The organism is Streptomyces sp. NPDC054866, assembly GCF_053610745.1.
This window is the reverse complement of sequence record NZ_JBSGZA010000008.1, coordinates 1-57173: the sequence shown is the minus strand read 5'-3', so window position 1 is coordinate 57173 and position 57173 is coordinate 1. Positions and strand designations below refer to the sequence as shown.

Annotated in this window: 47 protein-coding genes and 1 pseudogene (1 of these 48 running past the window's edge); 27 read left to right on the top strand and 21 right to left on the bottom strand. The window is 70.2% G+C overall.

Going from position 1 to position 57173, the window contains the following annotated elements; genetic code table 11:
- Positions 1 to 1031: the 3' portion of an ABC transporter transmembrane domain-containing protein gene (locus ACWGI2_RS33385; RefSeq protein ID WP_453699517.1), read on the top strand. Its footprint begins 775 nt before the window's first position; only the last 1031 of its 1806 coding nucleotides appear in the window; the start codon falls outside the window, past its left edge; its stop codon occupies positions 1029 to 1031.
- On the top strand, positions 1028 to 2809 hold the full coding sequence (locus ACWGI2_RS33380; RefSeq protein ID WP_453398553.1) for an ABC transporter ATP-binding protein: 1782 nt from the start codon (positions 1028 to 1030) through the stop codon (positions 2807 to 2809). The genes ACWGI2_RS33385 and ACWGI2_RS33380 overlap by 4 nt, the downstream gene beginning before the upstream one ends.
- A 125-nt stretch (positions 2810 to 2934) precedes the next feature.
- Here ACWGI2_RS33380 and ACWGI2_RS33375 read toward each other — a convergent pair whose 3' ends face one another.
- Positions 2935 to 3816, bottom strand: coding sequence for an alpha/beta fold hydrolase (locus tag ACWGI2_RS33375; protein ID WP_453699516.1), 882 nt, complete (start codon positions 3814 to 3816; stop codon positions 2935 to 2937).
- Between the two features lie 114 nt (positions 3817 to 3930).
- On the bottom strand, positions 3931 to 4725 hold the full coding sequence (locus tag ACWGI2_RS33370) for a metal-dependent hydrolase (protein ID WP_453398555.1): 795 nt from the start codon (positions 4723 to 4725) through the stop codon (positions 3931 to 3933).
- Between ACWGI2_RS33370 and ACWGI2_RS33365 the strand changes: the two genes are divergently transcribed.
- From ACWGI2_RS33365 to ACWGI2_RS33355, 3 genes are all read left to right on the top strand, one after another.
- Positions 4724 to 7360, top strand: coding sequence for a DEAD/DEAH box helicase (locus tag ACWGI2_RS33365; protein ID WP_453398556.1), 2637 nt, complete (start codon positions 4724 to 4726; stop codon positions 7358 to 7360). The genes ACWGI2_RS33370 and ACWGI2_RS33365 overlap by 2 nt on opposite strands.
- 48 nt (positions 7361 to 7408) lie before the next feature.
- Positions 7409 to 8314 (top strand): acyl-CoA thioesterase, encoded by a 906-nt coding sequence (locus ACWGI2_RS33360; protein ID WP_453398557.1) that lies wholly within the window; start codon positions 7409 to 7411, stop codon positions 8312 to 8314.
- 131 nt (positions 8315 to 8445) lie between these two features.
- Entirely contained in the window at positions 8446 to 8943 is a 498-nt protein-coding gene (locus tag ACWGI2_RS33355; protein WP_453699514.1) for a tetratricopeptide repeat protein, read from the top strand.
- 64 nt (positions 8944 to 9007) lie between these two features.
- Here ACWGI2_RS33355 and ACWGI2_RS33350 read toward each other — a convergent pair whose 3' ends face one another.
- Both ACWGI2_RS33350 and ACWGI2_RS33345 read right to left on the bottom strand, forming a co-directional pair.
- A complete protein-coding gene (locus ACWGI2_RS33350; RefSeq protein ID WP_453699513.1) occupies positions 9008 to 9994 on the bottom strand; it encodes a DUF6397 family protein in 987 nt (328 codons plus the stop codon).
- Positions 9995 to 10103: 109 nt separating this feature from the next.
- Positions 10104 to 10517 (bottom strand): roadblock/LC7 domain-containing protein, encoded by a 414-nt coding sequence (locus tag ACWGI2_RS33345; RefSeq protein WP_365818215.1) that lies wholly within the window; start codon positions 10515 to 10517, stop codon positions 10104 to 10106.
- A 93-nt stretch (positions 10518 to 10610) separates the two neighbouring features.
- Between ACWGI2_RS33345 and ACWGI2_RS33340 the strand changes: the two genes are divergently transcribed.
- The gene (locus ACWGI2_RS33340) at positions 10611 to 11039 is read left to right on the top strand and encodes a PPOX class F420-dependent oxidoreductase (RefSeq protein WP_453699511.1); all 429 of its coding nucleotides are present in this window, start codon (positions 10611 to 10613) and stop codon (positions 11037 to 11039) included.
- Between the two features lie 43 nt (positions 11040 to 11082).
- Here the strand turns inward: ACWGI2_RS33340 and ACWGI2_RS33335 are convergent, their stop codons facing one another.
- The 5 genes from ACWGI2_RS33335 to ACWGI2_RS33315 form a co-directional block, all read right to left on the bottom strand.
- Positions 11083 to 11688 (bottom strand): GTP-binding protein, encoded by a 606-nt coding sequence (locus ACWGI2_RS33335; RefSeq protein WP_453398561.1) that lies wholly within the window; start codon positions 11686 to 11688, stop codon positions 11083 to 11085.
- Complete coding sequence (locus ACWGI2_RS33330) at positions 11669 to 12082, bottom strand: DUF742 domain-containing protein (protein WP_453398562.1); 414 nt, start codon at positions 12080 to 12082, stop codon at positions 11669 to 11671. Before ACWGI2_RS33330 ends, ACWGI2_RS33335 begins: the two co-directional genes overlap by 20 nt.
- Positions 12083 to 12101: 19 nt before the next feature.
- The gene (locus tag ACWGI2_RS33325; protein WP_453699509.1) at positions 12102 to 12536 is read right to left on the bottom strand and encodes a roadblock/LC7 domain-containing protein; all 435 of its coding nucleotides are present in this window, start codon (positions 12534 to 12536) and stop codon (positions 12102 to 12104) included.
- The gene (locus ACWGI2_RS33320; protein WP_453699508.1) at positions 12533 to 15085 is read right to left on the bottom strand and encodes a sensor histidine kinase; all 2553 of its coding nucleotides are present in this window, start codon (positions 15083 to 15085) and stop codon (positions 12533 to 12535) included. Before ACWGI2_RS33320 ends, ACWGI2_RS33325 begins: the two co-directional genes overlap by 4 nt.
- Before the next feature lie 67 nt (positions 15086 to 15152).
- Positions 15153 to 15926, bottom strand: a complete 774-nt coding sequence (locus tag ACWGI2_RS33315; RefSeq protein ID WP_453398565.1) for an MHYT domain-containing protein — start codon at positions 15924 to 15926, stop codon at positions 15153 to 15155.
- A gap of 151 nt (positions 15927 to 16077) precedes the next feature.
- Here ACWGI2_RS33315 and ACWGI2_RS33310 point away from each other — a divergent pair, with 151 nt between their 5' ends.
- On the top strand, positions 16078 to 16677 hold the full coding sequence (locus ACWGI2_RS33310) for a class I SAM-dependent methyltransferase (RefSeq protein WP_453398566.1): 600 nt from the start codon (positions 16078 to 16080) through the stop codon (positions 16675 to 16677).
- Positions 16678 to 16712: 35 nt separating this feature from the next.
- Here the strand turns inward: ACWGI2_RS33310 and ACWGI2_RS33305 are convergent, their stop codons facing one another.
- Positions 16713 to 17468 (bottom strand): alpha/beta fold hydrolase, encoded by a 756-nt coding sequence (locus tag ACWGI2_RS33305; RefSeq protein WP_453699507.1) that lies wholly within the window; start codon positions 17466 to 17468, stop codon positions 16713 to 16715.
- A 102-nt stretch (positions 17469 to 17570) separates the two neighbouring features.
- Between ACWGI2_RS33305 and ACWGI2_RS33300 the strand changes: the two genes are divergently transcribed.
- Positions 17571 to 18092, top strand: a complete 522-nt coding sequence (locus ACWGI2_RS33300; protein WP_453699506.1) for a PadR family transcriptional regulator — start codon at positions 17571 to 17573, stop codon at positions 18090 to 18092.
- Positions 18093 to 18100: 8 nt separating this feature from the next.
- On the opposite strand, the gene ACWGI2_RS33295 is transcribed toward ACWGI2_RS33300, so the two are convergent.
- Positions 18101 to 19006: an oxygenase MpaB family protein gene (locus tag ACWGI2_RS33295; protein WP_453699504.1), complete on the bottom strand. Its 906-nt coding sequence runs from the start codon at positions 19004 to 19006 to the stop codon at positions 18101 to 18103.
- A 100-nt stretch (positions 19007 to 19106) separates the two neighbouring features.
- On the opposite strand from ACWGI2_RS33295, the gene ACWGI2_RS33290 reads away from it, so the two are divergent.
- Positions 19107 to 19388 (top strand): hypothetical protein, encoded by a 282-nt coding sequence (locus tag ACWGI2_RS33290; RefSeq protein WP_453398570.1) that lies wholly within the window; start codon positions 19107 to 19109, stop codon positions 19386 to 19388.
- A 488-nt stretch (positions 19389 to 19876) separates the two neighbouring features.
- Positions 19877 to 20713, top strand: coding sequence for a hypothetical protein (locus tag ACWGI2_RS33285; protein WP_453699502.1), 837 nt, complete (start codon positions 19877 to 19879; stop codon positions 20711 to 20713).
- 28 nt (positions 20714 to 20741) lie between these two features.
- Here ACWGI2_RS33285 and ACWGI2_RS33280 read toward each other — a convergent pair whose 3' ends face one another.
- The 4 genes from ACWGI2_RS33280 to ACWGI2_RS33265 form a co-directional block, all read right to left on the bottom strand.
- Positions 20742 to 21329, bottom strand: coding sequence for a hypothetical protein (locus ACWGI2_RS33280; RefSeq protein ID WP_453699500.1), 588 nt, complete (start codon positions 21327 to 21329; stop codon positions 20742 to 20744).
- Positions 21302 to 24133 carry a hypothetical protein gene (locus ACWGI2_RS33275; RefSeq protein ID WP_453699498.1) on the bottom strand — a complete coding sequence of 944 codons (2832 nt, stop codon included), beginning with the start codon at positions 24131 to 24133 and terminating at the stop codon, positions 21302 to 21304. Before ACWGI2_RS33275 ends, ACWGI2_RS33280 begins: the two co-directional genes overlap by 28 nt.
- 206 nt (positions 24134 to 24339) lie before the next feature.
- Positions 24340 to 24522 (bottom strand): hypothetical protein, encoded by a 183-nt coding sequence (locus ACWGI2_RS33270; protein WP_160502917.1) that lies wholly within the window; start codon positions 24520 to 24522, stop codon positions 24340 to 24342.
- A gap of 143 nt (positions 24523 to 24665) precedes the next feature.
- Positions 24666 to 25721 (bottom strand): fatty acid desaturase family protein, encoded by a 1056-nt coding sequence (locus ACWGI2_RS33265; protein ID WP_453398573.1) that lies wholly within the window; start codon positions 25719 to 25721, stop codon positions 24666 to 24668.
- A gap of 247 nt (positions 25722 to 25968) precedes the next feature.
- On the opposite strand from ACWGI2_RS33265, the gene ACWGI2_RS33260 reads away from it, so the two are divergent.
- The 3 genes from ACWGI2_RS33260 (at position 25969) to ACWGI2_RS33250 (ending at position 32048) form a co-directional block, all read left to right on the top strand.
- Positions 25969 to 28839 (top strand): DEAD/DEAH box helicase, encoded by a 2871-nt coding sequence (locus tag ACWGI2_RS33260; RefSeq protein ID WP_453699497.1) that lies wholly within the window; start codon positions 25969 to 25971, stop codon positions 28837 to 28839.
- 5 nt (positions 28840 to 28844) lie between these two features.
- Positions 28845 to 30158 carry an SWIM zinc finger family protein gene (locus ACWGI2_RS33255; RefSeq protein WP_453398619.1) on the top strand — a complete coding sequence of 438 codons (1314 nt, stop codon included), beginning with the start codon at positions 28845 to 28847 and terminating at the stop codon, positions 30156 to 30158.
- A 537-nt stretch (positions 30159 to 30695) separates the two neighbouring features.
- Positions 30696 to 32048, top strand: coding sequence for an esterase-like activity of phytase family protein (locus ACWGI2_RS33250; RefSeq protein WP_453699495.1), 1353 nt, complete (start codon positions 30696 to 30698; stop codon positions 32046 to 32048).
- Between the two features lie 31 nt (positions 32049 to 32079).
- On the opposite strand, the gene ACWGI2_RS33245 is transcribed toward ACWGI2_RS33250, so the two are convergent.
- Both ACWGI2_RS33245 and xylA read right to left on the bottom strand, forming a co-directional pair.
- Complete coding sequence (locus ACWGI2_RS33245; protein WP_453699493.1) at positions 32080 to 32475, bottom strand: hypothetical protein; 396 nt, start codon at positions 32473 to 32475, stop codon at positions 32080 to 32082.
- 275 nt (positions 32476 to 32750) lie between these two features.
- Entirely contained in the window at positions 32751 to 33917 is a 1167-nt protein-coding gene (gene xylA / locus ACWGI2_RS33240; RefSeq protein ID WP_453699492.1) for a xylose isomerase, read from the bottom strand.
- A 193-nt stretch (positions 33918 to 34110) separates the two neighbouring features.
- Between xylA and xylB the strand changes: the two genes are divergently transcribed.
- From xylB to exaC, 9 genes and pseudogenes are all read left to right on the top strand, one after another.
- Entirely contained in the window at positions 34111 to 35574 is a 1464-nt protein-coding gene (xylB, locus tag ACWGI2_RS33235; protein WP_453699490.1) for a xylulokinase, read from the top strand.
- A gap of 27 nt (positions 35575 to 35601) precedes the next feature.
- The gene (locus ACWGI2_RS33230) at positions 35602 to 36813 is read left to right on the top strand and encodes an ROK family protein (protein WP_453699489.1); all 1212 of its coding nucleotides are present in this window, start codon (positions 35602 to 35604) and stop codon (positions 36811 to 36813) included.
- A gap of 222 nt (positions 36814 to 37035) precedes the next feature.
- A complete protein-coding gene (locus tag ACWGI2_RS33225; protein WP_453699488.1) occupies positions 37036 to 37974 on the top strand; it encodes a MerR family transcriptional regulator in 939 nt (312 codons plus the stop codon).
- 86 nt (positions 37975 to 38060) lie between these two features.
- Positions 38061 to 39230 (top strand): MFS transporter, encoded by a 1170-nt coding sequence (locus ACWGI2_RS33220; RefSeq protein WP_453699487.1) that lies wholly within the window; start codon positions 38061 to 38063, stop codon positions 39228 to 39230.
- Positions 39231 to 39397: 167 nt separating this feature from the next.
- Positions 39398 to 40813 carry a tetratricopeptide repeat protein gene (locus ACWGI2_RS33215; RefSeq protein ID WP_453699486.1) on the top strand — a complete coding sequence of 472 codons (1416 nt, stop codon included), beginning with the start codon at positions 39398 to 39400 and terminating at the stop codon, positions 40811 to 40813.
- Between the two features lie 215 nt (positions 40814 to 41028).
- Positions 41029 to 42041, top strand: a pseudogene (locus tag ACWGI2_RS33210) (acetamidase/formamidase family protein).
- Between the two features lie 41 nt (positions 42042 to 42082).
- Entirely contained in the window at positions 42083 to 42682 is a 600-nt protein-coding gene (locus tag ACWGI2_RS33205) for an N-acetylmuramoyl-L-alanine amidase (RefSeq protein WP_453398584.1), read from the top strand.
- A gap of 133 nt (positions 42683 to 42815) precedes the next feature.
- Positions 42816 to 44072 carry a GAF domain-containing protein gene (locus ACWGI2_RS33200; protein WP_453699485.1) on the top strand — a complete coding sequence of 419 codons (1257 nt, stop codon included), beginning with the start codon at positions 42816 to 42818 and terminating at the stop codon, positions 44070 to 44072.
- A 367-nt stretch (positions 44073 to 44439) separates the two neighbouring features.
- The gene (exaC, locus tag ACWGI2_RS33195; protein WP_453699484.1) at positions 44440 to 45963 is read left to right on the top strand and encodes an acetaldehyde dehydrogenase ExaC; all 1524 of its coding nucleotides are present in this window, start codon (positions 44440 to 44442) and stop codon (positions 45961 to 45963) included.
- Between the two features lie 197 nt (positions 45964 to 46160).
- Here exaC and ACWGI2_RS33190 read toward each other — a convergent pair whose 3' ends face one another.
- Positions 46161 to 46784 carry an NADPH-dependent F420 reductase gene (locus ACWGI2_RS33190; RefSeq protein WP_453699483.1) on the bottom strand — a complete coding sequence of 208 codons (624 nt, stop codon included), beginning with the start codon at positions 46782 to 46784 and terminating at the stop codon, positions 46161 to 46163.
- A gap of 32 nt (positions 46785 to 46816) precedes the next feature.
- The gene (locus tag ACWGI2_RS33185; protein WP_453699482.1) at positions 46817 to 47551 is read right to left on the bottom strand and encodes an SDR family NAD(P)-dependent oxidoreductase; all 735 of its coding nucleotides are present in this window, start codon (positions 47549 to 47551) and stop codon (positions 46817 to 46819) included.
- 143 nt (positions 47552 to 47694) lie between these two features.
- On the opposite strand from ACWGI2_RS33185, the gene ACWGI2_RS33180 reads away from it, so the two are divergent.
- A complete protein-coding gene (locus tag ACWGI2_RS33180; RefSeq protein ID WP_453699481.1) occupies positions 47695 to 48303 on the top strand; it encodes a TetR/AcrR family transcriptional regulator in 609 nt (202 codons plus the stop codon).
- A gap of 1069 nt (positions 48304 to 49372) precedes the next feature.
- On the opposite strand, the gene ACWGI2_RS33175 is transcribed toward ACWGI2_RS33180, so the two are convergent.
- A complete protein-coding gene (locus tag ACWGI2_RS33175; RefSeq protein WP_453398590.1) occupies positions 49373 to 49600 on the bottom strand; it encodes a DUF6059 family protein in 228 nt (75 codons plus the stop codon).
- A gap of 329 nt (positions 49601 to 49929) precedes the next feature.
- On the opposite strand from ACWGI2_RS33175, the gene ACWGI2_RS33170 reads away from it, so the two are divergent.
- From ACWGI2_RS33170 to ACWGI2_RS33155, 4 genes are all read left to right on the top strand, one after another.
- The gene (locus ACWGI2_RS33170; RefSeq protein ID WP_453699479.1) at positions 49930 to 52602 is read left to right on the top strand and encodes a LuxR C-terminal-related transcriptional regulator; all 2673 of its coding nucleotides are present in this window, start codon (positions 49930 to 49932) and stop codon (positions 52600 to 52602) included.
- 159 nt (positions 52603 to 52761) lie between these two features.
- Positions 52762 to 53547, top strand: coding sequence for a thioesterase II family protein (locus tag ACWGI2_RS33165; RefSeq protein WP_453398592.1), 786 nt, complete (start codon positions 52762 to 52764; stop codon positions 53545 to 53547).
- A gap of 37 nt (positions 53548 to 53584) precedes the next feature.
- Entirely contained in the window at positions 53585 to 53812 is a 228-nt protein-coding gene (locus ACWGI2_RS33160) for an acyl carrier protein (RefSeq protein ID WP_160502934.1), read from the top strand.
- Positions 53809 to 54645 (top strand): 2-oxo acid dehydrogenase subunit E2, encoded by an 837-nt coding sequence (locus ACWGI2_RS33155; protein WP_453699478.1) that lies wholly within the window; start codon positions 53809 to 53811, stop codon positions 54643 to 54645. The genes ACWGI2_RS33160 and ACWGI2_RS33155 overlap by 4 nt, the downstream gene beginning before the upstream one ends.
- Before the next feature lie 86 nt (positions 54646 to 54731).
- Here the strand turns inward: ACWGI2_RS33155 and ACWGI2_RS33150 are convergent.
- Positions 54732 to 57173: SDR family NAD(P)-dependent oxidoreductase (locus ACWGI2_RS33150; RefSeq protein ID WP_453699476.1), on the bottom strand; the 2442-nt coding region annotated here is incomplete at its 5' end.

Genomic DNA, 57173 nt, shown 5'->3' with positions numbered 1-57173 from the left:
TGCAGGTGCTGCTGCCGGGGCTGCTCCTGATCGTGGTCGTCTGGCACGGCGTGAACCTGGCCCGCGAGGGCCGGATCACCATCGGCGAACTGGTCACCGTCTACAGCGCGGTCACGATGCTGACCTACCCCTTGCGGCACTTCGAGGAGATCGCGATGGCCTACAGCTTCTCGCGCCCCTCGGCCAAGCGCGCCGCCCGGGTGCTCTCGCTCCAGCGCACGACGCATGCCGGTGACGGAACGCACGACGTCACTCAGACGGTGCCCACGGGTGATCTCTACGACCCGGCGACCGGACTTCTGGCCCCCTCGGGCCGTCTCACCGCCGTTGTGTGCGGCGACCCGGACGAGGCGGGACGGCTCGCCGAACGACTCGGCGGGCACGCGTCGTTCGACGACGCGGAGGAGCTGCCGTCCGTGCTGCTCGGCGGGGTACCGCTCGACGAGGCACCGCTGGCCACCGCCCGCACCGCCGTCCTCGTACAGGACAAGGACCCGGTGCTGCTCTCCGGCACACTCCGCGGACTCCTCGACGTACCGGCGTCGGGAGCGGTGAGCGCCGACGAAGCCCTGGAAGCCGCCCAGTGCGCGGATGTTCTGGACGCCCTGGCGCAGGCCTCGGTGGGCGAGGCCCCGCTGGACGCCCATGTCACCGAGCGCGGACGTTCCCTGTCGGGCGGGCAGCGGCAACGGCTCGCGCTGGCCCGCTCGTTGATCGCCGACCCCGAGGTCCTCGTGCTCGACGAGCCGACGTCCGCCGTCGACTCGCACACCGAGGCGCGGATCGCCGACGGCATCAAGGGGCTGCGCAAGGGGCGTACGACCGTGGTCCTCACGTCGTCGCCGCTGCTCCTCGACCGGGCCGAGCGCGTGGTCTTCCTCCACGAGGGCGAGGTCGCGGCGGTGGGCGTGCACCGCGAACTGGTGCACAGCGACCCGCGCTACCGAGCGGTCGTGACGCGTGAGACGGAAGAGGAACAGGCCTCAGTGAAGCTGACCGGCATCGAGATCGACATCGAGGAGACGGCATGATCGGCCTGGCGCCACCGGAGTACGACCCGGCGGCCCCGACCACCGCGGACACCCTGCCCGTGGGCGCGCCCGCGACGGTAGGGGCCTACGTACGCGAGCTGGTCAAGCGGCACCGCCGGGCCTTCGCCCTGCTCATCACGGTCAACACCTGCGCCGTGATCGCCTCGATGGCCGGTCCCTACTTGCTGGGCGATCTGGTCGAGAACGTCGCGGACAGCGCTCGCGACCTCCATCTGGGACGCACCATCGGCCTGTTCACCGTCGCCCTGCTCGTGCAGGCCTTCTTCGTCCACCAGGTGCGGCTGCGCGGCGCGATGCTCGGTGAGCGGATGCTGGCCGATCTGCGGGAGGACTTCCTCGTGCGGTCGGTCGGGCTGCCGCCGGGTGTGCTGGAGCGGGCCGGGACGGGTGATCTCCTTTCGCGGATCACCACGGACGTCGACCGGCTCGCGAACGCCATGCGGGAGGCGGTGCCGCAGCTCGCGATCGGCGTGGTGTGGGCGGGGCTCCTGATCGGCGGTCTCGCCGTGACGGCGCCGCCGCTCGCGCCCGCCGTCCTCGTCGCGGTGCCGCTCCTTGTCGTCGGCTGCCGCTGGTACTTCAAGCGGGCGCCCTCCGCCTACCGTTCGGAGGCCGCGGGATACGCCGCTGTCGCCGCGGCCCTCGCCGAGACCATCGACGCGGGGCGCACGGTGGAGGCACACCGGCTCGGGAAGCGCCGCGTGGAGCTGTCGGAGCGCCGCATCAAGGAATGGACGGCATGGGAACGGCACACTCTCTACCTGCGCTCCGTGCTCTTCCCGGTCATCACCTTCACGCACACCATCGTGCTCTGCTCCGTCCTGATGATCGGCGGCGTGTTCGTCCTCCAGGGCTGGATCGGCGTCGGCCAGCTGGCCACGGGCGCGCTGATCGCGCAGATGCTCGTCGACCCGCTGGGAATCATCCTGCGCTGGTACGACGAGCTGCAGGTCGCCCAGGTCTCGCTGGCCCGCCTGGTGGGCGTACGGGACATCGAACCGGACGCGGGCGACGGCTCCGTCACTCCTGACGGACGCGATGTGCTCGCGGACGACGTGCACTTCGGCTACCGCGCGGGCGTCGACGTCCTTCGGGAGGTGTCACTCGCCGTCGAGCCTGGCTCGCGCGTCGCCCTGGTCGGCCCGTCCGGCGCGGGCAAGTCCACGCTCGGCAGGCTGCTCGCCGGGATCTACGCACCGCGCAACGGTCACGTGACGCTGGGCGGGGCCGAGCTGTCGGCCATGCCCGCGGAAGAAGTCCGCTCGCACGTGGCGCTGGTCAACCAGGAGCACCACGTCTTCGTGGGCTCCCTACGCGACAACCTCTTGCTGGCCAGGACCGAGGCGGACGACGCCGAACTCTGGGCGGCGCTCGGCGCGGTCGACGCGGACAGCTGGGCACGGGCCCTGGGCGAGGGCCTGGACACCGAGGTGGGCTCGGGCGGCTTCGCCCTCACCCCGGCACAGGCCCAGCAGATCGCCCTTGCCCGCCTGGTCCTCGCCGACCCGCACACCCTGGTCCTCGACGAGGCGACCTCGCTCCTCGACCCGCGCGCGGCACGCCACCTGGAACGCTCCCTCGCGCGCGTCCTGGACGGCCGCACGGTCGTCGCCATCGCCCACCGGCTGCACACCGCGCACGACGCGGATGTCATCGCGGTGGTCGAGAACGGCCGGATCAGCGAGCTGGGCAGCCATGACGAGCTGGTGGGAGCGGGCGGCGCGTACGCGGCGCTCTGGCGGTCCTGGCACGGGTAGCGGAGCCGAGCCGCGGCGGGACGGAACAGACCTTCTCGCTCCGTCCCGCCGAAGAGGAACGGAGAGGACCGGAGTGGACCGGAGCGAGGCCGAAGAGGACCGGAACGAGAAGGGCCGCCGTGCGGTCAACTGCCCCCGGAATCGGCGTTGTCGAGCACCTCGCGCAGCCTGAGGGCGAACTCGTCCGGCTTGCCCGGATATCCGGACTCACCGTCCGTGAAGCCGCCGTGGTGACTCGGGAACACGGTCGGACGCTGCCCCAGGAGCGCGGCTGCCGCCTCCGAGGTACGCCAGGTGAGCACGCCCTCCGACTCCTCCCCCACCGCGATCACGATCCGGGTCGATGCCGCGGCGAGCGCGCCCACGTCGAGCTGATACCCGCTGACCGCCCATGACCGGTCGGACAGCAGCGGGTCGCCGCGCGAGCCGTCGTCCTCCGTCGGCAGGCCGAACGCGGCAGGATCGGGCGCGGGCTCGGCGAAGTAGGCGTCGGTGTACTCGCCCTGCCATGACGTCATCGCGATGAAAGCCGCCATACCGGCGCCCCAGCCGCTCTTGTCGTACGCCCCCTGAACAGCGGCCCTCGCCCGCTCGGCCGCCGGGCCCGTCGAACTGTTCGGGAGCAGCGGCGGCTCGTGCGCGACCAGGGTGGTCACGTCGTCGGGATGGGCCGCCACCAGTGCCAGCGCGACCACCGCGCCACCGCTGCTCCCGAACAGTTCGACGGGCCCGGCCCCCAGCGCCTGGATCAGAGCGTGCACGTCGCCGGCCTGGACCGTGGGGTCGTGGTCGGTCCTGCCGTCGCTGCGGCTGCTGCGGCCGAGGCCGCGCGGGTCGTAGGTGACCACGGTGCGGTCGGGGAAGCGGGCCGCCAGGGCTCCGAACTCTTCGGCGGTCATGGGCTGGCCGATCATGAGCAGCGGAGGGCGCCCGTCCGCCGTCGGCAACGGGCCGCGGACGTCGTAGGCGAGCTCGGCCTCACGTGTGGTGAGCGTGTGTGTCGTCATGGCCGTGTAGACCTTGGCCACGGCCGGAACTCATCGCCGGGGGCAGTACTGGTGCCGGACGGGAACCCGCCCTCAGATGAAATTCCCCGGGTGAAGTTCCCCAGATGAAGTTCCTCAGATGAAGTTCAGTGCCGCCGCCCCGCCCACTCCCCCGAGCAGCATGAAGACCGGCATCAGGACCTTCAGCTCGATCCAGCTGCCCGCCCGGAAGCGCATCAGCTTCGGCGGTCCCACGGGGTACCAGCGCTTGCGGCCGACGGGGATGGGCCACAGGATCGGGCAGCCGGAGACCGTGAGCGCGTCCCCGATGTCGTGCACCAGGGCGCCGAGCACGACCGGCAGCCCGAGCCACAGGTACTCCTGGCCCGGTGCGGTGAACAGCCAGTCCGCGCCGTTCCCGGGCTTGTCCAGGATCCCGGCGAGGATCCAGGCGCTCGTCGCGGCGAGCAGCCACACCAGCACATCGCTGCTCGACCCGCGCGCGGCCCGCCACAGCAGGCCTTCGATGGCGAGCACCATGTGCACGAAGAGCAGCGCGAGGACCGCCCAGCGGCCGCCGAAGATGGCGAGGGCGGAAGAGCCGGCCCCGATCAGGACGGCCCACAGCCAGGTGTGCGTGAGGGTGCGGTGTCCACCGGCCCGCCGCGGGTCGCCCTGCTTGCGGGTGGCCTTGTAGACGGCGGCCGAGAGCTTGTCGACGATCTCGCACAGGCCTCGCGAGACGGGTCCGAAGGCCCGCGAGATGGTCGCCGACTTGTGGTCGAGGTCGGGCGCGAGCGCGGCCCCGGCGCAGATCAAGGCTCCGACGAGGAGGACCGGCCAGGGCATCGTGTGCCCCGCGGCCGCCGCGGCCGCTCCGACGCCGAGCCAGGCCGCCGCCCCCGACAGTGAGTGTGCCGGACCCATCATGGCTGTTCCCCGCCCCATTTCTGTTGTGCTGACGCCCCGTTGGCCACACAGCGTAGCGTTCGTGATCTTCGTACAGACCGCCGGTTCCCGGATCGGGACAGAAGGAAGGCAAGATGGGGGTGTGACCCTTATTGATCAGCTGCCGCCGGATGCCGACCCCGATGCCCTCTTCGAAGCCTTCTCCTCGTGGGCCGAGGACCAGGGGATCACTCTCTATCCGGCTCAGGAGGAGGCGCTGATCGAGGTGGTCTCCGGAGCCAACGTGATCTTGTCCACTCCGACCGGCTCCGGAAAGAGCCTGGTCGCGGCGGGTGCGCACTTCACGGCACTGGCCCAGGACAAGGTCACCTTCTACACGGCGCCGATCAAGGCGCTGGTGTCGGAGAAGTTCTTCGACCTGTGCAAGCTCTTCGGCACCGAGAACGTCGGCATGCTGACCGGCGACGCGTCCGTGAACTCCGACGCCCCCGTCATCTGCTGCACGGCCGAGGTCCTCGCGTCGATCGCGCTGCGGGACGGCAAGAACGCCGACGTCGGCCAGGTCGTGATGGACGAGTTCCATTTCTATGCGGAGGGCGACCGCGGCTGGGCCTGGCAAATCCCGATCCTCGAGCTGCCGCAGGCACAGTTCATCCTCATGTCCGCGACGCTCGGCGACGTCTCGATGTTCGAGAAGGACCTGACCCGGCGCACGGGACGCCCCACGTCGGTGGTCCGCTCCGCGACCCGCCCCGTCCCTCTGTCGTACGAATACCGTCTGACGCCGATCACGGAGACGCTCACCGAGCTCCTCGAGACCAAGCAGGCGCCGGTCTACATCGTGCACTTCACGCAGGCACAGGCCGTCGAGCGCGCGCAGTCGCTGATGAGCATCAACATGTGCACGCGTGAGGAGAAGGACAAGATCGCCGAGCTGATCGGCAGCTTCCGCTTCACCACCAAGTTCGGCCGCAACCTCTCGCGGTACGTCCGCCACGGGATCGGCGTCCACCACGCCGGCATGCTGCCCAAGTACCGGCGTCTCGTCGAGAAGCTGGCACAGGCCGGTCTTCTGAAGGTCATCTGCGGCACGGACACCCTCGGCGTCGGCGTCAACGTCCCGATCCGCACGGTCCTTTTCACCGCCCTCACCAAGTACGACGGCACGCGCGTACGGACCCTGCGCGCCCGGGAGTTCCACCAGATCGCGGGACGCGCGGGACGCGCGGGCTTCGACACGGCGGGCCTGGTCGTGGCGCAGGCGCCCGAGCACGTCATCGAGAACGAGAAGGCGCTCAACAAGGCGGGCGACGACCCGAAGAAGCGCCGCAAGGTGGTGCGCAAGAAGGCCCCCGAGGGCTTTGTGGGCTGGACGGAGTCCGGGTTCGAGAAGCTCATCGCCTCCGAGCCCGAGCCGCTGACCTCCCGCTTCCGTGTCACGCACACCATGCTCCTCGCGGTGATCGCCCGCCCGGGCAACGCCTTCGAGGCGATGCGTCACCTTCTTGAGGACAACCACGAGCCGCGCAAGCAGCAGCTGCGCCACATCCGCCGCGCCATCGCCATCTACCGCTCGCTGCTCGACGGCGGTGTGGTCGAGAAGCTCGACGAGCCGGACGCCTCGGGCCGCATCGTGCGTCTGACGGTCGACCTGCAGCAGGACTTCGCGCTCAACCAGCCGCTGTCGACGTTCGCCCTCGCCGCCTTCGACCTGCTCGACCAGGAATCCCCCTCGTACGCCCTCGACATGGTGTCCGTCGTCGAGTCCACCCTGGACGATCCGCGCCAGATCCTCGCCGCCCAGCAGAACAAGGCGCGCGGCGAGGCCGTGGCCCTGATGAAGGCGGACGGCGTCGAGTACGAGGACCGCATGGAGCGGCTCCAGGACGTCACCTACCCCAAGCCGCTGGAGGAGCTCCTCTTCCACGCGTACAACACCTACAAGACGAGCCACCCGTGGGTCGGCGACCACCCGCTCTCCCCCAAGTCCGTGATCCGCGACATGTACGAACGGGCGCTGTCCTTCACGGAGTTCACGTCCTTCTACGAGCTCGCCCGCACCGAGGGCATCGTGCTGCGCTACCTCGCGAGCGCGTACAAGGCCCTTGAGCACACCATCCCGGACGACCTGAAGTCCGAGGACCTGGAAGACCTCATCGCCTGGCTCGGCGAGATGGTCCGCCAGGTCGACTCCAGCCTCCTCGACGAGTGGGAGCAGCTCGCCAACCCCGAGGTCATGACGGCGGAGGAGGCCCAGGAGAAGGCCGATCAGGTCAAGCCGGTCACGGCCAACGCCCGCGCCTTCCGCGTCCTGGTCCGCAACGCGCTCTTCCGCCGCGTCGAGCTCGCCGCGCTCGACCACGTCGAGGAGCTGGGCGAACTGGACGCCGATTCCGGCTGGGACGCGGACGCCTGGGGCGCGGCCATGGACAAGTACTGGGACGAGTACGAAGATCTCGGCACCGGTCCCGACGCCCGCGGACCCAAGCTGCTGCTCATCGAGGAGGAGCCGGAGCACGGTCTGTGGCGCGTCCGGCAGACGTTCGCCGACCCGAACGGCGACCATGACTGGGGTATCAGCGCGGAGGTCGATCTCGCGGCCTCCGACGAGGAGGGCCGCGCCGTCGTCCGCGTCACCGATGTCGGCCAGCTCTGACCGCTGACCGCACCGAGCTTCCCCCCGGACAGGAGTCGAGGAACCGCCATGAACAATCCCGCCGACCGGCTTGTCGATCTGCTTGACCTGGAGCAGATCGAGCTCAACATCTTCCGTGGCCGCAGCCCGGAAGAGTCCTTGCAGCGGGTGTTCGGCGGGCAGGTCGCAGGGCAGGCCCTGGTGGCGGCCGGGCGCACCACCGAGGGTGAGCGTCCGGTGCACTCGCTGCACGCCTACTTCCTGCGGCCCGGCCGCCCGGGCGTGCCGATCGTGTACCAGGTCGAGCGGGTGCGGGACGGGCGCTCCTTCACCACCCGCCGGGTGACCGCGGTCCAACAGGGGCGCACCATCTTCAATCTCACCGCCTCCTTCCATCAGCCCGAAGAGGGCGCGTTCGAGCACCAGCTGCCGCCGCGCATCACGGCTCCCGACCCCGAGTCGCTGCCGACGGTCGCCCAGGAGATCACCGAGCATCTGGGCGAACTTCCTGAGCAGCTTGAGCGGATGGCCAGACGCCAGCCCTTCGACATCCGCTACGTGGACCGGCTGCGCTGGACCGCCGAGGAGATCAAGGACGCCGAGCCGCGCAGCGCGGTCTGGATGCGCGCGGTAGGCCCGCTCGGCGACGATCCCCTCGTCCACACCTGCGCGCTGACGTACGCGAGCGACATGACGCTCCTGGACGCCGTCCGCATCCCGGTGGAACCGCTGTGGGGCCCGCGTGGCTTCGACATGGCTTCGCTGGATCACGCCATGTGGTTCCACCGCCCTTTCCGCGCCGACGAGTGGTTCCTGTACGACCAGGAGTCCCCGATCGCGACGGGCGGCCGCGGTCTCGCGCGAGGTCGTATCTACGACATCGAGGGCAGGCTGCTGGTCTCGGTCGTGCAGGAAGGGCTCTTCCGGGCCTACGGAGAGCGGCACATGGACGGCCGCCCATCGACGGGTTCGTGACGCCCACCGATGGGTTGGCGAGAGGTCGCGCAAGGTCTGCTTGCAAAGGGACATTCGTGCCTCCGGTCGCTACGGGTACGGAAGAGCGCGGGATGGGGCATTGCTGAGGGATGTCGATGGGGGATGAGGACATGACCGGGGAGCGCGACCGCCTACTCGCCGAGGCTGTGCGGCTGCGCGAAGACGGTCGCCGCGAGGAGGCGAAGGAGCTGCTGCTCGCCCTGTGCGAACGGTTCCCTCTGGACGCGGAGGTGGCGTACCAGACCGCGTGGGTGCACGACACACTCGGCCTGGAGGCCGAGGCGGTGCCGCACTATGTACGCGCAGTTGAGGGATCAGGCCTTTCTCCTGATGACCGCCGGGGAGCACTCCTGGGGCTGGGCAGCACCTATCGCGTCCTTGGCCGGTATCCAGAAGCCGTCACGATCCTGGGCGACGCGGCGGCCGAGTTTCCTGACGACGCCGCCCTCAAGACCTTCCTGGCCATGGCCCTCTACAACACCGGCCGGGCACGCGACGCGATGGAGATCCTGCTGACCCTGCTCGCCGCCACGAGCAAGGACCCCGACATCGCCGGCTACCGTCCCGCGATCGAGCACTACGCCAAGGATCTCGACGCGACCATGTAGGGGCGCGACGCGCGACAGGATCCTGCCCTCACGCCCGCCTGGCCGCGCTCGTCTGGGGCTCTGGCTACGCTCCCCTGCGGCGCATCCACTTGAGCAGGCCTCGTGGTTCCGACGCCCGCTCTCTCTTCCCTTCCTCGGGCAGTGCGGCGGGGGTTGCTTCGTGATGCGGCGCGGGGTGGGGGCTCGACTCGGCATCGGGCTGTGCCCCAGAGCAAGGGAAGGCACCGGGCGCAGGATCGGACTCAGGCTTCGGCGCGGGCCGCCGTGCCGGGCGCAGGCCTCGGGCCTGGGAGAGGCCGATGGTGAGGTTGGCCCGCAGCCAGCGGATCTCGTCCGGATCGTCCGCGGTCGTGATCTTCTGAATGATCCGTCCCGCTGGTGACTCCGGTGCGCCCTGTCCGAATGACTGGGGCATCAGCCGTCGTACGTAGGCGCGTTCGTACGGATCCTTGATGATTTCCGCGATCTGGACCGGGTCGAGCAGCGAGGCCACGGCCGCGGCACGCTCCCAGGGGTCGTCGGACTGCCGCAGCAGTGCTCCCGCGTGACGGCCCCGCCAGTTGCGTGCCCGCAGGTCGACGCCCGCCTCCAGCTGAGCGCGGATCGTGCCGGGCGCTCGACCGGTGAGCAGACCGGCGTTGACCTCAGACTCGGCGAAATGCTTCAGCTCTTCGGCCAGATACAGCCAGACCACTGCTCGGTACCGATTGAGGTAGAACTTCACCGGCGTGACGAAGCCCGCGCGTGTGAGCCGGGTGAACCGGGCCGTGGAGATGTCCATGAGAGCCGCGCCCTCCGTGGTCCCCACGGCTCTGATGCTCTCCAGCCATGCCTCGGGAAAGCCGTCCCCGGCACGGACGCGCTCGATCTCCTCGCGCGTGACGCGGCGCCGTCCCCCGCCTGTGTCGCTGACGGTGTGGATGCGTCCCAGCATCACGGCGAGCTCGAACTCGCCGCGTTTCAGCCCCAGTTCTCGTGCTGCTCGGCTCTGCGTGACCGGCGTCTGCGCTGCCGTCTCAGCGGTTTCCTGCGTGATCGTGTGACCTGTCATGGTGGTTCTCCCCCGTGAGGCGTCTTTGCTCTCGGGAAAACCGTAGCGCGATCAACGCGATCCGCGTCGAGCCTGTGGATAACTCTCGCCACGGCGACGTTTCGGCTGGTCAGAGGTCTACGACCGGTGTCCGTTCCGGCTGCCGGGCACCCACGCCGAGATGCTCGCCGACACGATTGACGAGGAGTGTCATCTCGTACGCGACCTGACCGATGTCCGCCTCCGCGGAGCTGAGAACGCACAGGCAACTGCCGTCGCCTGCCGCCGTGACGAACAGCACCGCGTCATCGAACTCGATCATCGTCTGGCGGACGCTGCCCGCACGGAAATGCCGCCCTGAGCCCTTGGCCAAGCTGTGCAGACCCGACGAAACCGCGGCCAGGTGTTCCGCGTCCTCGCGCTTCAGTTCCGAGCTCGCGCCAGTCACCAGGCCGTCGTTGGACAGCACCAACGCGTGCCGTACGGGCTCCATGCGCTTGGTCAGGTCGTCGAGCAGCCAACCGAGGCCCGTGTTCTGCACCATGTTCCCGTCTCCCCGCTTTCTGTTCCCCCTGGCTGAAGGAACTGACCTGCCAGCCTTCCCCACCATCGGCCCCCCGGCAAGCATGATGAGGACATGGCACAGAAGATGACCGAGGACCAGTGGCGGGCTTTCGTCTCGCAAGGCACCCGTACCGGCAAGCTGTCGACCGTCCGGGCGGACGGCAGCCCACATATCGCACCGATCTGGTTCCTGTTGGACGGGGACGAGCTGGTGTTCAACACCGGGGCAGAGACCGTCAAGGGGCGGAATCTGGCGCGGGACGGGCGTGTCGCCCTTTGTGTGGACGACGACAGGCCTCCGTTCGCGTTCGTGGTGATTCAAGGGCAGGCACGGCTGATCGACGATCTCGGCCAGGTGCGGCACTGGGCTGCCCGGCTCGGCGCCCGCTACATGGGTGAGGGGCGCGCCGAGGAGTTCGGCGAGCGCAATGGCGTGCCCGGGGAGCTGCTCGTGCGCGTCAAGATCGACAAGGTGGTCGCGCACGGCGACGTCGCCGACTGACCCCACCTCTGCCAAGCGGCTGTGCTCAGCCCAACGGCTGTCCTCAGCCCACCGTGTCGAGCAGCCGGGCGGTATGCATCCGCCCGGCGTACTCGACCAGACGTATCAGCACCTCCTTTCCCGAATCGCGGTCCCGTGCGTCGCACAGCACCACGGGGGTGCCGCGGTCGAGGTCCAGGGCCCGTGACACTTCATGTGCACCGTACGTACGCGCGGTCGCGAAGCAGTTGACGGCCACCACGAACGGGATGTGCCGGTGCTCGAAGTAGTCGACGGCGGGGAAGCAGTCCTCGAGCCGTCGGGTGTCCGCGAGGACGACGGCACCGAGCGCGCCCTGGGACAACTCGTCCCACAGGAACCAGAAACGGTCCTGCCCAGGCGTACCGAAGAGGTATAGCGACAGGCCCGACCTGATGGTGATGCGGCCGAAGTCCATGGCGACGGTCGTCGTGGTCTTGCGGGCGACTCCGCCGGTGTCGTCCACCGACTGGCCCGCCTCGCTGAGGAGTTCCTCGGTTCGCAGCGGGCGGATCTCGCTGACCGCGCCGACCAGGGTGGTCTTGCCCACCCCGAAGCCGCCCGCGACCAGAATCTTCAACGCCATGGCGGTCGTGTCGCCGCCCTCGGCGTCAGAGCGCTCGGAGCCCATCGATCACCTCTCGCAGGATCTTCTCGTCGGGTAGCTGTGCGGGTGGCACGGGTCGGTTCACCTTCACGCAGCCCATTTCCAGCAGGTCTCCGAGCAGCACCCTGACCACGCCCACGGGCAGATCGGCGTCGGCCGCGAGCTCGGCGACCGACTGGGTCTCGGTGCGGCACAGTTCGATGAGCGACCGGTGTTCCGGGCCGAGTGCGGTGTCGTCCCCGGGTCCCGGTGCGTTCTTGTCCAGCGCGACGAGTGCGATCAGATCGAAGCGCACTCCATCGGGGCCCGGCCGGGTCCTTCCGCCCGTCATCGCGTAGGGACGGACCAGTGGTCCGGCCTCGTTGTCGTACCACTGGCTGCCCGCGTCGCGCGGGACGCCGCTCCTGTCCTCGGTCATCTGCGTCGACCGCCCTGTGTCATCCGACGGCCGGCGGCTGCGCCGCGAAGCGCGGTGGCGTGTAGAGGTGCTCGCCCACCCGTTTGACCAGGCGTGCCATCTCGTAGGCGACCAGGCCGATGTCCGCGGTCACGGAGCTGAGTACGGCGAGGCAGGAGCCGTCACCCGCCGCTGCCACGAACAGGAAGCCGTCGTCCATCTCGACCATGGTCTGGCGCACTCCCCCGGCCCCGAAGTGCCGGCCGGCGCCTTTGGCGAGGCTGTGGAACCCGGAGGCGACCGCGGCGAGGTGTTCGGCGTCCTCTCGGGTGAGGGCGGTCGAGGCGCCGACGGCGAGTCCGTCGTTGGAGAGCACCACGGCATGCCGTACCTCACCGACGCGGAGCACCAAGTCGTCGAGCAGCCAGTCGAGTTCGCCGGTCTTGCCGACAGTGATGCTCTGATCCTGGATCATGCGTGATCTCCTTCGGTGCTGTCACTGGCCGGGGCGGCCCCTGGGATGTCGGGGACCGCGCCGACGATGCCCGGTCGGCGGCCGCCACCGCGGGCCCAGCCGTCGCGGTAGGCGGACATGCGGTCCCGTGCCTCTTCGGGGCTGCGTTCGGTGTCTTCGCGGACGCCCACAGATCCGGCCGCGTCGTCGTGGGGGCGCTCGCGCAGTTGGGGGGCCAGGCTGGCCTGGCGCACGCGGCGCGGGAGGTCGTCCGAGGGCTCCGGGACGCTGTCGGGTTCCGGCTCCGGGGGCTTGTGCAGGCGGAGAGCGGTGACGCCCGGGGGTGTCGCCGCGGGGGGCTCAGTCGACGCGGCCAGTGCGGGGCGGAGAGCCGGAGCAGGCACGGAGTTGCCATTCATCGGTGCGGCATCGGGTACGCGCGCGTGCCCGTTCTGTTCGCGGTCACGTTCCATGGTGTGGGCTCCGGGGCTCTCCGGCGTGGTGCTCTGCAGCAGTGCGGTGGGCAGAAGGACGACCGCGGTGGTGCCGCCGTAGGGGGACGTACGGAGGTGCACTTTGATCCCGTGTCGCGCGGCGAGCCTGCTGACCACGAAGAGGCCCAGTTGGTCGCTGTCGAACAGGTCGAGTGCTTCGGACTGCTCGATGCGGGCGTTGGCCTCGGTCAGGGTCTCCGCGCCCATGCCGAGGCCACGGTCCTCGATCTCCAGGGCGTAGCCGTTGCCGACCGGTTCGCCGGTGACCCGCACCTTGGTGTGGGGTGGCGAGAACTGGGCGGCGTTCTCGACGAGTTCGGCCAGGAGGTGGGTGAGGTCGGCCACGGCGGTGCCGACGACCGCGGCGGTGGGGAGTTGTCGTACCTCCACGCGCGCGTAGTCCTCGACTTCGGAGACGGCCGCACGGACGACGTTCGTCAGCGAGACGGGCAGCCGCCAGGCGCGCCCCGGCGCGGCTCCGGAGAGGATGATCAGGCTCTCGGCATGCCGCCTCATCCGGGTGGTGAGGTGGTCGAGCCGGAAGAGGTCGCTGAGTTCGTTCGGGTCGTCCGCCCTGCGCTCCATGCTGTCGAGGAGGCTGAGCTGGCGGTGGACGAGGACCTGGCTCCTGCGGGCGAGGTTGACGAAGACGCCCGAGATGCCGCTGGCGAGTTCGGCGCGCTCGATGGCGGCGCTCAGGGCCGCCCGGTGCACCGTGCCGAGCGCCTCATAGACCTGTCCCGTCTCGTCCTCGGTGGGCGGGCCGGGTGGCGCTTCGGCGTGGATGTCGATCTCCTCGCCGGCCCGCAGCCTCCGCATGGCGTGCGGCAGCTTGTGGCGGGCGATCTCCAGCGCGCCGTTGCGCAGGCTCACCAGCTCGACGACCAGACCGCGCCCGATGCGTACGGAGATGACCAGCGAGGCGGCGACGGCCACGAGCCCGAGCAGCACGGCGGCGCCCGCCGGTGTGAGCAACCCGCGGGTGAACGGGTCGGCCCGGCCGGCGGCGCTGCGGCTCGCGCCCACGTCGATCGCGCGCAGTTCGTCCCGTACGGCCGCGTGGGACCTGTCCCACTTGGCGGCCGATGACACGTCGGCGGCTTCGCGGCCCGGTGGTGCGACGAGCACCTTGTCCTCGACGGCGCGCACGTCGGCGTACGCGCTCCCCTCCACGAGGTCCTGCCAGGCTGTTCGTTCGGGTCCGCGCAGATCCGCCACCGCCGCGTCGGTCAGGGTCCGGCGGGTGTCGACGGCTCCGGTGAACTGCCGCAGTCGCTCGCCGTCCAGGGAGCCGTCGAGCCGGGCGCTGGACAGGACTGTGTCCTCGCGCGCCAGCATCTCGGCGGCCCTGGCGAATTCGAGCAGCACGCGCGCGTCGGAGCCGAGTTGGGCGTCCTGGACGCCGCTGAGTGCGCCGCCGACCCCGAAGGCGGCCGAGATGGTCTTCGTGTACTGGCCGTAGGTCGCGTCCCAGCCCGTGCGCCGGCCGAGCACGTCGGTCCGCAACGTGCTCAGGCCCTCGGCCGCGGAGACGAACGACGTCAGTCTGGACGCCACGCCGGTGGGCAGATCGGCGCCGTCGGCGACCGTCCGGCCCTCGCCCCGGCGCAGCTTCGCCACCGCGCGGTCGGTGCGTTCCGCCTGCCTCTTGAGGTCGCTGCCGCGGTCGGGGGCGGGCTCGGTCGCGTAGCGCACGGCTGCCACGCGCTCGGCCTGCAGTGCGGCGATGGCCGTGTCGACGGGGTCGCGCACCTCTGTGTCGGCGCGCTGCAACTGCCTGAGGTGCGCCACGTCTTGGGCCGTGCTGACCGTGGCGTACCCCCACAGCCCGAGCAGGGAGACGACCGGCACCATCAGGAGGCACACGATCTTGGCTCGTACGGTACGGGGGCGCGGCCACCACGAGCGCTCGCGCGACGCGGGGTGCGTCAGCGGTCCGGGCTCCACGGGGGCTTCCGCGTCGGGCCGTTCGTCGGCGGGCGGTCCCGCGTGTGCGCGTCGACCGCGTGCCGGGGCCCCGGGCTGCGGCGGCGCTATGCCGTCGGCCGGGTCGGGGGTCCTACGGGGTGTACGCATGGCCTCCTCGCTCGGAAAGATTTCTGGGCGTGTGTCCGGCCGACCGTGAACCGGCCCGGGCGCGCCGCTACTGGGCGGCACGCTCCACCGGTCGCTGGGCCGCCACGGAGGCCTCACGCTCCCCCGACGTCGGGGAGAGCGCGACGAACGCCGAGGTCAGGAAGAGATAGGACCCGAGGCCGACCGCGAGGGGGAAGATGAACTGCATGGTCGTCGCGCCGGGCAGTGCCGCACCCGGCTCGGTGACCCGCACGCTCACGGCCAGCATTCCGGTGTAGTGCATGCTGCTCACCGCCCCGCCCATGACAAGTGACGCTACGGCGACCGCGAGCGGCGACTTGATGTTGAGCGCCGCCCACAGGGCCGCGGTCGCGGCGACGACGGCGATGACCACGGAGAGGGCTACCAGCACGGGGTCGTAGCGCACGTCGCCGTGCAGCCGCAGCGCGGCCATGCCCAGGTAGTGCATGCTCGCGACGCCGAGCCCGGTGGTGAGCCCGCCGAGCGCGAGCGCACGCCCGCGATCACGGCCGTAGCCGACGGCGAAGACACCGACTCCCACGACGGCCATGGCGACGATGAGGCTCAGGATCGTCAGGGGCACGTTGTAGTGGATCTCGGTGCCGGTGACTCCGAAGCCGAGCATGGCCACGAAGTGCATCGTCCAGATGCCCGTGCCGATGGCGGAGGCCGCGGTGATGAGCCAGTTGCGGCGTGACGCGCCCGTGGCGCCGAGCGCACGGACGGTGCAGCGCAGCCCGAGAGCGGCGCCGATACAGGCCATCGCGTACGACAGCACGGGGGTCAGCCATCCGAAGGTGGCGTGGTCCAGGTGTCCCATGGCTCCGGGACGCTAGTCCGGACAGGGGCGCACAACGGGGGCGCAGTTCGAAAGGTGTTGGAATATGACAGAGAGAGGGTCCTGAACGATCGCGTCACGCTCGAACGTGTGCCCCCAGCGCGCATGCGAGTCGTTGAGCAATCATGGCCACATGAGCGATGACCACACGCGTGTCCGTGATTTCTTCTCCGTCCGAGCGGCCGACTGGGACACCCGGTTCCCCGATGACGGGCCCGCCTATCGGGCGGCCGCGTCCGAACTCGGCCTGCGCTCCGGCGACCGCGTCCTCGACGCCGGGTGTGGCACCGGACGTGCGCTGCCTGCGCTCAGGGAGGCTGTAGGACCCTCCGGAGTCGTACTCGGGGTCGATCTGACTCCCGCCATGCTGGAGGCGGCCACACGGGCGGGCAGGGACCGCGAAGGGCGGCTCCTGCTCGCGGACGTGACCCGGCTCCCGGTGCGCGACGCGGTACTCGACGCCGTGTTCGGCGCGGGGCTGATCTCCCATCTGCCCGATCCGGCGGAGAACCTGCGGGAGTTGAGGCGTGTCGTACGCCCCGGAGGGGCCCTCGCCCTTTTCCACCCCATCGGCCGGGCGGCGCTCGCCGCGCGACAGGGCCGACAGATCACCCCGGACGATCTGCGGGCCGAGGCGAACCTCCGCCCGTTGCTGGCCGGTGCGGGCTGGCAACTGACGTCGTACGTCGACGAGGACGCTCGGTTCCTCGCTCTGGCCGTACGAGAGGGCTAGGCCCCGGGGCCGGCCTCACGCCCCCAGAGAGCTGATCACTGGCGTCCGGCGACGGCGGAGGCGAACACCTCCGGGTTGTCGAACATGACGTTGTGCCCCGCCTTCGGCACGGTCACCACCTGTACCCCGGACGCCATCAGCTCGTCCGCACCCATCAGTTCCCCGCTCCGCGCTCCCTGCAAGAAGACCCGCTCCACGGGCAGCTCCATGAGCATCGCGCGCATCGTGGGATGCGTCCCTCCCACAAGTCCTGTCGCGCTGCGGTGCAGGGCGCGGGGGTCGGCAAGTCGCATGGTCGCCGCCCACAGGGGGCCGACCTTGTCGAGCACGCGCGCGTGGCCGTCGGTCACGAAGTCTTCCTCTTCGTAGGCCGCGATGCCGCTGCTGCCCGCCGTCACGGCCGGGTTGGGGTCGAGGTTGGCCTCGGTGAGGACCAGTCGTGACACCAGGTCGCTCCGGAGGTGCGCGAGCACGATGGCGACGGAGCCGCCCATGCTGTGCGCGACGATCTCCGCTCCGGTCACCTGGGCCTCATCCAGCGCGGCGGCCAGGGCGTCGGCGTGTTCCTCCAGGGAGTAGCCGAAATCCGCCGGGCGGTCGCTGATGCCGTGGCCCGGCAGGTCGACGAAGAGCGAGCGGCGTCCGCTCAGTTCGGGCCTGGCGGCGATGTGCGCGTGATAGACCGTCGACGCCGCGCCGAGCCCGTGCACGTACACCCGGGCCGGGTCCGATCCTTCGCTCTCCGTCCAGCGGACACAGCTGCCCTGCGCGTCGAACTGTGCCTGTCGCATCGCCACTCCCTCACTCGCCTGCCCTTACTCCCGAGGGAGGATACATCGGCACCGATGTATTACGACTAGGAGGTACACCGCTGCTGCGGCAGAATGCACGGCATGCTCGAACTGGCCATCCTCGGATTCCTCTACGACGCGCCCCTGCACGGATATGAGCTGCGCAAGCGCATCACCGCGCTGACCGGGCACGTACGACCGGTCGCGGAGAGCACGCTGTACCCCGCCATCAAACGGCTGGAGAACGCCGGCCTGCTGGCCCGTGAGACGCAGCCCGGCTCCGTGGCCGCCCCGCGCCATGTCCTGAACCTCACCGCGGAAGGCAGGAGCGAGTTGCGCCGCAGGCTCACGGAGCCTCAGCAGGCCGACATCACCGATGAGAACCGCTGGTTCACGGTCCTCGCCTTCCTCCGCCACGTCGACGACAAGGCAGCCCAGGCCGGCGTCCTCGAGCGCCGCCTGGCGTTCCTCGAGGAGCCCGCCAGCTTCTTCTACGACGGTGAACGGCCGCTGCGCGCCGAGGACCTGGACGACCCGTTCCGACGCGGCGTCCTCACCATCGCCCGCGCAACGAGCCGCGCGGAACTCGCCTGGCTGCGGACGACGTTGAGTTCACTGCGCTGAAGTTGAGCTCACTCCGCCGAGGTGGCCGCCGACTCGTCCGTGTGCGCCATCGGGCAGCCCCGGACGCCTGGCACCGGGAACGTGCCGAGCTCGCCGACCCGGTACCCCTTCGGGTAGCCCTTGATCTCCCAGTTCTGCCGGGCGTAGTGCGGTGCTTTACGGGGCGGCATCAGGCGCACCGCACGGCCGCGCAACCGCACCGCGCCCCTGACCAGCGTGCGGGCGGCGGAGCTGGGCGGTTCGTAGCGGAAGGCGCGCAGAAGGGGCTCGTCGAGCAGTGCGAGGGTCGAGGCACGCAACACGGGCGCCAGAGGACGCGGGTACCAGGAGGCCATGAGGTCGAGGGTCGCGTCGGACACCTTGCGCGCGCCCTCGTCCCACGCGAAGTGGGCCTCTTCGTAGGCATCGAGAAACTCCTCGAAGGCTTCGTAGGAGTCCGGTACGTCCTGGATCCCCATGTGCCGCCCCAGGGTGCGGTAATAGACGGCCGCCGCGGTCGTCTCGTGGCGTGACAGCTTGCGCCATCCGTAGGCGTCGATCCAGCGCTTGGGCATCACCACGAACGTGCACAGCACGTAGCGCATGTCTTCATTGCTGATGTCGTAGCTGCGATGCATCTGATTGATACGGCGGATCGCGGTGCGGCCTTCGTCCGTGCCGAAGCCGTGCTCCACGACGGTGTCCAGGAGCAGGGCCGTGTCGTCGTACCGCTTCTGCGTACGGTCCGTCAGTTCCGCCGTCTCGGCGAGGAGCCGACCGATGCTGGGCACGGCGTAGGTGCGGTAGAGCGCAAGCTCGAGAGCGCGGGTGTAATCCCAGGGGAACTCGTACGTGGCGGTGAGCCGGTAGATCGTCAAGGCGTCCTTCTCCGGGTCGAGACGCCGAATCTCCTTGAGCCGGTCATAACGCTTCACCGCACCGTCCCCCTTCTGTCGCCGGAGCTCCAACTCTACGTTGGAGTACAACAGATGAGTGATCATCAGCGGCAACCACAACCGGGGGAAGGTGGCCCACATGTTCGACAAGCTCCGCAAGCTGTGGCGCTCGGACGAAGCTGTTCGCGTCAAGAAGGAGGAGCGCCCGCACAATCTCTTCGAGGCGGCTGCCGTCTACGTGGCGGCGTGCGCCGAGGACGACCAGGACCGCCAGGACGAAGCGACGGGCTGGGTTTCGCCGGAGGCTCTGTCCTTCGGTGTGAGCGAACTCGCCTGCCGAGCGGTCATCGCCCTCGCCCGGGAACGCGACGAGTCTCCGACGGACGTGGCGCGTACGCTCCTCGGCCTGCCTGCCGCCTGACGTCCGTGTGCGTGGGATCGGGGCAGGCCAGTGCCTCATGGAGGGGGTTGCCTGTCTCGGCCGCGTGCGCGAGACGTTCTCGGACCTCGCGCGGGGTGCGTGGGCGGTATCCGGGGCCGCCGCAGCAGCCCTGCCGGAAGCGGAGCCCGGAGAGCAGGACCGCGCTCAAGGCGCGCCAGGCAGCCGTATCACGGCGCTTGGGCACGGCGAGCGCGGAGCCCGCGTTGAGCAACTGGCCTTTGCACCGAGGGCAGATGTCGGCACGCACGCGGCCGTAATCAGCCGACTTCTTGAAAGAAGCGCGGCACGGGAGACAGACGAAGTGCGAACTGGCTCTGGGCATGACACCCAGCGTAGGCGTCCGCAACGTGGGCGTACGAGCGAGTTTCCCGGTGCGTACGAGCGCCCTTCCTGATCACGCACCCCTCGACGATCAAGCTGACCTGTGGTTAGGGTGCGCCGACAGATGAAGCGATGGGGAGGCTGGCATGGCCGGAACGGACGACGCTGTCGCCGCCGAGGACGACGCGCTGTACGTGCTGACCGCGGTGCTGCTGACACCCGCGAAGTTCCCGAGTGTGCTCGGTGACGACTATCCGGAGGCGTGCGCGGCCCTGGGGCTCGCGCCGCTCGCCGCCGGTTACGGTCTGGTGCTCGGTCAGGACGGTGCGGGCGCACGCTGGACCGTCGTGGTCGACGACGTGTCACTCGTGGCCGTCGCCATCGCCTCCTGGGACTGCGGCATGGAGTACGACCTGTCGCCCGACGAACGTACGGTGGTCGCCGCGCTGCCAGGCTGGCCGCTCGCGGTCGCCGTCGCGGCGCCCAATGTGCCCGCTCCCCACGACCCCGAGCCCGAGGAAGCGGACCAGAAGCCGCTCTCACCTCCGCAGTCCGACACATGGGGCCCTGCTCAACGCCGGCTCGGCGCCGACGAGATCGCGCTCCAGTGGGCGGCATGGCGCGAGCAGATCGACGACGCGGACTTCTTGACCGACGGTGCCGAGGAGGACGCAGCGCAGGAGGGCGACGCCGAAGCTGACGCCGATCAGACTCCGCTCACCGGCATACGTCGCGTGTTGGCGGAGGCACGGGCATACGTGAGCACTCCGCCGCCCCTGGGCCGCGTGCGGTCGTCGTTCGCCTCCGGAGAGGCGCGCACCCTGCGTGCCGACGGTCCTGGCTGGTCCATGGTCGCCAGGACCGACGACATCGCGTTCGTGCTGCTCGACGAAGAGCCCGGAGAGGTGCTGCCGGTAGGCCGCGGGCCCGAACTGCCTTGGCTCCTCGACGCGCTCGACAAGATGGCCGTACGCCCGGCCTGATCGCCCTTCCCCCTGCTTCCGTGTGTCGTCAGGGCTTCTGCCCGGGGTCGAGGAGAAACGCGGCCATCGCCGTGTCGTGGTCCGCGTGATCGCGCAGGGCCATCAGTTCAGCGCGCCAGGTCTCGTCCCACGACGTCGCCCTGCCACCGACGCGCACCAGCGCGAGCGCCATCACTCCGGCCACTGGAGTACCTCGTTCACGCAGCAGGCGGGCCGCGGCGAGCAGGGCCGCACGCGCGCGTGGCGTCGGGGCATCGACGTGGAATCCGCTCCTCAGGGGCAGCCGTTGGGGGCGTTCCTCGACCAGATCAAGCAGCCGCTGCCAGCGCGCTGCGTGATGTTCGCCGTGGTGCACGGCGGCCAGCGAGGTGTCCCATGTCAGGGCCGCAGCATCGGCGTACAGGCCCACGGCGTGCAGCGACAGGGCCAGGGCGTCGGCGATGAGGAGCGTCTGGGCAGAGCCTCGCCGGACGCTTACGGCCTCGGCGATGCCCGAGAGGCGTCGGAGCGCGTCAGCGCGCACCTGCGGATCCGGGGTGACGGCCAGTTCCTGAAGCCGCCGGATGACGCCCTTGAGGATGGGCCCTCCTACCGGCCCCAGGGGGAACCAGGCCAACTGCTGTGCGGCCGCGCCGGGTCCGTGGCGACGTCGGCAACGGCCCTCATGGCGTCGGCCGATTCCGGTGTGAACCAGGCGGGCAGGGCGCGGCACGCCGCGACTACGGTCTCCTGGTCGCCGTCCCTCACCAGGCGGGCCAGGAAGTCCGCGTAGGCCTCCCCCGCGGATTCACTCACGGGCCCCACGCGCGCGTGGACCACCGCTTCCCGTACGGCGGGTTCGTCCGCCGCACGGGCCAGGCGGTCGGCGACGGCGGGGCGGTCGATCGAGGAGATGAGATGGCGCGCCACGACGGCGCGTACGTCACGGTGTTGCCCCGGTGCGTCCCAGGCAGCCACCAGAGCGTCGAACGCCGCGTCCCCGGTGAGCGCGCCAAGGGCTCGGACGGCTTCCTTGCGGGAGCCGACGGGGGCATCCCCCGCGCAGGCCACGGGGGCGAGCAGGGCGACCGCCTCCGCGTCCGGCACCGCCTCCAGGAGTCGACGGACAGACGCCATGGCGGCCCGCCCCCGGACGCCGCCTGTCGCGGCGTGCCGCAGCAGGATGTCCAGCAGTGGCTCCGTGACGGGCGGTGCGCCGTCGTGAGCCGCATTGAGGACGTCTCCCAGCGCGCCGAGTGCTGCCGCGGCGACAGGCTGTGGCGCCGACTCCACGAGTGTGGTGAGGAGGGCCGGGTCGCGCACCTGCGCGGCAGCGTCGGCTCGGGTGCGCAGGGGAGCCAGTTCGTCGGCGGCCACGCGCGCGTGGTGTTCGTCCCACGCGCGGCGTTGTTCGGGCAGCCAGCGTCCGATGACACCAGGGTGCAGCTCCGCGGCCCAGGAGGCGGCTCGGGGGCGTACCCGGCCTGTGAGCCCTTCCCGGGCTGCGAGCAGCACGGAGTCCAGCAGATCGGTACGACGGGTGACGACGGTGCGCAGAATGATCGGTACCGCTGCGAATGAGGCGTCGTGACCGACCAGTTCGGCGCTGCGTCGCTCCCGCAGCTCCGCCGGTCCCGCCCAGGCTGCCGCCGCGCGGGTGGCGATGTCCGGGTCGTCGGACTCCAACGCCGTGGCACGCACCAGTGCGTCGAGTTCCGGCAGCGCGGTGAGGTGCGGAGCAAGGAGTTCCGCGAGGGCGGTGCGGAGATCGGGGCTCGGCGGTGTGGCCGGCAAGGTGGCGGACCAGACGGCACGCGCGGCTTCCTCGCCGATGCGCAGCGGCGCGCCCGTCTTGCGGGAGCGCGGGTCGGAGACGACGTGGCAGAGCAGTTCCGTCGCGTAGGCCGCACGGTTGAGCCTGCCGGTCGCCGCGGCGCTCTCGGCGGCGCGGCGGAGCAGCTGGTCCGCCGCGGCCAGGGTGGGGGAGGTCGAGTCGCGGGACTGGACAGTAGTCAGCGCCGCGTCACGCAGGACCCGGTCGGGCAGCGCCGTGAGCAGACGCGGGGGCGCCCCCGCGAGCTGCTGGAGGGCGGCCCTGCGTACTTCCTCCTGGTCGTGCCAGGCCCGCTCGCAGTCCCCCGCGATCCGCGCGAACTCGTCCGGGTCGCCTTCGAGTTCCGCGCAGGCGAGCAGCGCGGGCCAGGCCATCAGGCGCTGGTGGATGCGGTGCTGCCCGGCCATGTCGCGCAGCACGGGTTCTCCTAGGGCGAGCGGGAGCGCGACGGCCAGTCGGCTCGATGTCCACTCCCGACGGGACCAGCGCTCCACCCAGGGCATGACAAATGCGGCCCTGTCGGCCGGCTCCAGCGCCGTGAGGCTGGCCACGGGCAGGCTCCGCACCGAACGGGGACGTGCGGTGCGTTCCTCGACCAGACGGCGGCGTTCCGGGGCGGGCAGCAGCACCAGCAGACTGTCGGGCTCGATGTCGTGGCGTCCCGGCCCGCGGTGCCGTGGCTGCGTCACGGGGCAGCGACGGGCGAGGTCCACCAAGTCCGCGGGTGGAAGGGCGTGCAGGGCTTGCAGCGTGGCGGGCGGCAACGCCCCGGCCAAGATCCGTAGTTCGCGGGATGAGCCGTCCTGGTCCGGTGGGGCCGCGCGCAGGACCTCGAGGACTTCGGCCGGACGGCGCAGCAGCGTACGGGCTGCTCGCGGGGTCAGGAGGTCCGAGGCCCGTGCCAGAAGCAGCAGTCCGGCTTCCGGGTCGCGTTCCGCTGCCACGCTGGCGACCGCGCGGTTGCGGCCCGTGAAGCGATGGCGGTCGCGGTTGGCGCGGCTCTCGCCGCGGGTGACGAGCAGTTGGGCCACGGCGAGCGGCGCGGTGCGGGTCAGCGCGCTCAGTACGCCCGGAGGCGGATCGAGTCGGGGCAGCCACGCGACGGCCGTCTCGGCGGGGCATGCGGGCAGGAGGTGGGCGGCGTCCCGGGCGCCGAACCGTTCGTGGATCTCGGGCAGCAGGCGTGCGGAGAGGGTGCGTCGGCGGCTGAGGCGCAGGACGCGGTACGTCTCGTGCCGTGCCGCCCGGATGTCGCTCAACGCGAGCTGTTCCAGGGCCTCTTCCGGCACGGGAAGCCGGATGGCGGCCGAGAGGGCGCGGCGGCGCAGGTGGGGATCGGTCAGGGCTTCGGCGATGGTGGTGAGGTCGCGCCGGGCAACGGCGAGGAAGAGGCCGGTGTGCCGTTCGTCAGGCGTGCCGGCGGCCAGAGCCGCGCGGAGTGTGCCGTACGCGTCCTCGGTGAGCGCGCGGGCATAGCGGGCGAGGGCGCTCATGCGGGCCGGGAAGGGCAGTGGGTCGAAGTGGGCCTTCAGCCAGGTCGATGTCAGCGGCGCGGGAAGGGGCTGAGGCTGGGGGGACGGCGTCTGCGACGCCTCGTATGCGGCCATCAGCGATCACCGTGGGATCGCTGGGCCTCCTTTCGGGAAGTCATGTGGGCCATGGTCACCGCCGGACTGCTGTGGCGCAATGGGTTTTCCGCTCGCGGTGCCGCCGGGGGCGGGACCGCGAGCGGAGAAGCCGTCAGGGCCTGGACGTCGAGCGTCCGCACATCCCTGTGGTGCCCGCTGCCAGGTGCCGGGTCAGAGGTGCCGGGTCAGTGGCCGATCTCCTTGCGCGAGACGCGGCGCAGCCTGCGCCGCTGTCCGGGGTCGAGGGTCAGATAGGCCGCCGCCGGGACCCCGAGCACGATCAGGAGGGCGGCCCACCAGGGCAGCCAGATCAACAGGATGATGCCGGCCGCCACACCTCCTGCGGCGATCTTCGCGTTCTTCGACATGTGCGTCGCCTCCTTCGCGGCTGCTGCCGCTCTCTGTCTTGAGAAACGGGCTCGGGCCGCCCACGGTTCCAGCTGCTCCCCTGATAGACCCCTGAGGAGCGACCCTGACATAACCCTGAGCCCCGCCGCGTGTCCGGGCGCGGCTACTCGGCCCTCAGCGGCTCGCCGACCTCGTACATGTGGCGCAGTACCTGCCGGTAGGAGTCGATGAATCCGGCCTCCGTGTACGGCATGCCAAGCGCGGCGCAGTGAGCGCGGACCAGGGGCTGGGCGCGCCGCAGGCTGGGGCGGGGCATGCTCGGGAACAGGTGGTGCTCGATCTGGTAATTGAGTCCGCCCAGGAACCAGTCGGTCAGCACGCTGCCGCGGATGTTGCGCGAGGTGAGGACCTGGCGGCTGAGGTGGCCCCATCGCTCACCGTCGGGGTCGGGCATCTCCATGCCCTTGTGGTTGGGCGCGAAGGCCAGTCCGAGGTGCAGGCCGAAGAGCGCCTGGTGGATGGCGGCGAAGGCGAGGGCGTGGCCCACCGGCATGGTGACGAGCAGGAGTGTCACGTACCCGACGAGGTGCGCCACCAGCAGGAGGCCCTCAAGCACGCGTTCGCGCGGCGCCTGGCGGCGCAGGTCCTGGAAGCCGTAGATCTTCATGGCGATGCCCTGGAGCAGCGTCAGCGGGAAGAACAGCCAGGCCTGGTTGCGGGTGAGCCAGCCCCGGAAGCCCACGCGGACCCTGGCCTGCTTGCTGGTCCAGACGAGGACGTCCGCGGCGACGTCGGGGTCCTTGTCGAGGTGATTGGGGTTGGCGTGGTGGCGGTTGTGCTTGTCGTTCCACCAGGCCGAACTCATACCGAGGAGGAGATTGCCGTGAATGAGCCCGATGGCGCGGCTCACGCCGCGGTCGCCGGTGATCTGGGAATGACCCGCGTCATGGCCTATGAACGCCGTACGGGCGCACAGGGCGGCCAGGACGGGCGCGAGGAGCAGCACCCACCAGGAGCCGCCGATGAGGAACATGCCCGTCGCCACTGCGCCCAGCGCCACGGTGTTGATCACGATGGTGCGGGCGTACCAGCCGGCTCGGCGGCCCAGGAGCCCCTGCTCCTTGACGGTGCGCAGGAGAGGCGCGAAATCGCTCCCGGCGGGCTGCCTTGTGATGGTGCCTGAGGAACGCTCCGCGACTGCGGCGGCGGCCTGGGACATGGTGAGGTCTCCGGTCTCTGACTGGATCGGGCTGACGTGGCACAACGTAGGAGCCCGTGACCTGCGGCAACCATGGCGCCTTCACCCGTCTTGGGAGGGGGCCAGCACCGCCGGGAAGGGGGGTTAGGTACACCCCCGGTGATGCGTGACGTGGATCACTGCGTGATCACTAACGTCTTGGGTGCGACGTGCTGTACTCTCGGCCGCTCCAGGCCCAGTAGTCAAGTTTGAGGAATGCGCTATCGCCGTGCCCAGGCCCCCTGCCGCGTCACCTTCCGAGATCTCTGAACTGTCCCGCTGCTCCGCACTGTTCGTATCCGCCGACCCGGCACGCACCGGCCGGGTCGCCTTCTGGCGACCCGACGGGGAGGCGCCGCCCTCCTGCTCCGCGGGCACCGTCGAGGAGCTGACCGTCGCGGTACCCGGCGACGACGGAGTCCAGCTCAGCGACGTTTCCGCAGTCGTGCTCCCGATGCGCGCGGCCCTGCCGGTCCTGACACGCGCGCGTGCGTCGGCAGGGGTTCACCCGACGGCCGCTTTCTGGGGCACGGCAGGCCTGCTCGCACTGCAACTCGCCGCCCGCGGACTCCTGTTGCCCGGACTGACGCCGAGTGATCACGACGCATGGCGCTCGGGGCCTCTGGGCGCCGACGATCTGCGACGCCTGCGCGACCTCGCCGCCGCGATGCCCCCCGCCGCGCACGCCCTTCCGCTCGAGGGCGGCTCCGAGCCTCTGCGGCTGCCCGAACCCGAGCGGCTGCTGCGCCAGTTCCTCGATGCGGTGGCCGATACGCTGCCGCGCTCCCCCGCCGCGACGCTGGCCGCCGGCGCTCCGGCCTTCGCCGCTCCGCAGCCTCAGCACATCCCCGAGCAGCGCCCCTGGGCCACCGATGTCGCCGCCGGACACGACGCCGGCGTTCGGATCTCGCTGCGCGTCGAGGTGCCCGGCCTGGTGTCGGACACCCCCGACGAGACCCGGCTGCCGTTCCGCGCCGTCCTGCAGATGCACAGCGTCAGTGACCCCTCGCTCGTCGCGGACGCGGCCGAGGTGTGGGCCGGTTCCGGCGCCTCGGGGCAGGCCTTCGGGGCGCGGTCGCGGATGGACGCCCTGCTCGCACTGCGGCGCGCCACGCGCGCGTGGCCGCCGCTCGCCCCACTGCTCTCGGCCACCGTTCCCGATGCGATCGAGCTCGCCGACGAAGAAGTCACCTCGCTCCTGGGCGAGGGGTCCCGCATGCTCGCCACCGCGGGTGTCGAGGTGCACTGGCCCAAGGAACTTGCGCGCAATCTGACCGCCCGCGCGGTCATCGGCCCGCCCGACGACGACGCGAAGGCCCCGGACAAGCCGTCCTCGGACACTCCTTCATACCTCTCCGCCGACGCGTTGCTCGCCTTCAACTGGCGGTTCGCGCTGGGCGATCAGCAACTGTCCCGCGCCGAGCTCGACCATCTCGCCGAGGCTAACCGCCCGGTGGTCCGGCTGCGCGACCAGTGGGTGCTCATCGACCCCGAAGAGGCTCGGCGCGCCCGCGCACACCAGGACCACAAGGTCACGCCGATCGACGCCCTGAGCGCCGTCCTTACGGGCACCACCGAAGTGGGCGGGAAGCGCGTGGACGTCCAGCCGAGGGGCTGGCTCGCCACTCTGCGCGAACGCCTCGCGGACCCCGAGGGCATGGAGCCCGTCGGCCAGCCCGAAGCGCTCGCCGCCAACCTGCGCGACTACCAGCTGCGCGGCCTGAACTGGCTGGCCCGGATGACCTCCTTGGGCCTGGGCGGCTGCCTCGCCGACGACATGGGCCTCGGCAAGACGATCACGCTCATCTCCCTGCATCTGCACCGGCAGACCAACAGCGACTCCGCGGGTCCCACCCTTGTCGTCTGCCCGACGTCCCTCATGGGCAACTGGCAGCGGGAGATCGAGAAGTTCGCCCCCGGCACCCCCGTACGCCGCTTCCACGGCGCTCAGCGCAGCCTGGAAGGCCTCGCCGACGGGGAGTTCGTGCTCACCACGTACGGCACGATGCGGCTCGACGCGGACAGCCTCGCGCACAGCCCGTGGGGCATGGTCGTCGCCGACGAGGCCCAGCACGTCAAGAACCCGTACTCGGCCACCGCCAAACAGCTGCGCACCATCGGCGCACGCGCGCGCGTGGCGCTCACCGGCACCCCTGTGGAGAACAACCTCTCCGAGCTGTGGGCCATCCTCGACTGGACGACACCGGGGCTGCTGGGCAAGCTCGGCACCTTCCGCACCCGTTACGCCCAGGCCGTCGAAAGCGGAAAGGACCCTGCGGCCGCCGAACGGCTCGGCCAGCTCGTACGCCCCTTCCTGCTGCGCAGGCGCAAGTCCGATCCGGGCATCGCCCCCGAACTGCCGCCCAAGACGGAGACCGACCGTGCCGTGTCCCTCACCACGGAGCAGACGGGCCTCTACGAAGCCGTGGTGCGCGAGACGCTCGCCGAGATCTCCGGCGCCGACGGGTTCGCCCGACGCGGCCTGATCGTCAAGCTGCTCACCGGTCTCAAGCAGATCTGCAACCACCCCGCGCAGTACCTCAAGGAGGACAAGCCGCGGATCGAGGGCCGCTCCGGGAAGCTGGAACTCCTCGACGAGCTGCTCGACACGATCCTCTCCGAAGACGCGAGCGTGCTCATCTTCACGCAGTACGTCCAGATGGCGCGCCTCATCGAACAGCACCTGGCGGCCCGCGGCACCCCATCCCAGTTCCTGCACGGCGGCACGCCCATCGCGGCGCGCGAGGCGATGGTGGAGCGCTTCCAGGACGGCGAAGTCCCCGTCTTCTTGCTGTCGTTGAAGGCAGCGGGCACCGGTCTGAACCTGACGCGGGCCGAGCATGTCGTGCACTACGACCGCTGGTGGAACCCCGCCGTCGAGGCGCAGGCCACCGACCGGGCGTACCGCATCGGGCAGACGCAGCCGGTGCAGGTGCACCGGCTGATCGCGGAGGGGACGATCGAGGACCGCATCGCCGACATGCTGCTGCGCAAGCGCGAGCTGGCCGACTCGGTGCTCGGTTCCGGCGAGGCGGCGCTGACGGAACTCACCGACGCCGAGCTGTCGGATCTGGTGGAACTGCGAGGGGGGACTCGATGAACGACATGTACGACGAGCCGAACGGCGAGACCCATGGGAACGGTCAGGGGCAGGGCGCCCACGACCATGAGCGCACCTTCGCCGCGCTGCCGGCCACGCACGGCCGGGGGTTCGCGCAGAGCTGGTGGGGCCAGGCCTGGCTGAAGGCCCTTGAGGACACGGCGCTGGACCTCGCGCAGTTGAAGGCCGGACGCCGGCTCGCGCGCGCGGGAGCCGTGGGCGCGGTCTCGGTGCGCCCCGGCCGGATCACCGCGGTCGTCCAGGACCGCGACGGCACCCCGCGCCGCTCCGACGTGCTGCTGCAGCGGCTCAGCGAGGACGAGTGGGACCGCTTCCTGGGCATGGCCGTCGAGCGGGCCGGGCACATCGCGGCGCTGCTCGACCGTGAGATGCCGCCGCATCTGGTGGAGGACGCGGCGGCAGCGGGTGTCGAACTCCTGCCGGGCATCGGCGACCTGGAGCCGGAGTGCGACTGCGATGCCTGGGACCACTGCGGGCACACCGCCGCGCTCTGCTATCAGGTGGCCCGGCTGCTCGACCAGGATCCGTTCGTGCTGTTCCTGATGCGTGGCCGTGCGGAGCGCGAGCTGCTGGACGAGCTGCAAGTGCGAAGCGTGGCACGGGCGGAGGCCGAGGAGACACCCGAGGAGGAGCAGGAAGGGGCCCAGGAGGGCGTGGACGCCGACGAGGCGTACGCGGAGGGGGCCATCCTGCCTCCGCTGCCCGAACTGCCCCCGCTGCCGCCTGAGCCGGGCCTGCCGCCTTCCCTCGACACGGAGGCGGAGCCCGCACCCGGTCTCGATGTGGCGGCAGTCGAGTTCCTGGCGGCTCAGGCGGCCGTGGAGGCGCACCGGATGCTGGCCGAGGCGCTTGCGCCAGGACACGAACGGCAGCCGGTCGAGCCGGAATTGACGCTGGACGAGGATGCCGTACGCCTCGCCGCCACTGCTCCCGCATCGGTGGCCGTGCGCCTCGCGACCGCCGAGGGCCGCGGCAAGGACGGCCTCGCGCTGGCCGTACGGGCCTGGGAGTACGGAGGCCCGGCCGCGCTGTCCGTCCTGGAGGAGGAGTGGGCCCCCGAGGCGGACGCACTGGCACGCGCGCGTGCGGCGCTGGACGCGGCCTGGGACGACGGGGAGCGTCCACCGCTGCGCGCCGCCCGCAATCGCTGGACCGTGGTCGGGAGCGACGCCCAGCTGCGGCACGGCTCCGACGGCCGCTGGTGGCCCTACCGCAAGGAGCGCGGCCGCTGGACCCCGGCGGGCCCCGCGACCCATGACCCCGCGACGGCACTGGCCGTGGTGACCGGCGGGGAGTAGGTCAGGCAGGTCCGGTGCGAGCTTCGCGCAAGCCCGCACCGGACCGCAGCCCGCTCACCCCGGCACCCCAGCACCCCAGCACCCCAGCACCCCAGAGGCGTTCACCCCTGCGTGCTCACGCCACCAGGACCCTCCACCTGGCCGGATCGCGCGCGGCGGCCACCGGCGGATCCAAGCCGCTCGCGCATACGCCGGGAACACCGGGGCGTGCGCTCCTCCTGCCCAGTGATTGAGCGCGGGCATGACATCCGGAAGTGTGGATCACTGTGGTTCAGGGGGTCCGACCGCGACTCGGCTCCCCCGTCCCGCAGGGCCCCAGTGATGGAGTACGTCAGCGCGATCCGAGCGAAGGGGGACGACGAGGGCCAGGTGCCCAACTGCCGCTGACCGGCCCTTGGGTGACGGCGGCGCCTTCCTGCCCCTCGCGGGAGGCGCCGTCAGCACGCCCCCTCACGTTCATCTTGCTGCCTCCCAGCGTTCGCGGTGACGGCGAAGTCTGATCGCCGTCACCGAACACTTGCGCCCCTGGAGGCACCCATGTCCCCGCACGCCGCCCGTACGCGTCGCGTCCGCCGTTCCGTCGCCGCGGGTGTGCCGTTCGCCGTGCTCGCCGCGATCGCGGTGACCGGTACGGCCACGGGCGCCCAGACCGGCGGCAAGGAGAAGACGCCTCGGATCACCTCGACGGCGACGCTCGGCGACGTCCCTCTGGGGACGTTCAGCAACTCCCTGCTGCCCGGCACGGTGAGCGATGACCGCGGTGTGGATCTCGGCGGCATCGGCAGTGACATCTATCCGGCGGGCCGCAAGGGCGAGTTCTGGACGGTCACCGACCGCGGGCCCAACGGCCAGATCAAGGTGGACGGCAAGAAGCGACGCACTTTCCCCGTCCCTGGTTTCGACCCGGCGATCGTGAAGATCCGCGTCTCCGGTGACGTCGTGAAGGTCATCGACGCTCTCCCACTGACGACGTCCTCCGGGAAGCCCGTCACCGGGCTCCCCAACCAGGAGGGGCGCGATGAGGCGCCGTACACCTACGACGCGAAGACGGCGCTGACCTACGACCCGAACGGCCTGGACACCGAGGGCATCGTGCGGGCGCACGACGGCAGCTTCTGGCTGGTCGACGAGTACGGGCCCTCGCTCGTCCATGTCTCCGCGCGCGGGAAGGTGCTCAAGCGCTATGTCCCCGAGGGCCTGAAGCTCTCGGGTGCCGACTACCCCGTCGTCGAGGCGCTTCCGGGCGTCCTGCTGCACCGCAAGGGCAATCGCGGCTTCGAAGGGCTTGCCCAACTCCCGGGCGGGGACCTGGTGATGGCGGTCCAGAGCCCCTTGTCCGTGCCGGACGAGGACGCGGGTGACGCATCGCGGACGACGCGGCTGCTGCGTTTCTCGCCGAAGAAGCAGGCGGTCACCGCCGAGTACGCGTACCGCTTCGACACAGTGGGTGTCGTCGACCCGGGCGAGGACGACACGTCCGAGCTGAAGATCTCCTCCGTGGTGGCCGTCGGCCGTGACCGGCTCTTGGTCGAGGAGCGCACCGACAAGGCCGCGCGGCTGCACACGGTGAAGCTGGACCGCCGCTCCGACATCCTCGGCGAGCGGTGGGACGACGCCGCCACGAAGCCCTCCTTGGAGCAGCTCGACGATCCGGCGGCCTCCGGCGTGCCCGTCCTGAAGAAGCGTCTCCTGGTCGACCTGGAGCGCATCGACGGTGTACCCGACAAGATCGAAGGCGTGGCCCGGGTGAACAGTCACACCCTCGCCCTGATCAACGACAACGACTTCGGGATGACGGATGGGGCGGAGGCGTTCGACAAGGAGGGCCGACTCGTGGACAGCGACGTGGAGACCACGGTGACGTACGTGCGGCTGCCGAAGGGCATCTGATCCCGCCGACTCCGCGCGTCCGACACACGTGTCAGGGCGCCGTTTCGATGTCGCCCACCTTCAGGAAGTAGTACGGCACTTCATGATCCGCGGCTGACGGAACCACGGAGTCCAGGTCGCTCGGCAGATCGCTGGGGAAGTCCGACGGCAAGCCGCTGGGCAGGTTCGAGGGGACCTCCGTAGGCACCTCGGAGGGGATCTGCGACGGGATACTCAGTGACGGGGTGGGCTTGCCCTCCGAGGTCTCACTGCTCTCGGAGGGGCCCTTCTTGTCACCTGAGCCGTCACCGCTGGTGGCCACCAGGACCACCGCCACGACGACTCCTATCGCGACGATCACCGCGAGCAGGACGAACAGCCCGCCCCGTCGCCCGGACGGCCCGCCCGGCGGCGGAGCAGGCGGGAACCCGCCTCCACCAGGGGGCACGCCACCGCCTCCCGCGGGAGGCCACCCTCCGCCGCCCGGAGGTGGTCCGAACCCGTCACCCGGAGGAGGGCCATACCCTCCCCCGGGCGGTCCGAAGCCGCCATCGCCCGGAGGGGGCGCGTCACCCGGCGGAGGGGCAGGCGGTGGTGGTACGGGCGGCATGGCCATACCGTCAAGAGTCGCCTCGTATGGGTAAAGATGCGACCCCTGCGCACAAGTTGATGCCTCCGGAGTGGGGCTCTCCAGAGTGGGGCTCTCCAGAGTGGAGCCTCCGGTCAGCCCCGCGCCCCCAGGAGGTGATCCATGGCCAACTGGTCGAGGTGTTCGAAGGCCATGCCACGGTCCGCGGCCGTCGTCACGTCGAAGTCCTCGAAGGCGCCGCGGTCGGCGAGCAGTCCGGCGAGGCCGTCGTCGGCGGTCGGCAGGGAGAGCTCGTCCAGGCGGGATGCCCGCAGCGCCTCCTGGACCTCCGGGTCGGCACGGAACGCGGCTGAACGCTCCCGAAGGATCAGGTAGTTGCGCATGCAGCCGGCGGCCGACGCCCACACGCCCGCGTAGTCCTCCGTGCGCGGCGGCTTGAAGTCGAAGTGCCGCGGCCCTTCGTAGCCACCCCTCTCCAGGAGGTCGACCAGCCAGAAGGCACTGCGCAGATCGCCCGCCCCGAAGCGCAGGTCCTGGTCGTACTTGATGCCGGTCTGGCCGTTGAGGTCGATGTGGAAGAGCTTGCCCGCCCACAGGGCCTGGGCGATGGAGTGCGGGAAGTTGAGGCCGGCCATCTGCTCATGGCCCACTTCGGGGTTGACGCCGAACAGTTCGGAACGCTCCAGGCGCTCGATGAAGGCGAGGGCGTGCCCGACGGTGGGCAGGAGGATGTCGCCGCGCGGCTCGTTCGGCTTGGGCTCGATCGCGAAACGCAGGTCGTAACCCTGCTCCGTCACGTACTCGCCGAGCAGGTCAAAGGCCTCCTTCATGCGGTCGAGAGCGACGCGTACGTCCTTCGCCGCACCGGACTCCGCGCCTTCCCTGCCGCCCCACGCGACGTAGGTGTGTGCTCCCAGTTCCACCGCGAGGTCGATGTTGCGGATGGTCTTGCGCAGCGCGTAGCGGCGCACGTCCCGGTCGTTGGCGGTGAACCCGCCGTCCTTGAAGACGGGGTGCGTGAAGAGGTTCGTGGTCGCCATCGGCACGACGAGGCCCGTCGCGTCGAGCGCCTGCCGGAAGCGCTTGATGTGCGACTCGCGCTCGGTGTCCGTTGCCCCGAAGGGGATCAGATCGTCGTCGTGGAAGGTCACTCCGTAGGCACCCAGTTCGGCAAGGTGCCGCACGGAGTCGGCCGGGTCGATGGCCACCCTGGTCGCGTCGCCGAAGGGGTCCCTTCCCTGCCAGCCGACGGTCCACAGGCCGAAGGTGAACTTGTCCTCAGGAGTGGGCTGGTACGTCATGTGCGGCTCCCTGGATGACTGGTGCACGGCTGTGCGGCCGAGCCGGGCACGGCTGTGTGCCCGCTCATGTGCGGCTGCCACGACTATTTCGTCATGGCGCTTAACAAATTAGTATCCGGAGGCATCCCTGGGAAGGTCGGACGAGAAGAAGTCCGGGCGCGCCCGGAAGGAACCGCGGGAACGGAGACCCCCGATGTCATCAGCGCCAGCAGCCGACGGGCCCCTCGTCGTCGGCGTGGACAGCTCCACGCAGTCCACCAAGGTCCTGGTCGTCGACGCCGCCACGGGCAGGGTGGTGGCGAGCGGTCAGGCCCCGCACAGCGTCAGCTCGGGGACCGCCCGCGAGAGTGACCCCGAGGAGTGGTGGAACGCCCTGTGCGCGGCCCTCGACCAGTGCGGCGAGCCGGCGCGCGAGGCCGCCGCGGTGTCGGTCGGCGGCCAGCAGCACGGCCTCGTCACGCTGGACGCGCAATCCAGGCCGGTACGGCCCGCCCTGCTCTGGAACGACGTGCGCTCGGCGGCGCAGGCCCGCTCCCTGATTGACCGCCTGGGTGGCCCGAAGGCGTGGGCCGAGCGGGTCGGCAGCGTGCCGGGGCCGTCCTTCACGGTGACGAAGTGGGCGTGGCTCAGCGAGCACGAGCCCGAGGCGGTCCGCGCCACCGCAGCCGTCCGACTCCCCCACGACTACCTCACCGAACGCCTCACGGGATGCGGCACGACCGACCGGGGCGATGCCTCCGGTACGGGGTGGTGGGCGTCGGCGACAGAAGCGTACGACGAAGAAATCCTGGGCCTCGTGGGCCTGGACCCCGAGTTGCTGCCACGCGTGGTCCGCCCCGGTGAGGTCGTCGGCACCGTGCGCGGGAGCGGCGAACTTCCCTTCTCCAAGGGCACGCTGGTCGCCCCCGGAACCGGTGACAACGCGGCGGCGGCTCTCGGACTCGGCCTGCGCCCCGGCACCCCGGTCCTGAGCCTGGGAACGTCGGGCACGGTGTACGCGGTCTCCACGCGGCGCCAGGCGGATCCGACGGGCACGGTGGCCGGCTTCGCCGACGCGCGCGGGGACTGGCTGCCGCTGGCCTGCACCCTCAACTGCACCCTGGCTGTCGACCGGGTGGCCGCGCTGCTGAGTCTCGACCGAGAGGCGGTGGAGGCGGGCGGCGCCGTCACCCTGCTGCCCTACCTGGACGGCGAGCGCACCCCTGACCTGCCGCACGCCTCGGGGCTGTTGCACGGGCTCCGGCACGACACGACTCCGGGACAGCTGCTGCAGGCGGCGTACGACGGGGCTGTGCACTCGCTCCTGGGCGCACTCGATCTGGTCCTTGACGAGGACGCGGACCGCTCGACTCCGCTCCTGCTCATCGGCGGCGGAGCACGGGGCACGGCCTGGCAGGACACCGTGCGGCGCCTGTCCGGACGGGCCGTTCAGGTGCCCGAGGCCAGGGAACTGGTCGCCCTCGGTGCCGCCGCCCAGGCCGCGGGTCTCCTCACGGGCGAGGATCCGGCGGCTGTCGCGCGCCGCTGGGGTACGGCCGAGGGGCCCGTACTGCCCCCTGTGGAGCGGGACGAGTCGGCGCTCGCACGGATCGCCGGGGTAGTCTCCGACGCGGCGCCGCTGCTCGGCGCCAGGGGCCACGAGGACAGCCGGCCATGAGGACGGAAGACAGGGACTGACGGGGGCATGACCGCACCACCGCACGATGCGCGCCGGGGCACGTCCGGAGCCCCGCTGCCCGACACCCAGCAGGGGATGCGCCGCCGCAACCTCTCACGCGTCATGCACGCCGTCGCGGCGCACGGGCCGCTGTCCCGTGCCGCCGTGGCCACCCGGATCGGTCTGACGCGGGCCGCCGTCTCCACCCTGGTGGACGAGTTGATCCGCACCGGGCTCCTGGAGGAGCTGGGCCCCGAGCGTCCCGGCAAGGTGGGGCGCCCCGGCTCCGCGCTGGCGGTAAGCGGAAGCGGACCGGCCGGCATCGGCGCCGAGGTGGGCGTCGACCATCTCGCGGTGTGTGTCGTCGACCTGCGCGGAGAGGTACGCGCGCGTGCCGTGCGACAGGGAGACAACCGGGGGCGCGCACCCCAACCCGTCCTCAAGGAACTCATCGCCCTGGTGCGGCAGGTGAGCGACGAAGCCCGCCTGGCAGGGCTGCGTCCGGCGGGGCTGGCCCTCGCCGTGCCGGGTCTCGTCGCCCGCGGCACAGGGGTGGTGGTGCGCGCTCCCAATCTCGATTGGCACGACGTCGACCTCGGCGCCCTGGTGCCGGGCAGGCTGCCGGTGACGGTGGACAACGAAGCCAACTTCGGCGCGCTGGCCGAGCTGTGGCTCGGCGACGAGGTGCCCCAGGACTTCCTCCACGTGTCGGCGGAGATCGGCATCGGCGCCGCGCTGGTCGTCGACGGGCGGCTGCTGCGCGGGACACGCGGCTTCGCGGGCGAGTTGGGGCATGTACCGGTGTGGCCGGACGGCCCGGCGTGCCCGTGCGGCGGTCGTGGCTGCCTGGAGCAGTACGCGGGCGAGGAGGCGGTGTTGCGCGCGGCGGGCCTTGATCCGGGTGCGGACCGCGTCGGCCTGCTCGCGGAGCGCGCCGCGCTGGGCGATGAGGACGTACGAAGGGCGTTGCACGGTGCGGGGGCCGCACTGGGAATCGCGCTCACCGGTGCGGTGAATCTGCTGGATCCGCGCTCGGTGGTGCTCGGCGGAGCCCTGTCGCGGCTCGCGCCGTGGTTGCTGCCGTCATTGGAGGGCGAGCTGAGGCGCCGCACGGCGGGCACGGCGTGCGCTGTCGCCGTCTCCGGGCTGGGCTCCGACGGCCCGTTGCTGGGGGCGGCACACTCGGTCGTACGGGCGGTTCTTGATGATCCGGCGGGAGCGGCGGGGGCGGCGGCGTAGGGCCGACGTCCGCTCGGGGCGCGCTACGTAAGGCGATCGCGGCGGACTCCGCGAGCGGCTCGGCTCGGGCGGTTTGGGCGGCTCTCCCCCGCGATTCGGCATCCGCTCGATGCCCTCGACGCCCTGGAGTCCGCGCGTGCGCAGTAAGTACTGGACTCCTCCCCGTGGATGGCTCAGCACTCAGCTTGAGTCTCCAGTAGGGGGAGACGTGAAGGTGGGGGCATGAACGGCGACACGCTCTACTCGATCGGTGATCTGGCGCGGCGGACCGGCCTGACGGTCAAGACCGTCCGGTTCTACTCCGACACGGGGATCGTGCCGCCCGCCGACCGCAGCCCGGCCGGCTACCGCCTGTACGGCACCGACGCCGTCGCCCGCCTCGACCTCGTACGCACCCTGCGCGACCTGGGTCTTGACCTTCCCACCATCCGGAAGGTCGTGGACCGGGAGGTCTCGCTCCCCGAGGTCGCCGCGGCGCACGCGGACGCGTTGGAGGTGCAGATCCGTGTGCTGCGCCTGCGGCGCGCGGTCCTGACAGCGGTGGCCAGGCGCGGGTCCACCCCTGAGGAGTTGGATCTCATGCACAAGCTGGCCAAGCTCTCCGAGGACGAACGCCAAGGTCTGATCGACGACTTCCTGGGCACCGTCTTCGATGGCCTGCACGACAACCCCGCCTTCGCGGCGGTCACCCGCTCTCTCACGCCCGAGCTGCCGGACGACCCCGAGGCCGAGCAGGTCGAGGCGTGGGTGGAGCTGGCCGAGCTGTTCCAGGATCGGGGGTTCCGCTCCACCATGCAGGGCATGGCCAGAGATCTGGCGGCCGACCGCACCCCGGACGACAGCACCGGCCTGCCACGCATCCTTGCCGAGGCGGTTCGCGCGCAGGTCACCCCGGCCTTGACGACAGGCACCGATCCGGCCTCGCCCGAGGCCGAAGCGATCGTCACGGCGCTCGCAACGCACTACGCGCACATCCACGGCCTCCCTGACGACACTGCCCTCCGCCGACGCCTGGTGTCTCGCCTGGAGACCATGGACGACCCCCGCAGGGACCGCTACTTGACGCTGCTCGCGGTCATCAACGGGTGGCCCGCGCCCGAGAGTCTGGCGCCGGCGCTCGACTGGACCGTCCGGGCCCTGCGTGCCCGACTGCCTCGGTAGTGGGCCGGGCAAGCTCGATCCGCGCCGACCCCACCGACCCGACCGATGCAGCGCCCCGGCGATTCCTCGCCGGCTACCGGGACCTGATGGACGTACCCGGATTCTGGCGACTTGCCGCGATCGGGATGACGTCGAAACTGGCGCCCAGCATGGTCGGTCTGAGCCTGCTGCTCCTGGTCGGCCAAGAGCACTCGTACGGAACCGCGGGCCTTGCGGTGAGCGCCTTGGCGGTCGGCCAAGGTGTCACCGCTCCTCTGCGCGGCCGGCTCATCGACCGGCATGCACCACGCCCGGTCCTGCTGAGTCTTCTGGCCGCCCACCTGATAGCCACTCCCTTGCTGGTCCTGGTGGTACGCGGCGGCGGGTCCACCGCCGCGGTCCTCTCGCTCGCAGCGGCCGTGGGCTCGAGCGCTCCTCCCGTCGCCGTCATGATGCGCTCGGTCTGGCACCGCTCCACGAGCAGCTACGCGAGCAGGTCCACGGACACCGGGTTGCCGACCACGGCGATGGCTCTCGACTCGTCGATGACGGGTAGCGCACTGATCACCGGCCCTTTGATGGCCAGTTGGCTGAGTCTGTCGGTCTCACCGATAGCGCCGTTCGCAGTCGTGGCGCTGCTGACGGCCGCTTCAGTCGGCCTCCTGATCAACTCTCCGGGCCCACCGTCACGTTCCGCTCGGTCCGGGCATTGGCTCGGCCCCCTGACATCCGCTCCCCTGCGGCGCCTGCTGGCCGCGGACACCCTCTTCGTCATGGCGGTGACCGCGGTGGATGTGGTGCTCCCGATCTACGCACGGGAGTACGACGCTGCCGGGTTCACCGGCTTGTACCTGGGGGTCCTGTCCGTCGGCAGCGTTGTGGGCAGCCTCGCTCTGGGTGCCCTTCCGAATCTTCTGTCCCACGGCCCCAAGATCTCCGTGCTCCTCTGTGTCTTCGCAGCAGGGACCGGCGCGCTGACGCTCGCCACAGGGGTGTCACCTCTTGCGGCGCTCCTGGTCTGCCCGCTGGCCGGTCTTGTGATCGGATGCACCTTTGCTGCGCTGCGCACGACTGGCGGCGATCTCGCCCCCGAGGGACGTATCACCGAGACGATGTCCTGGCTGAGCAGCCTCGACATGGCCGGCGGTGCCGTGGGCGCGGCGGTATTCGCACACATCGCGGCTGACGAGGGAAGCCGGACGGCGCTGCTGCTGATACCGGCGGTCACCTTGCCGGCCGCGGCGATCGGCTGGAACACGCGTACGCAGAAGCCGTGACGGGACCGCGGACCCACGACTGGCGTAGCGCATCCCAGCCGTATGTCGTTCCGATGAACCGAGCGTCGTCCTCGTGTCCCGCGGGCAGAATCGCGAGACTGGACAGGCTGAACAGACCGAACCGAAACCGGGTGGACCGGACAGATCCGATGGGAGAAGGGACAGCCATGGAAATGGACCGGCATGCCCACGTCCTGAGTCGCACCAGTGACGAAGCCGCACGCCACTACGAGCGAGCGCTCGACGCACTGTTGTTCTTCCGATCCGAAGTCGCCGACGAGACCCAGGCAATGGTGGCGGCCTCTCCGGATTCCGCGATGGCGCATGCCTTCGGCGCCTATCTCGGGCTTCTCGGCACCGAGGAGAAGGAAGCGGCCGCTGCCCGACGTTCCTTCAAAGCCTTCCGAAGCGCGGTCGATCCAGCCGGGCTCTCGCCTCGCGAAAAGATGCACGCCGCGGCTGCCGAGTCGTGGCTGGACGGGGACATGCTGCGGGCCGGGGAGATCCTCGGCGAGATCAGCACCGAGTTCCCACGCGACGCCCTCGCCCTGGCTGTCGGGCACCAGATCGACTTCTTCACCGGGGACGCGCAGCGGCTGCGCGACCGCATCGGTGGCGCGCTTTCCGCATGGGACGGTGACGACCCGCACTTCGGCCCGCTGCTGGGGATGTACGCCTTCGGGCTCGAAGAGGCCGGGCATTACAGCCATGCCGAGGAGATCGGACTGCGGGCGGTCGAACGTCACCCACGGGATGTGTGGGGCATCCACGCGGTCGTCCATACGTACGAGATGCGAGGACTGTTCGGCGAGGGGATCCGCTATCTGGACGCGCGGACCGAGGACTGGACCGACGGAAACTATCTTTCCGTGCACAACGCATGGCACTACGCCCTGTACGCGCTGGAGGCGGGAAGCGTCGAGCGTGTCCTCGGCGTCTACGACAACACCCTCCACAACGAGGCGTCGCAGGCCATCGCCATGGAACTCCTGGACGCCTCCGCCCTGTTGTGGCGGCTACTCCTGGCCGATATCGACGTCGAGACCCGCTGGGTGGCTCTCGCGCAGGCTTGGGCCGGGCGCGAGGACGGCGCCTACTACGCCTTCAACGATGTCCATGCCGTAATGGCGTACGTGGGGGCCGGACGGCTCTCCGACGCCGAGCGGCTGGTGAAGGACCGCGAGCAATGGCTCGCCCGGACCGGCCCCTCGGTGTCGAACCACGCGATGACGCGCGAGATCGGCCTCCCGGTGTGCCGCGCCCTGATCGCCTATCGGCAGCGGCAGTACGCCCGCGTGGTCGAGTTGCTCACCCCGATCCGGTACCACCTCAATTCCTTCGGCGGCAGCCACGCGCAGCGCGACGCCATCCAGCGGACCCTCGTGGAGGCGGCCATCCGCTCCGGCCGGCACGACCTGGCGCGCGCCTTGCTCAGCGAGCGCATCAACATGCGTCCCATCTGCCCCTACAACTGGCGAGCCCGCGCCCGGCTGGCCGATCGGCTCGGCGACACGGCTCAGGCCGCGACCGCCCGGCTGCGTGCGGAGGAACAGGCCGCTGTGGGTGCGGCTGCCTTGGGCTGAGTACGGCTCGTTCTCCCCTCGGCACCCTCACTCGTTCATCCCCTCGGCACCCTCAAGGGTGACCGCGTTATCCACAATCACGGTGCTGTACACAGATTCAGATCGCGCCCTTCCGGCTCAACCTTCCATCGCCGTAACGTAATTGACGCGGGACACCATCGCTCTGGCGGCGGTTTCGTGTCCACGCTGGAGCGACGGAAGAGAGCAGCCCTGCCATGAACCAGCCTCGGATCCTGACCGTGCGGCCCGAACCGGGCGAGTTCGCCTGGACGTTCGGCGGTGCGCCACCCGTGGCGCGGATCGCTCCGGGTACGGTGCTCGACCTGTATACGGAGGACTGTTTCGCGGGAAACGTGCGCTCCGAGAAGGATCTGGTGTCCGAGGTCTGCCAGTTTCCGTTCCTGAACCCGCAGACCGGACCCTTCCATGTCGAGGGCGCGAGCCGGGCGACACCGTCGCCGTGCACTTCGTGTCGATCGAACCGGCCCGCGACTGGGCTGCGTCCACCACGGTCCCCCTCTTCGGAGCGCTCACCTCCACCCACACCACCGCATCGCTCCAGCCTCCGCTGCCCGAGACCGTGTGGATATGGCAGCTCGACCGAGGCCGGCGCACCGCTCACTTCAGCGCGCGCGACGGAGACTTCGAGATCGCGCTGCCGATGGATCCGATGCACGGCACGGTCGGCGTCGCACCGGCCAACCTGGAGGTGCGCTCGGCTCTCGTGCCCGACGCGCACGGCGGCAACATGGACACGCCCGAAATGCGGGCCGGGGTCACCTGCTACCTCGGAGTGAATGTGGAGGGCGCGCTCCTGAGCCTGGGCGACGGACACGCACGGCAAGGCGAGGGGGAAACCTGCGGAGTCGCCGTGGAGTGCGCGATGAACACAGTCGTGATCGTCGAACTCCTGAAGGGGATCACCACGCCCTGGCCACGCATGGAGTCCGACACCCACATCATCTCCACCGGGTCGGCACGCCCGCTTGAGGACGCCTTCCGAATATCCCAACTCGACCTGGTGCAGTGGCTGGTGCGGGACTACGGCTTCAGTGAGCTCGACGCCTACCAGTTCTTGACACAGACCGTCGAGTCGCCGCTCGCCAATGTCTGCGACACCAACTACACGTGCGTGGCCAAGCTCCGCAAGGAATGGCTGCCCGCGCGCGAAACTCACCGGGGACTGCACGCGCGGCTGCGAGAGACGGCCACGCTGCTGCCCCACTGAAAAGAGTGCAGCTGTTCCCCCCACCGAGAGGCAGGCCAGCCATGGATCGAGCAAGACGCTTCCCCAGCAGGCGCAGGCTGTTGCAGGGGGCGGCCCTGGCCGCCGTCCCCGCCGCGCTCCTCCCCGCGACCCGCGCCACGGCCCGGCCTCGTGCGGTCGACTATCCACTCGCCGAGTGGGTTCCGGCCAGCAGCTCCAACTACACGGCCGCCAACCGCCCCGGCACCTACCCCGTCGACTACGTGATCGTCCACGTCACCCAGGAGACCTACGCCGACACGCTCGCCATCTTCCAGAACTCGGCGAAGAAGGTTTCGGCCCACTACGTGGTGCGTTCCAGGGACGGTCGCATCGCCCAGTGCGTCCGCGAACGCAACGTCGGCTGGCATGCCGGCAACTGGGACTACAACACCCGAAGCATCGGCATCGAGCACGAAGGATGGGTGGATAAGCCCGAGTACTTCACCGACGCGATGTACGAGCAGTCCGCGCTGCTGACCTCGGCCATCTGCGATACGTACGACATTCCCAAGGACCGCAAGCACATCATCGGGCACGTCGAAGTGCCCGGCGCCGACCACACCGATCCAGGGCGGCACTGGGACTGGACGCGCTATATCCGCCTGGTCAACTCTGCGTGACACCGGCCGGCTCACGACCTGGCGCGTGTCGGACCTCTGATCGAGGCGCTAGTCGGAGGCTTGCCACAGCGCTTGTCGGCGCCCGCTCGCGGGGCGACGATGGCAGCACCCATCGCCGTCCCGGGAGGCCGAGTTGACCGAACCATGGGTGGCCCTGGAAGCCGGTGCCGATCCTGCCGAGCGGCTGCGGGTGCTGCGGCGCGCCCACGAGAGGTTCACCGAGGCAGGGACGCTCACGCGACCGGTGCGTTCCGTGGTGGCCGATTCGTGGCGGCGCTCGGCCAGGGCCAGGGTCAGCCCGGAGGACACCGGCGCGGCGGTGGAGCTCACCGACGGGGACCTCGGTTCGTATCGCGCCGAGCATCCGCTGGCCGGGGTGATGCCGCTGTTCCGTGAGCTGATGGGCACGTTCGCGATGGACGGTGAGCATCTCCTCGCGGTGTGCGACGCGTACGGGAGGCTGCTCTGGGTCGAGGGTCACTCCGCGACGCGGCAGAAGGCCGGGCGGATGAACTTCGTGCCGGGCGCACGGTGGGCGGAATCCGCGATGGGGACGAATGCCCCGGGGACGGCGGTGGCATTGGACCGCCCGGTGCAGGTGTTCGCGGCCGAGCACTTCATCCGGCGCGTCCAGCCGTGGACGTGCGCGGCGGCTCCGGTGCACGATCCGCGGACCGGGCGGCTGCTCGGAGCGGTGGACATCACCGGGGGTGACGACCTCGCGCATCCGCACAGCCTCGCCTTCGTGCAGGCGGTCGCTCGGGCGGCGGAGTCTCAACTAGCCCTGCTGTCACCGCCGGTGGAGGACAGAGATGCCGTGGGGCTCACCGCGCTCGGCCGTGACGAGGCACTGCTGCTGACCGGCGGTCGCAAGGTGCGGCTGAGCCGCAGGCACAGCGAGATCCTCGTCCTGCTCGCTCGCCACCCCGAGGGGCTGACCGGCGATGAGCTGCTGTGCGCGCTGTACGAGGACGAGTCGGTGACGCCGGTGACGCTGCGGGCCGAGTTGGCCCGGCTGCGGCGGCTTCTGGGGCCGGATCTGCTCCGGTCGCGTCCGTACCGGCTCTCGGTGCCGGTCGAGTCGGATCTCGATGCCGTCGAGCGACGGCTCGGTTCGGGGGCGGTCACCGCGGCAGCCGCCGCATACGCGGGTCCGCTTCTGCCTGCTTCCCAGGCACCTGCCGTGGCCCGGCTGCGGCGCAGGCTCGCCGATCAGCTGCGGGCTGCGCTGATCGCACGCCGAGACCCGGATCTACTGGCGGACTGGGTGCATACCCCGTGGGGTGAGGGCGACCTCGCGGTGTGGCGCGCGCTCGCGCAGGTTCGGGCGACGCCACCGGTGCTGTCCCGGCTCCGGGAGCTGGATGCGGAGTTGACTGACGCGAGGTAGGGAGCGGCTGAACCTGCCCGCCGGGCCTGCGGGAGGGACGGGCTGAGCGCGGCGTCGCCATGGGTGCGTGCGTGTATGCGTGGGCGGCGGGCGGGCGCAGGCGCAGCCAACTCAGCAGAACCGTTCCCCGGAGCGGCCACAGCGCAGCAGCCGCCGTGGTCCGACGCGGCCCGAGGTAGCCGCCGCACCCCGACGCAGCCGACCAAACCGCAGCCCAGCCATCCGCCCGTCCCGCACCCACACCCGCACCCGCCACACCCGAACGAGCCGCTGGCCAGCTTCCGCAACGTACCTGCAACGTCCGTCCTCCTACCCTCCGGGCGAGAGCTGCCCAACGGCGGGCAGCCTTCCCCGGGAGGCCACCAAGATGACCCGTTACGCAGCGCCCGGCACCGACGGCGCAGTTGTCTCCTATCAGGCCCGCTACGACCACTTCATCGGCGGCGAGTACGTCCCGCCCGCCCGCGGCCAGTACTTCGAGAACCCGAGCCCGATCAACGGGCAGCCCTTCACCGAGATCGCCCGCGGTACGGCCGAGGACGTAGAGCGCGCGCTGGACGCGGCGCATGCCGCCGCGCCCGCATGGGGCCGCACCTCCGCGACCGAACGCGCGGACGTCCTGCGGAAGATCGCCGACCGCATGGAGGCGAACCTCGAACGGCTCGCGGTGGCCGAGAGCTGGGAGAACGGCAAGCCGGTACGCGAGACGCTGGCCGCCGACATCCCGCTCGCCATCGACCACTTCCGCTACTTCGCGGGGGTCATCCGCGCGCAGGAGGGGTCGCTGAGCGAGGTGGACGAGGACACCATCGCGTACCACTTCCACGAGCCGCTCGGCGTCGTCGCGCAGATCATTCCGTGGAACTTCCCCATCCTGATGGCGACATGGAAGCTCGCGCCGGCTCTCGCGGCGGGCAACGCGGTCGTACTCAAGCCCGCTGAGCAGACCCCGGCGTCCATCCACTACTGGATGAGCCTGGTCTCCGACCTGCTGCCGCCGGGTGTCGTCAACATCCTCAACGGCTTCGGCGTCGAGGCGGGCAAGCCCCTCGCCTCCAGCCCGCGCGTCGCGAAGGTCGCCTTCACCGGTGAGACCACGACGGGGCGGCTGATCATGCAGTACGCCTCGGAGAACATCAAGCCGGTGACGCTGGAGCTGGGAGGGAAGTCGCCGAACATCTTCTTCGACGACGTCTGGGCCGCCAACGACGACTTCCGTGACAAGGCGCTCGAGGGCTTCACGATGTTCGCCCTCAACAACGGCGAGGTGTGTACGTGTCCGTCGCGAGCCCTCGTCCAGCGAGGCCACTACAGCGAGTTCATGGAAGCGGCGGTCGCCCGCACCGAGCAGATCGTTCCGGGGCACCCGCTGGACACCGACACGATGATCGGAGCCCAGGCCTCCAACGACCAACTGGAGAAGATCCTCTCGTACCTGGACATCGGCCAGCAGGAGGGCGCCAAGGTTCTGACGGGCGGTCAGCGCATCACGTACGACGGTGAGTTGGCCGGTGGCTACTACGTCCAGCCGACGATCTTCGAGGGTGACAACCGCATGCGGATCTTCCAGGAGGAGATCTTCGGCCCGGTCGTCTCCGTCGCATCCTTCAGCGACTTCGACGACGCCATCAAGACCGCCAACGACACGCTGTACGGTCTGGGTGCCGGAGTCTGGACGCGCGACATGAACACCGCCTACCGGGCGGGCCGCGCGATCCAGGCGGGCCGGGTCTGGACGAACTGCTACCACGCGTATCCCGCACACGCGGCGTTCGGCGGCTACAAGCAGTCCGGGATCGGGCGCGAGACGCACAAGATGATGCTGGAGCACTATCAGCAGACGAAGAACCTTCTTGTTTCGTACAGCCCGAAGAAGCTTGGGTTCTTCTAGAGCCAGACGTCGGGTGCCTGCAGGCGCCGTTGTACCCCAGGCAACCTGACAAGTTAGGCACCCTCCGTTACCCGCAGGGTGCCTAACGTCAATGTCCGACCGGCAGGTGAACTTTCCCTGTCCGTTGCGTACCCCCCTCACGCCAGCTCCGTCCCCCGATCGGCAACCGCTCCGAAGAGGCTCCGTCAACCGTTTGCTCAGACGGGAAGTTCGGTGATGCTGAGGGCGAAGTCCAAGTTCCCCACCCCGTGGTTGGCGAGGCCGACCGTGACCACGCCTGCTCCTTCCAGCCAGTGCGCCATTTTCAGGCCGCCGACGTCCAGCGGGCGCATCCCGAGGCTCTTGATGAACGCTTCCACGCTTGCCTTGGCCTGCGTGCTGTCGCCGGCGATGAAGACGTCGGGTCGGCCCTTTTCCAGGACGTGGCGGAAGACGGTGTTGAACGCCTTCACCACGCTGGCGCTTGCGGGGGCCGCCTTGGCGGCTTCCTGTGCGATCGAGGTCTGCTCGCGGTGGGCCAGCCCGTCGAATGTGGAGTTGAAGGGGTTGCTGATGTCGACGATGACCTTGCCCGCGAGAGCGTCTCCGTACTGGGTGATGACCGGTACGACGCCGTCGTGCAGCAGCGCCACGATGATGATGTCCCCGGCCGGGGCGGTGCCCCATTCTCCCGTCGTGGCGGCGCCGCCGAGGGTCTTGGCCAGGTCGGCGGCCTTGGACTGATCGCGGCCCATGATCTCGACGGTGTTGTCGCCGGCTATCGCCCGCGCGCCGATGGTGCGGGCCATGTTCCCGGTGCCGATGATGCTGATGTTGCTCATAAGGTGTCCTGTCCTGGTGCGTGTTGTTGGGTTCAGATGGCGGTGGTGCCGCCGTCGGCGACGAGTTCCATGCCGTTGACGTAGCTGGAGTCGTCGGAGGCGAGGAAGAGGGCGGCGGTGGCGATTTCATCGGGGCGGCCCATCTGGCCGCGGGGGATGAGGGACTCGAACTGGCGCCTGGTGGTCTCGTCGAAGAGTTCTTCCTGCTTGGCGGTGGCGACCTGGCCGGGGGTCAGGACGTTGACGCGGATGCGGCGGTCCTTGAGCTCGTTGAGCCAGACTCGGGCCCACGCCTGCTGGACGGCCTTGCTGCCGGCATAGACGCTCCAGCCGGGAAAGGCGCCGAGGGAGGCGTTGGAGCCCGTCATGAGGATGGAGCCGCCGTCGTTGAAGAGCGGCAGGGCCTTCTGGACGGTGAACAGGGTGCCGCGGGCGTTGAGCCCGAACCAGGTGTCGAACTGGGCCTCGGTGATCTCGCCGAGCGGGGCGGGCTCGCCCCCGCCGGCGCTGGCCCACAGCACGTCGAGGCTGCCCTTCTCCTGCTTGACGGTGTCGTACAGGCGGTCCAGGTCGTCCAGGTCGGCGGCGTCGCCCTGGACGCCGGTGACGTTGCGGCCGATCTGCTTCACGGCCTGGTCCAGGGCGTCCTGACGGCGGCCGGTGATGAAGACGTGCGCTCCCTCGTCGACGAACAGCTTCGCGCCGGCCAGCGCCATGCCGGTGGTGCCGCCGGTGATGACTGCGACCTTGCCGTCGAGCTTTCCCATGGTGATTCCCTTGGGTCGGTGGTGCCGTGTGTGCCGGGGACGACGGCGTTAAGTACACCGCCTTGTGTGCTTAACGTACGGGGCGGGTGGCGGGGGCGCAACTATGTACACCGGTCGTTACCTAGCGGCGGTACGATGGACCCATGACGGAGTTGGAGAAGGGCCCCACGGGCCGCCGCCGCGGCCGGGGCGCCCGCGAGCGCATCATCGGCGCGGCCCAGCAGCTGTTCCGCGAGCAGGGCATCAGCCGCACCGGGATGGACCAGCTCTGCGCGGCGGCCCAGGTGTCCAAGCGCACGGCCTACCAGCACTTCACCGGCAAGGACGAACTCGTCGCCGAGTACCTGCGCCGGTTCGACCCCACCGTTCTTTGCGGCGTATTCGACCGCACCGACCTCACGCCCCGCGAACGGCTCCTCAGCGCCTTCGACATCCCCCCCACCACCCCCCTGTGCCCCTACATCGCCGCCGCCGTCGAACTCCACGACCCCCAGCACCCCGCGTCCCAATACGCACGCGACTACAAGAAAGCCGTCGCCGCGCGGCTCGCCGACACCGCCCGCGAAGCCGGCGCCGCCGACCCCGAACAGCTCGGCGAGCAGCTCGCACTGCTCATCGACGGCGCCGCTGCCCGCACCCGGGTCCTCGACGCCGACGCCTTCCCCACCGCCGCCGCCATCGCCGCCGTCCTCATCGACAACGCCATCCCCGCCGCAGCCAGCGATGACCGGCGGGAGGAAGCGCCGAGTTGACGTGGCACTCTGCGGCCGGACTGGACGCGCTGCCGGTCGCGCGGGTGCATCCGCTGGTACGCGACACCAACTGCCCGGCACATGGCCCCGGCCTGCTGGCTTTTACGGAACGTCCGCCTACTGAGGGCCGCAGCAGAAGCCTGTGGGTGCCCGAAACTCGGCTACCCCTGCTGGCCTGGCCTTGCGGTCCCACCGCGCGAGCCCCGCGCCAAAGCGCGCTGTCCCGTCACGGTCGTGACGCCCACGCCCACGCCCGGACCAGACCGGATAAAAGCCTTGCCCTATACGCAGCCCCGCAGACGCTGAAGGCACCGTCGACTGAGAACCAGGGGCACTCTCGGACGTCCGCCGCCGCGCTGTACGGGCGAGTGGGATCGATGCCCCCCACCAGCACAGACGCGCAGCCCCTCAAGCGCGTCAAGGATCAACGCGCCAAGTGGTTGGCCGACTGCTCCGACCTGCACCGCCCCTACGAATGCCATGGCGACCTTTTCCTCGCTTTCACCCGCATTGCCTGCGCAGTGATTCGCGAACCCTGAATCACCAAGTCTGATGCCGTCTGGATTGAGTGAGTGATGCTCTAAAGAAAAGGCCAGGGGCTTGACATCCCGAGTGATTCGCCAAGCCGAACTGCTTCAGGAACTTCAACGACGAGGCTGTCAACCTGAACACAAGTACTCGGCGGGAACACTGCGACCCGTACAGATGTGCGACATATCTACGGCTAGCCCTCCCCCGCCCTGCTGGGCGAGCATGAAAGATTTCCGGCCATCCTGTCGCCGGACTGACGTCCACCTCTTCCCAGCGCCCGCGCCTGACACGTCCACGTCAGCCACTGACGGGGCACCACTTGCCGACGATCATGATGCGTCTCCAGGCAGGCCCCGTTGGGGACTGGCCACGACGGGCTCGACCTCACCGGGCAGCAGATCGTCGGTACCGAGCAGATCGCCGTCGATCGTCACGAATCCCCCACAGTGTGCGTCCCCGGGTGACTCTGATGCAGTGGATCTTGAGCTCGACAGGGCACGCGGCAAGAATTCCCTCGCAGCGAGCGCTTTCGATCCGGCTAGCGATCGGGGGGCGTCGTCGGCGGGTCGAGGTCGGCAAGGAGCCTGAGGATCTCTGCCTCCGTGACGCTGAGCGGCACCTCCGGACACAGCCGCTCCGGGTGCCCCGGGGGCGGGCCCGTCGGGGGCGGCTCGGACTCGACGGGTGGGATCCACACCCATATCCGGCCGAAGGCGATCAGGGAATCCTGCGCCGCGCGGAGCAGCCAGGCGTACAGGGAAGCCATTCGTGCAGGATGTTCCGCCCGGCCAAAGCCCGACCAAAGCCGTCGGGTGGAGTGTACGCAGCGCCCTGCAAGTGAATATCCGGACGCCACCAATCCGGATTCACGGCTACCGGACGCACCCTCACGCGCCCACGAGAATACAGACAGCCTGGATAATTTAGCAAAAAACGGGCGCACTTTTCCGCCACTGCGAGAAGGCGACCTTGCACATCACCGCGCGATGGATATCTTGTGGCCGAGATGTACGGTGCGACCGAGATTTGCGGTAAAGAGTTGCTCATCGCTTGCGTGCCCACAGTACGCAGGCCCACGGGGGTGAGTATTCCGGAATGGCTTTCGTAAGTCGTGAGAGAGAACTCGGAATTCTGAAGGCAGCTCTTTCCAATTGTGGCCACGGCCCATCGAGAACGATCGTCGTCACCGGCGGCGCAGGCGCCGGAAAGAGCGCTCTGCTGCACGCCTTCACCGAGCACGCCATAACTGCTGACGTCACGGTCCTCAGTGTTCAGGGCAGGGCGGTGACCGCCGACCCTCCCCTTTCCCTCTTTCACCAGCTGGCCGCGCAGTCATCGGCGTCCCTGCCGGAGAGTCAGCCCGCGCCCACCTCGCCGGCGGTGCAGTTCGCCACCGCGCTGCCCCGCGTGGCCGACGGCGGGCTCGCGGTGATCTGCGTGGACGACGTGCAGGAAATTCCCTGGTCACAGCTGGACTTCCTGATCCAGACCATCAACTGGCACAGGGACCGACGCATTCTGCTCGTCGTCACCGACTTACCGCACCTGCCGCACCGAGAGGCACCCACCAAGACGGAATTCCTGCGCCGCCCGTACACCGAGCACATCCGGCTGGGTCCGCTCGACGAGCGGGGAGTCCGGGAGATGACCGCGGCGGAGATCGACCGGCCGCACGATCGATGGGTGCGGCTGCTCCACCACCTCAGCGGCGGCAGCCCCCTCCTGCTGAGCGCCCTGCTCGAGGATTTCAAGAGCAGGGACATGACACTTCCCCTGACTGAAATGGAGCAGTCCACCGAACTCGCAATGTATGGGCAGGCAGTGATGTCCGTCCTGCGTCGCAGTGGTTGCGCCGCCGTTAAAATCGGCTGTCTGCTGTCCGTCCTCGGCGATTCCGCCTCACCGGAGCTGCTGTCCCGGATGAGCGGTATTTCCTCCTCTCTCATCGACGCGCAGATCGCGGCTCTCCGGGATTCCGGCGTTATCGACGGAATGTCGTTCCGCCACCCGACCGCCCAGCGGACCGTTCTCGCGGATGTGGATCCCTCCGTGCGGACCAGGTTGCACATCAAGGTGGCTGCCGCCCAGTACAGCGCGGGGGCACCCGCCACCGAAGTGGCCCGGCACCTGTTGGCCGCACGGCACACCGAGGAGCCATGGCAGCGGACGGTGCTGCGCAACGCCGCGGAGACTGCCATGGGCGAGGAGGACACCCAGCTGGCCGTCCGGTGTCTCGAACTCGCCCTGGAGGGCTGTCCCGAAGGACCCGACCGCGTCGAGATCCACATGCGGCTGGCGCTGATCGCCCTGCGGATGAACCCCACGACCGTGGAGGCTCGGCACCTGCCCGAACTCATGGCGGCCTTCGAGTCGGGCACCATGCCCGGCACGGCCTGTGACGGGCTGGCGGACCTGCTCTTCGGCTGCGGCCGGCTGGAGGAGGCCTTCACGGTTCTGCAGAAGCAGGGCGCGAAGACCAGCGCGGGGGACGTCAGGGCGGGCGACCATCCCAACATCGCCTGGCTGTGGGCCTGGTCCAGCTTCCACACCCCTGTCCACTCGGACGAGCCGCCCGTCGCGTTCCTCCGCCAAACCGCGCACGAATCGGCCACAGCCCTGTTCAGGACCGCCGAAGGCTCCCTCCTCATCGGCGACAGCGACGACTGGGCGACAGCGGCCGAGAATCTCCTGGAGGTCTCGGTCCTCTCCGACGCCACCGTCTGGTCACTGTCCAGTGCGGTCAAGGCACTGATCATCGCCGACCGGCTGGAGTCGGCCTGGCACTGGTGCGAGCGGCTGGTCAAGGAGTCCGCCGCCCGCGAAGCCCCTGGCTGGCAGACGGTCTTCGCCCTGCTGCAGGCTCTCGTCGCCCTGCGCCAGGGAAAGCTGACGGCCGGACTGGACTGCGTCCGGCTCGTGCAGCTCGTCATCACCGAGCGCAGCAGCGCGATGGTCTGCGCCGCGGAGGCCACGCTCGCCGCCCTGTACATCGAGATGGGGCGCTACGACGAGGCCGCCCGGGTGTTCGCCAAGCCGGTGCCGCCCGCCTGGGAGAAGAGCGTCTACTGGCTCAGCTATCTCCGGGCCCGCGGCTGTCTCCTCATCGCCACCAACCGGCCGCACGCGGGGCTCTCCGACTACCTGCGCATCGGCAAACTGGCCGAGCGGTTCCACGTCGACCACCCGACCCTGGTGCCCTGGCGGCTGTTCGCCGCCGAGGCGTGGCTGCGGCTCGGGCACCCGAAACAGGCGGCGTACATGATGGCGGAACACACGGCGCGCGGCCCGCGCACGTCCGGCCGGAACCAGGCCATGGCGCTTCGATTGCAAGCGGCACTGGCCGAGCCGCACGCACGGCCACGTCTGCTCCTCAAGGCCGCAAACGAGTACCACGCTTCGGGCGACCGACCGGAGCTGGCGAGAACCCTGATCGACCTGGACGAGGCCCTGTGGGTCCTCGGCCATGACAAGTGGGCCGTCCTGGCCCGGCGCACGGCCATACTGATCGCCCACAACTGCCTGCAGGGGACCACGCCCGTCCCCCGCGAGGAGGAGCCGAAGCCGCCCCCGGCCGCGCCCCAAAGGCTCACCCGGGCCGAGCACAGGGTGGCCGAACTGGTGGCCAAGGGGCTCACCAACCGCCAGGTCGCCCGTCGCCTCCACATCACCGCCAGCACGGTCGAGCAGCACCTCACACGCATCTACCAGAAACTGGGCATCACGCATCGCAAGGAGATCGGCATCCACTTGGGCACCCGTACGGCGTGAACGCGCGGACCGCGCTGCGGTACACGGTTCTTTAGCCGAGCTTTGTCGGCCTTTCAACCGGCGTCCCTACCGTCGCTGACGTCAGATGAGACCGAGTGCCCCAGGTGCGCTCTCAGCCGTGTGCCACGCGCTCTCGCACCCGGGAGGGCGGAGGAAGGCATGACGACGGTGCCCAGAGAGTTCAACGACATGTGGCTGCGTCGCTTCGGCGCGGCCCGGCAACCGAGCATCCGGCTGGTCTGCCTGCCACACGCGGGGGGCGCCGCAAGCGCGTTCCTCGCACTGCACCGGGCACTGCCGCCGTCCGTCGACTGTGTGGCCGTGCAGTATCCGGGCCGTCAGGAGCGCCGTCACGAGCCGCCGCTTCGGGACACTCGCGCCCTGGCGGCCCGGGTCGCCTCGGTGCTCGAACCACTGACGGACCTGCCGCTGGTCCTGTTCGGGCACAGCATGGGCGCCGTGATCGGTTTCGAGACGGCCGGCCTGCTGGAGCGCGGCGGCGTCAATGCGCCCATCGGGTTCATCGCGTCGGGTCGGCACTCGCCCGCCACACCCCGCCACGAGACCGTGCATCTGAGGGACGACGACGGGCTGATCGCCGAGATCACCGCGCTGAGCGGCACCGATCCGCAGATCCTGGCCGACCCTGACATGCGGGGCATGATTCTGCCCGCGCTGCGTGCCGACTACACAGCCGTCGAGACGTATCGCCGCGACCCCGGGCTCGTCCTGCGCTGCCCGGTCACCGTCTTCACCGGCACCAGCGACCCGCGGGTCACCGACGCGGAGGCGCGGGCCTGGGAGCAGTTGACCACGGGCGGCTTCCGCATCGAGCGGTTCCCGGGCGGCCACTTCTACCTGGACGGCGCCGAACGGGCCGTCGCCACCGCTCTCCTGCGCGATCTCCATGCCTTCTCGAACTCCGCAGCGACCACGACTCGTTGACTGTCCGTCGTGGGCCCGAACCCGGAAGGACCCATTCATGAACACGATCGACGATCTTGTCGTGCTGATCCGTGACGAGCTGGGGCTGGCGGTGTCCGTCCAGGACGCCCAACGGCCCCTCGACGAGATCGCCGGCTGGGACTCCGTCCACCTGCTCTGGCTGACCGCGGCTCTCGAACGCCGTACCGGGCGCAGCGTCTCCATGCCGGACATGCTGGAGGCGGGAACCCTCGGGGGCATCTATCAGGTGGCGGTCGCGGCGTGAGCGAGTCACGGTTCCCCGCCGAGCGGCGGCACACCCTCTACCACTGCGACGAGATCCGCGCCGCCGCGCCCGTCTACCTCGACACCGAGGTGGACATGAGCTGCGTCGAACGCCACCGGGCGGCGGCCCGCAACGAGGGTCGCCGGTACTCCGTGGTGAGTTACGTACTCCAGGCGGCGGGCCAGGTACTGGCCCGCCATCCGGAGGCCAACGCGGCCGTCCGCGGCCGGGTGCGCCCCCGGATCGCGCGCTACTCCACGGTCAGTGGCAAGGTGACCCTGGACAAGACCCTGGGCGGTCGACGGGTTGTGCTGGCGACCGTCGTCCCGGAACTGGAACGGTCGAGCCTGGCAGCGGTGCAGCGGCACGTGGAACGGTTCCGGGACGGAGATCCCGACCACATGCCGGAGTTCGCGCCGGTGCGCAAGCTGCACCGGCTGCCCGTGCCGGTCGGCCGGCTGCTGTTCCGGCTGGCCACCCGCTCACTGGCACACCGCAGCGAGCTGGTCGGCACCGTCGCCGTCACCTCCCTCGGCCACCGGCCGGTGGACGGGTTCCAGTCGCTCGGCGGTACGACCGTCACACTCGGTGTCGGACGGGTGGTGGACCGTGCCGTTGTCCGAAAGGGTGCGGTCGTGGTCGCTCCGATGATGCGGCTGAGCCTGGCGTTCGACCACCGGGTCATCGACGGCGCCGAGGCAGCCGATGTGCTGGCCGAACTCAAGGAGTTCCTGGAGACGTACGGGCCGGACACCGCCGGTTTCCCGGACGGGGACGAGTCGGCCGCCCCTCGTGCGACGGATCGGCGACCCGCCTCGGCCTCCGGCTCCTGACCACTTCGTACGACCGCTTGCACATCCTGCCGCGGGCCCCGTTCCTTCACGGGCCCGCGGCATTTGTGTCCCCGGCCGCGGGGCGCTCAGCCCCGGCCCAACTCCCGGTCGATCAGCGCGAACATCTCGTCGTCACTGGCCGTGGACAGTTCGGCGCCGGGCTCGTCTACGGCCGCCGAGGCACCGGTGGGGTCGGCGTGCGTGTCTTCCAGCTGCCAGAGCAGCGACCTCAGCCGCTTGGCGAACCTCGACCGCTTCTCGTCGTCCAGGGCGCCCGCGGCCAGTTGTCCTTCGAGTGCGGCAAGGCTCTCCATGCCGGCGCCGGGCTCGGGCTCGGCGACCGTGCCCGGCAGTTCCGTGCCGAGCAGCTCCGCCAGCGCCTCCGGCGTCGGGTTATCGAACACCGCAGTGGCTGAAATACGCAGCCCGGTTGCCGAGTTGAGACGGTTGCGCAGTTCCACCGAAGCCAGCGAGTCGAAGCCGATGGTCTTGAACGTGGCATCACGGGGAACGGTGTTCGGCGACTCGTGACCGAGTACCACCGCGGCGTGCGTACGGACCAGCCTCACCAGCGCCTCGGCCCGCTGCGCCGGCGGCAGCGTGGCCAGCTGCCGGGCCTGCGCCCCGTCCGTCCCGGTGGACGCGTCCGTTCCCGCGGCGCGGCGCAGCATCGGCCGGACCACCTTGCTGAGCACTGCCGGAACGTCGGAGCCCTGCTCGGCGCGGGTGCTCAGCCGGGCCGGTACCACCACGGCCTCGCCCAGCGCCACGGCGGCATCGAACAACGCCAGGCCCTCGTCCGTGGCCAGCGGCAGAATGCCACTGCGGCTCAGCCGGGCCACGTCGGCGTCACCGAGGTGCCCCGACAACTCGCTCTCCTGTGCCCAGTACCCCCAGGCCAGCGAGAGCGCCGGGTGACCGAGCGCCTGCCGGCGCTGGGCCAGGGCGTCCAGGCCCGCGTTGGCCGCAGCGTAGTTGCCCTGACCCGCCGTACCGAGCGTGCCCGCGATCGATGAGAACAGCACAAAACGGCTCAGGTCGAGGTGCCGGGTCAGCTCGTCGAGATGGTCCGCCGCGGCCATCTTGGGGTCCAGGACCCGGTCCACGGCATCGGCGTCGAGCGCTTCGAGCGTGCCGTCGGCGGTCACCCCGGCGGCATGTACCACCGCGGTCAGCGGATGCGCGTCCGGCACACCGGCCAGCAGCCGCGCCACCTCCTCGCGCCGCGAGACGTCGCACGCGGCCACCGTGACGGACACCCCGAGCTCCGCCAACTCGCCCCGCAGTTCCTCTGCTCCCGGCGCGTCGAGGCCGCGCCGGCTGGTCAGCAGCAAGTGCCGCACACCGTGCACCCTCGCCAGATGCCGGGCGACCTGGGCCCCCAGGGCGCCCGTGCCACCGGTGACCAGGACGGTGCCGTCGGGGTCCAGCGGCGACGGTACGGTCAGCACGATCTTGCCGATGTGCCGTGCCTGACTCATAAAACGGTAGGCCTCGGTGGCTCGGCGTACGTCCCAGGTCCGCACGGGCAGCGGGTCAAGGACGCCCGCTTCCAGCAGCGTCACGATCTCACCGAGCATCTGCCGGATCCGGTCCGGGCCCGCCTCCATCAGGTCGAACGCCCGATAGGTGACGCCCTGATGGCGGGCCGCGACGTCGGCGGCGTCGCGGATGTCCGTCTTGCCCATCTCGACGAACCGCCCGCCCGCGGGCAGCAACCGCAGCGAGGCGTCCACGAACTCCTTCGCCAGCGAGTTCAGCACTACCCGCATCCCTCCGCCGGAGACCCGCAGGAAGCGCTCGGCGAAATCCAGATCGCGCGATGACGCAATCCGCTCCTCCGCCAGCCCCAGGTCCCGCAGCAGCCCCTGTTTCGCCGGGCCGGCCGTCGCGTACACCTCCGCTCCCCAGTGCCGCGCCAGTTGTACGGCGGCCATGCCGACGCCGCCGGTCGCGGCGTGCACCAGGACCGCGTCCCCTTCCTCCAGCCGTCCCAGGTCGCGCAGCCCGTAGTAAGCGGTGAGGAAGACCACCGGCACGGAGGCGGCCTTCGCGAAGGTCCAGCCGTCCGGCATCCGCACCACCAGGCGCTCGTCGGCGACCGCGACGGGCCCGAAGGAGTGCGGCAGCAGGCCCATCACACGGTCCCCGGGAGCGAGTCCGGTCACCCCCGGCCCCACCTCCGTGACGACGCCGGCGCCCTCGCTGCCCATCACCTGCTCGCCCGGGTACATCCCGAGCGCCATCAGCACGTCCCGGAAGTTCAGCCCGGCCGCACGCACCGCCACCCGGACTGTCCCGGGAGCGAGCGGCTCGGCCATCTCCTCGCAGGGCACCAGCCGGAGTGACTCGATGGTGCCCGGCTCGCTGGTGTCCAGCCGCCAGGTCACAACGCCCGGTGGCGGGGACAAGGGCGGGTCGTCGTGCAGCGGAGTGAGGTGGGGGGTGTGGAGGGTGTTGTTGTGGAGGGCGAGTTGGGGGGTGGTGGTGAGGGCTTGGGGGAGGTGGGTGGGGTTGTTGTCGGTGTC

What these genes read in the sequence shown, in the direction of transcription:
- ACWGI2_RS33380 (WP_453398553.1), top strand. Translation starts at nt 1,028, where the DNA reads ATGATCGGCCTGGCGCCACCGGAGTACGACCCGGCGGCCCCGACCACC.
- ACWGI2_RS33375 (WP_453699516.1), bottom strand. Translation starts at nt 3,816, where the DNA reads ATGACGACACACACGCTCACCACACGTGAGGCCGAGCTCGCCTACGAC.
- ACWGI2_RS33365 (WP_453398556.1), top strand. Translation starts at nt 4,724, where the DNA reads ATGGCTGTTCCCCGCCCCATTTCTGTTGTGCTGACGCCCCGTTGGCCA.
- ACWGI2_RS33370 (WP_453398555.1), bottom strand. Translation starts at nt 4,725, where the DNA reads ATGATGGGTCCGGCACACTCACTGTCGGGGGCGGCGGCCTGGCTCGGC.
- ACWGI2_RS33360 (WP_453398557.1), top strand. Translation starts at nt 7,409, where the DNA reads ATGAACAATCCCGCCGACCGGCTTGTCGATCTGCTTGACCTGGAGCAG.
- ACWGI2_RS33355 (WP_453699514.1), top strand. Translation starts at nt 8,446, where the DNA reads ATGACCGGGGAGCGCGACCGCCTACTCGCCGAGGCTGTGCGGCTGCGC.
- ACWGI2_RS33350 (WP_453699513.1), bottom strand. Translation starts at nt 9,994, where the DNA reads ATGACAGGTCACACGATCACGCAGGAAACCGCTGAGACGGCAGCGCAG.
- ACWGI2_RS33345 (WP_365818215.1), bottom strand. Translation starts at nt 10,517, where the DNA reads ATGGTGCAGAACACGGGCCTCGGTTGGCTGCTCGACGACCTGACCAAG.
- ACWGI2_RS33340 (WP_453699511.1), top strand. Translation starts at nt 10,611, where the DNA reads ATGGCACAGAAGATGACCGAGGACCAGTGGCGGGCTTTCGTCTCGCAA.
- ACWGI2_RS33335 (WP_453398561.1), bottom strand. Translation starts at nt 11,688, where the DNA reads ATGGGCTCCGAGCGCTCTGACGCCGAGGGCGGCGACACGACCGCCATG.
- ACWGI2_RS33330 (WP_453398562.1), bottom strand. Translation starts at nt 12,082, where the DNA reads ATGACCGAGGACAGGAGCGGCGTCCCGCGCGACGCGGGCAGCCAGTGG.
- ACWGI2_RS33325 (WP_453699509.1), bottom strand. Translation starts at nt 12,536, where the DNA reads ATGATCCAGGATCAGAGCATCACTGTCGGCAAGACCGGCGAACTCGAC.
- ACWGI2_RS33320 (WP_453699508.1), bottom strand. Translation starts at nt 15,085, where the DNA reads ATGCGTACACCCCGTAGGACCCCCGACCCGGCCGACGGCATAGCGCCG.
- ACWGI2_RS33315 (WP_453398565.1), bottom strand. Translation starts at nt 15,926, where the DNA reads ATGGGACACCTGGACCACGCCACCTTCGGATGGCTGACCCCCGTGCTG.
- ACWGI2_RS33310 (WP_453398566.1), top strand. Translation starts at nt 16,078, where the DNA reads ATGAGCGATGACCACACGCGTGTCCGTGATTTCTTCTCCGTCCGAGCG.
- ACWGI2_RS33305 (WP_453699507.1), bottom strand. Translation starts at nt 17,468, where the DNA reads ATGCGACAGGCACAGTTCGACGCGCAGGGCAGCTGTGTCCGCTGGACG.
- ACWGI2_RS33300 (WP_453699506.1), top strand. Translation starts at nt 17,571, where the DNA reads ATGCTCGAACTGGCCATCCTCGGATTCCTCTACGACGCGCCCCTGCAC.
- ACWGI2_RS33290 (WP_453398570.1), top strand. Translation starts at nt 19,107, where the DNA reads ATGTTCGACAAGCTCCGCAAGCTGTGGCGCTCGGACGAAGCTGTTCGC.
- ACWGI2_RS33285 (WP_453699502.1), top strand. Translation starts at nt 19,877, where the DNA reads ATGGCCGGAACGGACGACGCTGTCGCCGCCGAGGACGACGCGCTGTAC.
- ACWGI2_RS33275 (WP_453699498.1), bottom strand. Translation starts at nt 24,133, where the DNA reads ATGGCCGCATACGAGGCGTCGCAGACGCCGTCCCCCCAGCCTCAGCCC.
- ACWGI2_RS33270 (WP_160502917.1), bottom strand. Translation starts at nt 24,522, where the DNA reads ATGTCGAAGAACGCGAAGATCGCCGCAGGAGGTGTGGCGGCCGGCATC.
- ACWGI2_RS33265 (WP_453398573.1), bottom strand. Translation starts at nt 25,721, where the DNA reads ATGTCCCAGGCCGCCGCCGCAGTCGCGGAGCGTTCCTCAGGCACCATC.
- ACWGI2_RS33255 (WP_453398619.1), top strand. Translation starts at nt 28,845, where the DNA reads ATGTACGACGAGCCGAACGGCGAGACCCATGGGAACGGTCAGGGGCAG.
- ACWGI2_RS33250 (WP_453699495.1), top strand. Translation starts at nt 30,696, where the DNA reads ATGTCCCCGCACGCCGCCCGTACGCGTCGCGTCCGCCGTTCCGTCGCC.
- xylA (WP_453699492.1), bottom strand. Translation starts at nt 33,917, where the DNA reads ATGACGTACCAGCCCACTCCTGAGGACAAGTTCACCTTCGGCCTGTGG.
- xylB (WP_453699490.1), top strand. Translation starts at nt 34,111, where the DNA reads ATGTCATCAGCGCCAGCAGCCGACGGGCCCCTCGTCGTCGGCGTGGAC.
- ACWGI2_RS33230 (WP_453699489.1), top strand. Translation starts at nt 35,602, where the DNA reads ATGACCGCACCACCGCACGATGCGCGCCGGGGCACGTCCGGAGCCCCG.
- ACWGI2_RS33225 (WP_453699488.1), top strand. Translation starts at nt 37,036, where the DNA reads ATGAACGGCGACACGCTCTACTCGATCGGTGATCTGGCGCGGCGGACC.
- ACWGI2_RS33220 (WP_453699487.1), top strand. Translation starts at nt 38,061, where the DNA reads ATGGACGTACCCGGATTCTGGCGACTTGCCGCGATCGGGATGACGTCG.
- ACWGI2_RS33215 (WP_453699486.1), top strand. Translation starts at nt 39,398, where the DNA reads ATGGAAATGGACCGGCATGCCCACGTCCTGAGTCGCACCAGTGACGAA.
- ACWGI2_RS33205 (WP_453398584.1), top strand. Translation starts at nt 42,083, where the DNA reads ATGGATCGAGCAAGACGCTTCCCCAGCAGGCGCAGGCTGTTGCAGGGG.
- exaC (WP_453699484.1), top strand. Translation starts at nt 44,440, where the DNA reads ATGACCCGTTACGCAGCGCCCGGCACCGACGGCGCAGTTGTCTCCTAT.
- ACWGI2_RS33190 (WP_453699483.1), bottom strand. Translation starts at nt 46,784, where the DNA reads ATGAGCAACATCAGCATCATCGGCACCGGGAACATGGCCCGCACCATC.
- ACWGI2_RS33185 (WP_453699482.1), bottom strand. Translation starts at nt 47,551, where the DNA reads ATGGGAAAGCTCGACGGCAAGGTCGCAGTCATCACCGGCGGCACCACC.
- ACWGI2_RS33180 (WP_453699481.1), top strand. Translation starts at nt 47,695, where the DNA reads ATGACGGAGTTGGAGAAGGGCCCCACGGGCCGCCGCCGCGGCCGGGGC.
- ACWGI2_RS33175 (WP_453398590.1), bottom strand. Translation starts at nt 49,600, where the DNA reads ATGGCTTCCCTGTACGCCTGGCTGCTCCGCGCGGCGCAGGATTCCCTG.
- ACWGI2_RS33170 (WP_453699479.1), top strand. Translation starts at nt 49,930, where the DNA reads ATGGCTTTCGTAAGTCGTGAGAGAGAACTCGGAATTCTGAAGGCAGCT.
- ACWGI2_RS33165 (WP_453398592.1), top strand. Translation starts at nt 52,762, where the DNA reads ATGACGACGGTGCCCAGAGAGTTCAACGACATGTGGCTGCGTCGCTTC.
- ACWGI2_RS33160 (WP_160502934.1), top strand. Translation starts at nt 53,585, where the DNA reads ATGAACACGATCGACGATCTTGTCGTGCTGATCCGTGACGAGCTGGGG.